Below are 57671 nucleotides of genomic sequence, written 5' to 3' on the forward strand. Positions count from 1 at the left end.
GATGAAAAACGTGAAAAGCAACATTACGTTATGTTTACAGTCAAATGGGACGTGAAGGAACGAATTATGCATACGATTCCAACAGAGTAACAAAAAAGGATTGTCTCCCCATTCAATAAACGGGATGACAATCCTTCCTTTTATTTCGGGCAATTACAGAAAATGCTGTTTCTTCTATTATTATATGTAAAGAGCCTGCTCTAAATTAAATTCATCATGCAATGCATTTGCTGCACGAATCATTTCATCCTGTGGTACTACAACAGACACTTTAATTTCTGAGGTGCTCACCATCTTCACAGGGATATTCTCACGACGTAAACGATCGAACATGCGAGCAGCGACACCTGGATTCGAAACCATACCGGAGCCAACTATCGAAACTTTCGCCAATCCAATTTCGAAATCAGCAAAGCTAAAGCCAAGTGATACTTTACTATCCTCTAAAACACGTAAAGCTTCTGCAAATTCTTCTTTCAAAATCGAAAAGGACACAGTTGGTTTTAATCCATCAATGATTGCTTGAACAATGATATCCACGTTGATGCGATTTTCAGCAAGAGTTGAAAATATATCCGCTAATGAAGCATGTGAATAAGCATCATACCCAATTGTTAAACGAATAACATCTGATTCAAAGGCAACACCACGCACTACTAAATTTTTCTCCATCTCTACTTCCTCCTTCAATAAAGTACCTACTGACTCCACTAAACTAGAGCGTATGATCACTGGCATTTGGAACTTTTTAGCTAACTCCACTGCACGTGGATGAATGATGTGTGATCCTAAATGTGCTATCTCTAACATTTCATCATAGGAAATTTCCTGTAGTTTTTGTGCCTTTACAACAAAGCGTGGATCTGCTGTATACACACCATCAACATTCGTGTAAATGTCTGTCCGATCAGCATCTAATGCAACAGCAAGTGCAACGGCTGTCGTTTCGGTTCCACCTTTCCCAAGCGTTGTTATATTTTGGTCATTGTCAATGCCTTGATCTCCAGCAATAACGACGATTTGTCCTTGCAGCAAATGTTCATCAATACGGCTAACATCGATATGATTGATCCTTGCATGACTATGCATATGATCCGTGGAAATGCCAGCCTGCCAGCCTGTTAGTGACACCGCATTATAGCCAGCTTCTTGTATTGCAATGGCAAATACGGAGCTTGATAACTGAGAGCATGAAGATACAACTGCATCTAATTCACGTTTTGACACATCATCCGTGAAATGAAGTACGCTCATTTTCACATCCTGTATCGTTTGTCTCATCGCACCAACTACTACTACCACATCGAATCCTCTATCTCTTTCAGCAATTGCTTTTCGTGCAGCCTCTTGAATTTGTTCGGGCGATGCTAAAGCAGCCCCTCCAAATTTCATTACTATTCTAGACATTTCTTTTGTTCTCCTTTCCAGTCATGTAATTCACCTAAAATGAGGTGTAAAACAGCCTCTAGAAAACTAAAAAGGCAGCCTTCACAAAACGTGAAAGCTGCCTATAACATGTACAATAACGAAACTTGCGCATGTGTGATAGCTCTCCGAAACGTTTAGAATCGACAGTCTTACATTTTTTAAATGCAAAACCAGTACAACAGCGGAAACAACAATGCTGTACTTCGGCAAGGTCCCCTTTCACGCAATGTCTTAGGATTTGTTCATCCTCTTTTGCGCTACTTTTGAATCTTGCACCTCTATCATCACCTTAAAAGTGATTATATTAAATTTTTCCGCCCTCATATAGCAAGTGGGCTAATAACATTGGATCATAATGTTATTTACAACCTTAGCATATGTCTATTCCTTTGACAATGTCTCCTGCTGAAAATAGGCATAAATATGATTTGCTAAATTAGCTGGCATCCCAGCTTCCTGTAAAGCTAGCTCACTAGCCTCCCGTATTTTCTTCACGGAACCAAAGTGTTTCAGTAACTGCTGTTTTCGTTTTGGACCGACACCTTCGATTTGATCCAGAACAGACTGTATAGCATGCTTTTCATGCTGTTGACGCAAGAAGGTAATCGCAAAACGATGGACTTCATCTTGTATTCGTTGTAATAAATAAAAACCGTCACTTGTACGTTTTAAGGCAATGACCTCTGGCGGATCACCAAACAATAGCTGGGATGTATTATGCTTGTCATCCTTTGCTAAACCAGCAATAGGTATAACTAGTCCTAATTCATCCTCTAATACTTCACGCGCAACTTCCATTTGACCTTTACCACCATCAATTAGCACTAAATCTGGTAATGGAAGACCTTCCTTCAAAACACGAATATAGCGTCGACGGATTACCTCTTGCATAGCACCATAATCATCATGCTTGGCTGCTGTACGGGTTTTATATTTGCGATATTCCTTTTTGGCGGGTTTGCCATCAATAAAAACAACCATTGCAGATACGGCGTCTGTTCCATGCATATGACTATTATCAAAAGCTTCAATTCGTAATGGTGTCGTTATGCCCATTGCATCACCAAGTGCCTCGCATGCACCAATAGTACGTTCTTCCTGTCGTTCAATAAGTTGGAATTTAGCGGACACTGCAATTTCAGCATTTTTCGTCGCTAAATCTACCAACTCCTTTTTTTGACCTCGTTTTGGCGTAAGAACTTTGATACCTAACAATTCCGTTAAAATGGCACCATCAATTGCTTGTGGAATAAAAACTTCTTTTGGCTTAATATGTTCTGGTTTTTCATAAAACCGTCCCACAAATGTTAGGAACTCTTCCTCTGCGTCTTGATAGATCGGGAAAATAGAAACATCTCGCTCGATCAGTTTACCTTGCCGAACGAAGAAAACCTGAACACACATCCATCCTTTTTCCACAGCATAGCCAAAGATATCACGGTTAGTAGTGTCACTTGATACTATTTTTTGCTTCTGCATAACTGTATCAATATGGGCGATTTGATCACGAAACTCCTTAGCTCGTTCAAACTCTAAGTTTTCGGCAGCCGCAAGCATTTTTATTTCAAGCTCCTTTTTGACTGCCTCCACACCGCCGTTAAGAAACTTCGTCATATCCTCAATCATTTCCTGGTAAACATGACCATCAATTTGTTTCACACAAGGTGCTATACATTGACCCATATGATAATACAAACAAACTTTTGAAGGTAGCTGCACACATTTTCGTAGTGGATATAAACGGTCCAACAGCTTCTTTGTTTCACTTGCCGCATAGGCATTGGGATACGGTCCAAAATATTTAGCCTTATCCTTTTTTACTTTACGTGTCGTAATTAGACGAGGATGTTTTTCATTCGTAATTTTTAAATATGGATACGTCTTATCATCTGTTAACATGACATTGTATTTTGGATCATGCAGTTTGATGAGATTCAGCTCTAAAATGAGTGCTTCAATATTCGATGATGTCACGATATACTCAAAATCTTCTATTTCGCTTACAAGTCTTTGCGTTTTACCTTCATGTGTTCCTGTAAAATAAGAACGAACACGATTTTTCAGTACCTTCGCTTTACCGACATATATAATTGTCCCCTGTCGATCTTTCATCAAATAGCAGCCAGGCTGGTCTGGTAGAATATCCAGTTTACGCTTGATTAAATCGTTCATTACCTACCTGCCCCCTACGTAAGATTCCCCTCAATGAATCATTTTTATCTTTCCTTATTATATAACGAAAAAAAGCCGAACACATCAATTGATGGTCCGGCTTTTGTGAACTTCATTCATTACGCATGTTTTGCGATAAATGCTTCTAAAGCTTCTTTCGGTTGGAAGCCTACAGTTTTGTCAACTAATTCTCCATCTTTAAATAATAATAATGATGGGATTGACATGATTTGATACTCAGCAGCAGTACCTTGGTTATTATCTACGTCAACTTTTACAATTTTAGCCGCACTACCTGCAGCGTCCATTTCTTCAAGAACTGGCCCAATCATTTTACAAGGTCCGCACCAAGCAGCCCAAAAGTCCACTAATACTAACCCTTCTTTAATATCGCTTTGGAACGTAGCATCTGTTGCATGTACAATTGCCATTTGAAATCCTCCTTAAACTTACTATGATTGTAGTATAGCATGGATAAATTCACTTGAGCGAACAATCTGCCTGTAATGTATTTTTTATGAAAATCCGTGTTGAAAAATTAAATGCTATCGATTAATTCTATTGATGACGGCCTTTCCATAAATAAGTTAACGTAATGAAAATGTAGATTGCTAAAGTAATACCTGTCACGATTATTGAAGTGGTAAAAATAATACCAATTAAGATCGTACTCAACGCAATAATCGCTATCCAAGTAGTATAAGGGTACCATTTCACTTCATACACACTTGAGTTGGATGACTGTTTTTTTCTTGATTTTAAATGGGCTATTGCAATAATTAACCAAATAAATAATACAGTATATCCAAGTGACCCCATTAGAAAATCAAACGTCTTGCTTCCAGCATATAACGAAAAGATGACACCTACATACAATGCTAAAGTACACATCAAAATCGCATATACGGGAACATTTCTTTTGGATAATTGAGCAAATATTTTAGGGACACGACCGTCTACCGCTTGCGTATAAAGTACACGGGATGAACCATAAAGGCCCGAATTCATCGAAGAAATAATGGCAAGTAAAACGACAGCATTCATAATATGATCCGCGCCAGGAATTCCGATCATTTTAAATACCATGACAAATGGACTTTCTGGTACTCCATTCACTTCATTCCAAGGAATCAAACTAACAATAATAAAGAATGGCAGTAAATAGAAAGTAACAATTCGGATTAATGTACTGCGCACAGCTTTTGGGACTACCTTTTCAGGATTTTTTGTTTCAGCTAATGTAATCCCTATGATTTCCGTTCCACCATAGGAATAGATCACCACAAGCATAGCTGCAATCAATCCCATTGATCCATTTGGGAAAAAACCACCGTGAGAAGTTAAGTTAGAGAAACCTACAGCACTATGATGACCAAATGAGACAAGCAATAAAATGAGTCCTGCAATAATAAATACAATAATAACTGTAATTTTAATCAATGCTAGCCAATATTCCGTTTCAGCAAAAATCTTCACAGATAACAGATTAATAGCTGTCACTAGCACCGAGACAGATAACGCCAATATCCAAATTGGATATTCAGGCAGCCAATATTGAATAAAAATAGCGGCCACTACAGATTCGGCAGCAATATTTAATACCCACATCTTCCAATAAATCCAGTCTAAAAAATAAGCTGGATATTTACCTAAAACGGATTCAACTAAATCTCTAAACGTTCTTGCCTCTTTATTGCGGACTGCCATTTCTGCAAGACCTTGCATAACAAATAGTAAAATAATGCCCCCTAATAAATAGGCTATGAGCACTGATGGACCTGCCATATCGATGGCTGCACTACTTCCTTTAAATAATCCTGCGCCAATAGCACCACCTAATGCCATCATCGTAATGTGACGCGAGGTCATTGTTCGTTTTAATTGTTGCTGATTGTTCTTTTCCACTTTCCTACCTCCTAAAAATCAAAAAAGGCATACCGTCTGTTCCTTCATCATCAAATGAAAGAAGAGACGATATGCCATAAGCAAACCGCGGTACCACTCTAATTGGCTCAATATGAACCCAACTTAAAACCTTGTAACGAAGGTTAATCGTCAAACAAATAGAATAATCAGACAATTCCATTTATCTTACCACTCCTAGGCAAGTTCAAAGTCTTATTGGTCTGCGTTGCACCAACCCGCAGCTCTCTTTACCGAATAATGAGCTTTTACTACTCCTAATCTTTGCGTTTAAAAACATTATGATTGTAAATTTAATGATTATTCAACACTATAATCGCAACTGTTAGGTATGTCAATATTTTATTTTGCGATAATTTTCAAATAGCAGTTACTTGCTTAGAAAATGAAAAAAGCAGGAAGGCTCATCCCTTCCTGCAATAACCTTTATGCATTCACTTTTAAAGCCTTAAATTCCTCAATTAGAAGCGGAACTACTTCAAATAAATCTCCAACGATTCCATAATCGGCTACTTTGAAAATATTTGCTTCAGGATCTTTATTGATAGCAACAATGACTTTAGAGTTTGACATTCCTGCTAAATGCTGAATAGCCCCTGAAATACCAGCAGCAATATAAAGATCAGGCGTTACAACCTTACCAGTTTGACCAATTTGCAGTGAATAGTCACAATACTCAGCATCACATGCACCACGTGATGCTCCTACTGCACCACCTAGTAAATCTGCAAGCTCTTTTAGTGGCTCAAATCCTTCTTCAGATTTTACACCACGGCCACCAGCAACTACTACTTTTGCCTCTGATAAGTCAACACCTTCTGAAGATTTACGAACAACCTCTTTAATAATTGTGCGAAGGTTTGTAATTTCTACAGTAACTGCCGAAACATCTCCTGTTTTACCATCAACTTTTTCTAAAGGTGCAATGTTATTTGGACGAATAGATGCTAATACAATTCCGTCTTTTACTTTCACCTTTTCAAAAGCTTTACCCGAGTAGATTGGTCGGATGAATACAACATCATCGCCTGCGCCTTCAATTGTAGTAACATCAGATACTAAACCTGCTTGTAATTTACTTGCAATTTTTGGCGATAAATCTTTCCCATTTGCCGTATGGCCAAAGACAATGCCAGCTGGCTTTTCTTGCTCAATAACAGCTAGTAGTGCTTGACTATAGCCATCAGATGTATATTGTTTTAAATGTGGGTGTTCCACCGTTACAACTCGATCAGCACCGTATTCAAATAATGGACCTGTTAAATTTGCTACAGCATCCCCTAAAAGTACCCCTACAACCTCGCCACCATCAGCGATTTGTTTTGCAGCTGCAATTGCTTCGAAAGAAACATTACGTAAGCTTCCTTCACGAACTTCACTTAATACTAATACTTTTTTTGACATAGCATATTCCCTCCGTTACCCTTTAAGATTCGATTTTTTAAACTACTTTTGCTTCTGTGTGAAGTAGATTTACCAATTCTTTTACTTGTACAGAAAGGTCGCCTTCAAGAACACGGCCTGCTGCTTTTTGAGCTGGTAAGAAGATATCAACCGTTTCAATCTTCACTTCTACGTCATCTTCATCGATATCTAAATCATCTAATTCAAGCTCTGCAAGCGGTTTCTTCTTCGCTTTCATAATACCTGGTAGAGATGGATAACGTGGCTCATTTAAACCTTGTTGAGCTGTTACTAACAGCGGTAAGGAAGTTTCAATTACTTCTGAATCTCCTTCTATATCACGAACAATTTTTGCAGAAGTTCCATCAATCTCAAGCTTTGTAATCGTTGTTACATAATTAATATCTAATAAATCTGCAACACGTGGACCCACTTGACCAGAACCACCATCAATCGCAACATTTCCTGTTAAAATTAAATCAGCATCTTTATCTTTTAAGTATTCTGCTAATAGAAAAGCAGCAGCATTTTGATCTAATTCATCTAAATCATCTTCCGTATTGATAAGCACTGCTTCATCAGCGCCCATTGCTAGCGCTGTTCGTAATTGCTTCTCAGCATCCTCGCCGCCAATTGTTACTACCGTCACTTTACCGCCAGCAGCGTCACGCACTTGGATTGCTTCTTCGATGGCATATTCATCGTAAGGGTTAATAATGAATTCTGCGCCGTCCTCTTGGATTTTACCACCCGACACAACGATTTTTTCTTCTGTATCAAACGTACGTTTAATTAATGCAAAAATATTCATATATCCATACCTCCTGGAACGTTTTATAATTCTAAGTAAACTTATAAATATTATATATATTTAGTTTCAATAACATCGATAACATCCTTGCTCGTTACTATCGACATATGGGAAATTTATTTGCCAGTAAACATAGGCTCTCGCTTTTCAATGAATGCTTGAATTCCTTCTTTTGCATCTTCTGTGATGAATACTGTGCCAAAGGATTTCGCTTCCGCTTCAATCCCTTCATAAAATGAAGCATGCTTTGCATATTGCAAGGTTTGAATAGCTGCCTTCAAAGCAATTGGGCTCTTCTTGGCAATATTCTTTGCAATATTTAATGTTTCCTCTAACAGTGTCTCTTCTGAGAATGCACGGTTTGCTAAGCCCCATTGCACAGCTTCTGTACCGGAAATCGGTTCGCTCGTAAACATCATTTCAGCAGCCTTTGCTACACCAACATAACGTGGTAGTCGTTGCGTACCGCCGAAGCCAGGAATAAGGCCTAATTGTAACTCAGGTAAACCTAGTTTCGCTGATTCCGTCACAAAGCGCATATGACAGCTCATTGCTAGCTCAAGCCCACCGCCTAATGCTGCACCATGAATAGCTGCGATAATCGGCTTAGGGAATGATTCCACACGCTCAAATACTTGCTGTCCATTGCTAGCTAGCTTCGTAAACTCTTCTCCAGATTCTACCCCAGTAAATTCTTTAATATCTGCACCTGCAGAGAAGAAACGGCCTTCACCATGAAGTACAAGGACTCTTACAGCATCATCATGTTCTACAGCATCTAGCACAGAATTTACTTCTGCAATAATACCGCGAGATAATGCATTTGCTGGTGGACGTGCAATTGTAATATTTGCTACCCCATCTTCCACTTTCCAACTTAGAAATTCCATTTCTCCACATCCTTTTAACCTTTAATGGCGTTCAGGATTAATGCCTGAACCTTCGGAACCTGCTCCATCAAATCATATCGATAGTCATTCATAACCCACGACGTAATAGTTTCATCGATTGTTCCAAAAACCATTTGACGTGCCAAGCGTACATCCATCGTTTGATTGAACTCACCTGAAAGCATACCTTCGATTAAAATTTGATCAAGTAAATGTAAATACTCACGTAATACTGAATTAATTTTTAGTCGTAAGTCTTTATTTGATTGGCGAAGCTCTAATTGTGTGACGGTTGCTAGGTATCGATCTGTCGCTAGAACATTAAAATGATTTTCAATCATTCGGGAAAGTTTGTCTTTAGACGTATTCCCATTTTCTATTATATCTTGTAATGACTCTACAAAAACAGCCATTTTTTCATTAAAGACAGAAATTAATATATCTTCTTTATTTTTAAAATATAAATAGATTGTTCCATCGGCCACCCCAGCCTGTTTGGCGATTTTCGATACTTGCGCTTGGTGATACCCATTTTCCGCAATAACGATGACAGCTGCATCAATAATTTGTTTATATTTTGGCTTATCTCGTTTCACTTTTATATCACCACCTAAAAAACATGCGCACGTCAACATAATCAAGTATGACGTGAGAACCTAAAAAAATATGAAAATATGAATGGTCATTCATTCATATTTTCATATTATATTTTACATCATTGCTTGTCAATACTTTACCACGTATTTATTTCGCTTCTTTATTCGCCATTTTTGTTTTTTCTTCATCCACTAATGTACGGCGCAAAATTTTCCCAACGGCTGTTTTTGGCAGCTCATCTTTAAATTCATAATACCGTGGAACTTTAAATGACGCTAGATGCTGACGGCAATATTTATTTAATTCGTCTTCTGTAATCGAATATCCTTCTTTTAAAACAATATAAGCTTTTACCGTTTCTCCTCGATAAGGATCAGGTATACCTGCTACAACGCATTCTTGAATTTCCTCACGCTCGTATAACACTTCTTCAACCTCACGAGGGTATATATTAAAGCCCCCTGCAATAATCATATCTTTTTTACGATCCACTACATAGAAATAGCCTTGCTCATCCATATAGCCAAGATCTCCTGTTAAAAACCAGTCATCTGTAAATGTAGCGGCCGTATCCTCTGGGCGATTCCAATAGCCCTTCATCACTTGTGGTCCTTTAACTGCAATTTCACCAACTTCACCAACTGGCAATTCTTCCGTATCCCCTGTCCGCAAAATAATCGCTTCTGTATTTGGCCAAGGTAATCCTATTGAGCCAATCACCCGCTTGCCCCAAATTGGAGTAGCATGTGTCACTGGTGATGTTTCAGTTAATCCATAACCCTCTACTAATTTTCCACCTGTTACCTCTTCAAACTTCTCTTGCACTTCAATTGGCAATGAAGCAGAGCCACTTAGGCAGGCCTTAATAGATGATAAATCGTAATTAGCAATGTCTGGATGATTTAATAAACCGATGTATAGGGTTGGCGCACCAGGGAAAAGTGTTGGCTTTTGCTTATCAATTGTCTTTAATGCAGTTTCAGCATCAAATTTCGGTAACAGCACCATTTTATTTTGAGTGAAGACTGATAAAAGCATAACAGTTGTCATACCATAGACGTGGAAGAATGGTAGGATACCCATAATGACCTCATCACCGTGCACACATTTATACATCCATGCATCACACATTGTCGTATTGGCGATTAAATTTTTATGGGTTAGCATGACTCCTTTAGGGAATCCGGTTGTTCCACCTGTGTATTGTAGTAATGCTAGGTCATCTTCAAAATCAAAAGGAATATGATCCATTACCTTGATTGGTGCAGAACGCATTATTTCTGAAAACAAATGATTTTGTCCACTATGTTCAACCTTGACACTAAAGCCATATTGCTTTTTTTGAATAAATGGATAGACTAAATTTTTTGGGAATGGTAAATAATCTTTGATGGCTGTCACAATGACATTTTCTAGGGCGGTTTCTTTTATAATTTTCATCACTCTTGGGTACAAAATATCCATCACAAGAATAACTTTTGCACCCGAATCTGCCATTTGATATTGAAGCTCACGTTCAGTATAAAGTGGATTTGTTTGTACGACAACAGCACCTGCATACATGGCACCGTAGTAAGCGATTACACTTTGAGGCGAGTTAGGTAACATAATTGCCACTCGGTCTCCCTTTTCCACACCTAATGATTGTAAATAGTTTGCGAATCTTAAAGCAGACTCATATAGTTCGGTGTACGTCAAATCCTTCCCCATAAAATGAATCGCTACTTTTGATGGATTCTTCTTATAGGCGCGTGTCAAAAACTCTTGCACTGGAATTTCCTCAAACGTTAAAGACGATGGTACTTCTTCAGGATAATTTGCTAGCCATGGTTTTGCTGTCATACGTCCTCTCCCCTTTGTCCCAAACTTTGTCAATTCTTAATTTTATTATAATGAAAAAGAAATGCACTTTCAAACAGAAAATAGAAAATAAACGCATTTTCGATTAATTATTATGCATTTAACAACATTATTATGACTAATTCTAAATAGGATTTGTATGGGTAGATACGATGAATACTCATTCATTCTCTCGTTTTTCAGATTAGAAATAACCTATATATTGCTATATTTGAAAAACAATTTTTCCTATCAGGGCTTTAATAGGTTTAGTTGAAGCCACCTGCTATAAGCTCAATAAAAAACGCATCCTTTAAAAAGGATGCGTTAATGTGCTTAAATAGTCATCATATAATAGACGCCCACTGCCAAAAATGCGATACAGACAATGATTAGTACCTTTGCTAATTTTTCCATGTCATGACACTCCTATGCAATACTTGCCCCAATTACAAACGATAGACCAACTGAAATGGTAAAGGAAATGAAACCAACTGAGCGATTATCATTGGCAATCTCTTGATCAACATTAAAACGAGGTGTCATAAATTCAAATAAGAAATAGGCAACAATTAACAACGTAAAACCAAAAAGACCCCAGCCAATCATTTCACTTAATGTACTATGACGAGCAATAGAAAAACGAAAAATATTACAAATTCCTAGTATTTTTCCGCCTGTTGCAAGTGCCACAGCAACATTACCTTTTTTAATTTCTTCCCAATTTTTATACTTCGTCACGACTTCGAACAATGCCATCGACACGACTAAACATAACACAACAACACTAAAGTATCCTGCCGTTTCGATAATTGGATATCGCCAAAAGCCAGAATTCAGCATTTTTCTCCGTCCCCTTTATAGCTTATTTCAATTCAACAACTGTGACGCCTAAGCCCCCTTCGCCGGCTTCACCAAAACGGAAGGATTTCACACGCTTATTGTTTTTCAAATAGCTTTGAATACCTTGGCGTAAAGCCCCAGTACCAACACCATGGATAATAGATACCCGACCATAATTCGCAAGTAATGCATCATCAATATACTTTTCTGTTCTTAAAATTGCATCTTCATAGCGCTCTCCACGCAAATCCAATTCTAATTTCACATGGCCATTTCGATTTTTTACACCAGCTGTTCGTACAATAGGCTCTTTTTCAGGTTTAATATACTCCAAATCACTATCAGAGATTTTCATTTTTAAAATTCCCATTTGGACAACCCATTCAGTATTCGATACTTTTTCTAACAAAGTACCTCTTTGACCATAGCTTAACACCTTTACCTCGTCCCCGACAACTAAGTTTTGCGCACGGGCTTTTACTTGTGCAGCTTTTTTTAGTACTTTATTATTGTCAAGCGGTGTTGCTTCTTCCAAACGCTTACGCGCTTCAATTAGCTCATGCTCTTTAACAACTTGGTCGGCATTTTTTCGCATTTCTCTCAGCTCAGCAATAATGCCTTCCGCTTCATGTTTCGCTTCTTCTACAATTTTACGAGCTTTTTCTTTAGCTTTCTTATCAAGTGCCTCTTTACGCTCATCATAGGCTTGTAATTTATCTTGCAGCTCTTTACGTAAGCTCTCTGACTCTAACAATAATGCATGGGAACGCTCTGCATCATCTTCAGATTGACGACGTGTTTCCTCTAATGAAGCAATCATCGATTCAACCTCATGTCGATCTGTTCCTGTGAAGCCTTTAGCACGCTCAATAATGGTTTCAGGGAGCCCTAAGCGACTAGAGATTTCAAATGCATTCGAACGTCCAGGAACACCAATTAGTAGACGATAGGTAGGACTCAATGTTTCTATATCAAATTCTACACTAGCATTGGCAACACCAGGTCGATTATAACCGTATGCTTTGAGCTCAGGGTAGTGAGTCGTTGCCATCACACGTGCACCACGACCATGTACCTCGTCTAAAATAGAAATGGCTAAAGCTGCCCCTTCTTGTGGGTCTGTACCTGCTCCTAACTCATCAAAAAGAACAAGTGACTCATCATCAAATTTTTGTAAGATGTCGACAATATTGACCATATGAGATGAGAATGTTGAAAGCGATTGCTCTATAGATTGCTCATCACCAATATCAGCAAACAATTGTTTAAACACAGCAAGCTGAGATCCATCCAATGCTGGTACTGGTAACCCAGCTTGAGCCATTAATGTACACAAGCCCACTGTTTTTAATGTTACCGTTTTACCACCTGTATTTGGACCCGTAATTACTATTGCCGTAATGTCTTTCCCAAACTCAATATCGTTTGGCACAGCTGTATCTATTGGTAATAGTGGGTGGCGTGCACGAACAAGGCGGATATAGCCATCCTGATTCATTTTAGGCATTGTACACTTATTGGCTTGGCCATACTTGCCTTTAGCTAAAATGACATCGATATCCCCTAATACCTTTACTAAGTTAAATAAATCTGGTGCTACATCTTGCACCATTGCGCTTAATGCTAGTAAAATTCGTTCAACCTCAGCCTGTTCTTTCATTTTCAAACGATGAATTTCATTATTCGCTTGGACAATAGAATCTGGCTCAATGAATAAGGTTTGTCCAGAAGAAGATTGGTCATGAACGATTCCACCATAATGATGACGATATTCTTGCTTAACGGGAATAACAAAGCGATCATTCCGAATTGTAACAAGTGTATCAGATAGCATTTTCGATGCATTACTGCCACGGATTAAGCTCTCCAATTTAGAGCGTACCTTTGCTTCCTCCGAGCGTAAGGATTGGCGAATAGTTCGTAAAGTTGTACTAGCCGAATCTAAAACAGCTCCGTTATCATCAATACAGTTATTAATTTCATGCTGTAATCCCGTTAATACAGGCATTGTTTCCTTTTTGGCGATAAAATGGGGAATTTCAATCACTTCATCGGCTTCCAAATCCTCAATAAAATTGCGAAGAATTCTACTAGCTCGAATTGTACTAGAAATTTCCATTAGCTCTATCGCCGCTAACATGCCTCCTATTTGGGCACGTCTTGCAGATGGTCGAACATCAAATATTCCACCCATCGGTACATTACCTTTTACACGTAAAATGGATAAACCTTCGTCCATTTCTTCTAATAGTTGTACTACTTTATCAAAGTCAGTCTGTGGTACAAGCTCCTCGATGGCTGATTTCCCAATTGAAGAAGTACAATAGGTAGCCACTTGTTGCCGTACTTTATCGTATTCTAGTGTTTTCAATGCGCGTTCTGCAATCACTGAGAACACCTCCTCAACCTATTTATTTCGTCGTATGAACGCCTCAAATTGTTCACGCGTCCATGTATTCACAATCAAATCTTTTGGTATCCATGCTCTATTGGCATAGCGAACTCCAATATCCATAAAACGTAGATGTGCGGTATCATGCGCATCCGTATTAATCGCTATTGGCACACCTGCTGCTAAAGCCATCTCTAAATGTTCAACACATAAATCAAGACGATATGGATTAGCATTTAACTCTAAAATTTTACCATATTCCTTCGCCCAGGCAATTAACTGTTGCATATCAGGATTATAGCCATCACGATCTTCAATAATTCGCCCTGTAGGATGGGCAATCATATGGACATAAGGATTTTGCATAGCTGTCAGTAGACGTGCCATAATTTTTTCCTGTGTTTGTGTAAAACTTGAATGTATAGAAGCAATTACAAAATCTAATTCACGCAAAACTTGATCATCAAAATCTAAGCTACCATCCGGTAATATATCCATTTCTGTCCCTGAAAATAAATGAAATTCTGGGTGAGCTTCATTAAATGCCTCAATTTCCACTCGCTGTTTTTCTATACGCTCTGGTGTTAAACCATTTGCGACTTTTAGAAATTGGGAGTGATCCGTAATAACGCTATATTGATAGCCACGCGCTAGTAATGCCTGGCCCATTTCTGCAACAGAGTATGCACCATCTGACCATGTCGTATGCATATGCAAATCGGCCTTAATATCTTCTAGTCGGACCAATTTTTGGATATCCTCTGTTTTGTCAAATTCTACTGTCCCTGTACGCAAGCTTGGTGGAATCCAAGGTAAATCAAAATGAGCAAAAAATGCCGCTTCATCTTGAAATGTTAGAACAGTTCCATCTTCCTGCTCCACTCCATATTCACTAATTTTTTCACCTCGCGCTTTTGCAAGCTGGCGCATGCGTACATTATGGTCCTTAGAACCTGTAAAATGATGCAAGGCAGTCGCATATTCCGTATCCTTCACTAAGCGAAAATCAACGCTTACTGGCTCATCTAAGTCCAAGATCACCGAAATTTTTGTATCTCCTGCTGCAACGACTTCTTGGATGGCTAATGTATTTAATAATTGTTCACGGACTGCCTCAACCGCTTCTGTTACAACAATAAAATCAATATCTTTACTAGTTTCCACTGCACGACGGAAACTTCCAGCTACAGAAAAACGTTCCACTTCCTCCATACTATCTAGAAGGGCCTCTATTTGTAAAACCACAGGCTCTAGCTGCCAAATGGGTAGACGCTCAGAGCGATTAGCTAAATTGGCAAGTTCCTTTAAAATTTTCTCCTCTGTTTTGGCAGCAAAGCCAGCTAATTCACGTACTTTGCCCGCTTCACAAGCCGCCTTTAAGCTTTCTGCTGAGTCGATGCCTAGCTCTTGGTGAAGCTTGGCTATCTTTTTTCCACCTAAGCCTGGCAACTTTAACAATGGCAATAACCCTTTAGGGACAATCTCTTCTAGTTCCTTAAGCAAACTTGACTCACCTGTTACCATCAAATCCTCAATAACAGCAGCTGTCCCCTTGCCAATTCCTTTTAGTTTTGTCACATCATCCATTTCACTTAATGAACGCTCGTCTCCTTCAAGTGCCGCAGCTGCTTTTCGAAAGGCGGATACCTTGAATGGATTTTCACCTTGTAATTCCATATACAGAGCAATTTTTTCGAGCGTGCGAATAATGGTTTTTTTATTCACCAATAATTCCTCCTATCGTAAAAACACTTCTCTCCAAACAGAGAGAAGTGCATAGTTGACTATTGCATATAAATATACCACCAGTTTTGGAACATCTTTGTAATGACCGGTGTATGCTCTAAAATAAGACCACTTAACAATGACTTCGACATTAAATTTTGTATGCTATCAATCGGTAGTAGTGCGCATACATATAGCAAAATAAACATAATTAAATAGTTTTCAATCATGCCGAATAGCGCTCCAAGCCAACGATTTACTGTGTTCAGTACAGGTAAATAAGCAATAAAATCAAAAATCGATGCCACAATTTGCAATGTTATTTTTACGGCAAAGAAAATTACCGCAAAAGCAATTACACGATAGAATGTGCGGTCTAAATCTAGACTGTCTATCACGACACCAAGACTACCTGTATCAGTAACTCCTGGATACGGAACCCAAAATACAAATTTTTGTGCTAATGGCTTATAATAAATATACGCAACAATTAGGGCTACTATAAAGCTGACAATGTGCATCATTTGTACAATGAAACCACGTTTTGCACCGACACCAATTCCAGCTAACAGTACCACTAATATGATTAAATCTAACATTCTCTTCAACCCTTTAATTTTTTCAATTCTTCTTCCAGCTGCTCCAGCCGCTCTTTTAATAGTAAATGATCATGTACTGTATTTACTGCTGTCAGAACAGCAAGTTTTGTGCTATCAAGTGAGGGATTATGTACGTTCATCTCGCGCATACGGTCATCAACAATCGAAGCAACAAGTCGCATATGGCCAATGGATTCCAAGCCGACCATTTTATATGTATGACCATATATTTCCACAGAAATTTTATTCTTTTCTTGTTTTTCCATAGTCGCACCCTCCTATAAATTCGATACATGCAAGATTTTTTTGGCTTGCTAGCACCATCACACAAAAAAGCTATTTATTATCATACCATGAAAGGTATAAAATTGTGAACAATGAGGACAGAAAGGATCGATTAAATGTCAAATATTGTACTTTCCATTTCAACAAATATTCAAAAAGAGGTGATGGCATACTATGCATCCAATTATATTGAACGCAAGGCTGCTGGTGTAATCTTCGCCGCAAAACTACCAGATACCTCCATAACCATGTATAAATCAGGAAAATTAATGTTTCAGGGTGGTGGAGCTGAACGTGAAGCTGCCCGCTGGGGGACCATTGAAAAAACATCGAACTCAAAATCATCTAGTATTGGAGCAAAGGGTGATACACTACCCGACCAATTTGCAACGATGTCCGTATTAGGCTCAGATGAAACAGGCACTGGTGATTATTTTGGCCCTATTACAGTAGCTGCCGTATATGTACCTGCCTCCAAAATTGAACTGATCAATGAGCTTGGTGTCAAAGATTCAAAATTGTTATCGGATGATTACATGCGGAAAATTGCTCCTGATTTACGCGCAGCTTGCGTTCATAGTGTTCTCGTCTTACGCAATGAAAAATATAACAGCTTACAGGCAAAGGGCTACTCCCAAGGGAAAATGAAAGCCATGATGCATAACAAGGCACTGCAAAACACACTGACAAAAATGGCTCCTGAAAAACCTGAATGTATTTTAATTGATCAGTTTGCAGAACGAGGCGTTTATTACAATTACTTAAAAAACGAACGAGAAATTGTACAGGAAAGCGTGTACTTTTCTACTAAAGCCGAGCAATTACATGTAGCCGTGGCTACAGCATCCATTCTAGCTCGTGCTGCGTTTTTAAAGGAAATGGATCGTCTCAGTGAAATAGCGGGTTTAGAGTTAATGAAAGGGGCCTCCAACAAGGTAGATGTGCAAGCTGCACGTATTTGGCGTAAACAGGGCGAAGAATTTCTACGCTCCATTACAAAATGGCATTTTGCTAATACAGAAAAAGCGAGAAAGATGATTTAAAAAACATGAAGCTCCAAACGAAAAAGATTGTCTAGATGACAGTCTTTTTTCTTTACCAAAATAAAGTAAAGGCGTTATTTCCCATGAGAAAGTCATTATCCTTATGACCGTGTAAGAAAAATGACAAAAGCCATCGAGAGTAAACTTCTCGATGACTTTTGACTAAGTCTGAGACTATCTAGTACGACAGTCTTTTTATAATTTTAGCGTACTTCTGTACCATCGATTGTAGCAATTGCTTTTAGTACTTTATTGTGTGCAGCTACTACTTCTTCGTCTGTTAACGTGCGTTCTGGGTCGAAGTATGTGAGCGAGAATGCTACGGATTTTTTCCCTTGCTCCATTTTCTCACCCTCGTATACGTCAAATACGCGGATATCCTTCAATAATTTCACACCAGCTACATTAATAGCTTTTACGACTTCGCCTGCAGTTGTTGTACGGTCCATAATAAGCGCAATATCACGAGACATCGCAGGGAAACGAGGTACTGGTTTGTAGGAAAGTGGCGCTTCTTGATCAGTTGCATTTAATAGAGCAACAAGGTTCATTTCCATAACATACGTATCTTTTACACCCCATGCCTTTTCCTCTGCAGGGTGTAGTCCACCAATAATACCCACTTGCTCGCCATCCAATACTATACTAGCTGTACGACCTGGGTGTAATCCATCAATTTGTGCTTTTTCAAATGAAATGCGATTTCCTAGGCCAAGCTTGCCAATAACACCTTCTATTACACCTTTTAAGACGAAGAAATCTACGGCTTTTTTCTCGCCTTGCCATGCGTGATCTAGCCATTTCCCTGTAAGGACTACTGCAAGATGCTCTTCTTCGAAAGGTTGCCCTTCCTCCGATTGACCAAGGAATACTGAGCCGATTTCATATAGAGCTACACTGTCTGCTTGGCGGGCAACATTATAGGCTGCTGCTTCAATTAAGTGTGGAACTAGGCTTTGTCGTAATGTAGAGCGTTCTTCACTCATAGGCATTAGTAAACGAGTGACTGGTTCAGCTTTCAATGCAAATCGTTGTGACAGCACATCAGATGTTAATGAATACGTCACAGCTTGATACAAGCCAGCACTCTCCATATAATTACGAACAACACGACGATTAGCTTGATAAGCTGTTAAACTACCTACTTGTGTAGCACCCTCTGGTAATGTCGTTGGAATCTCGTCGTAGCCATAAAGACGAGCAATTTCCTCTACGATATCCTCTTCGATTTTAATATCCTGACGACGTGTTGGTGCATCAATAATTAATAAACCATTTGCAGCTTCTACTCCGAATTTTAAGCGCTCTAAAATAGAAAGCATATCCTCTAATGCGATTTTCATGCCTAAACGTTCGTTAATAAAATCTGGTGATACGACAACACGCGCTGGTGTTTTATCTAAATCGTCTACCACACATGTACCTTCCAATACTTCACCACCAGCTAATGCAGCAAGTAATGTTGCAGCACGTTCAGCTGCAGGTAAAACACGATTCGGGTCTACCCCTTTTTCAAAGCGGGCAGATGCATCAGATCGAAGGCCAAGATGACGAGATGTTTGACGCACTGTTAAGTCGTCGAAATAAGCCGATTCAATGACAACAGTCGTTGTAGAATCTGTTACCTCAGAATTAGCACCACCCATTACACCAGCAATAGCAACTGGCTCTTTGCCATTCGTAATAACTAAATCTGACGCTTTTAAGGTACGTTCTTGGTCATCTAAAGTTGTGATTTTCTCACCCTCCGTTGCTTTACGAACAACGATTTCACCTGTTGCTAGACTATCATAGTCAAAGGCATGAAGTGGTTGACCATATTCCATTAACACATAATTCGTTACGTCCACTACGTTATTATGCGGGCGTACACCTGCTGCCATCAAACGATTTTGAAGCCACATTGGTGACTCCCCAATTTTGACGTTTTTCACAACTTTTGCGACGTACATTGGGTTTGCTTGCATATCTTCCACACGAAGCTTTAGTAAATCCTCTGCTTTTTCGCTGGCAGCTTGATAAGAAATATCTGGATACTTTACTTCCTCTGACAGGATAGCACCCACCTCATATGCTACACCTAGCATTGAAAGGGCATCTGATCGATTTGGTGTTAAACCAAGCTCTAGCACTGTATCTCGTAAGCCTAGAATAGCCAGTGCGTCCGTTCCTACTTGCGCATCTTCTGGAAGTACGTAAATGCCCTCAGAGTAAGCTTTAGGTACAAGCTTTCCTTCAATACCTAGCTCTTGTAATGAACAAATCATGCCATTTGATTCATGTCCACGAAGTTTAGCTTTTTTAATTTTAATACCGCCAGGCAAATGGGCACCTGGGCGAGCCACAATTACTTTTTGACCAGCATCTACATTGGGAGCACCACAAATAATTTGTTGAGGCTCTTCTTCACCAACATCCACTTGACAAATATTTAATTTATCGGCTTCTGGATGTTTTTCCTTTGATACCACATATCCGACTACAACTTTTTCCATTGCATTTGCACGATCAATGACTGCGTCTACTTCAATTCCTGAACGTGTAATTTTTTCTGCTAATAGCTCAGGTGCTAAGTCCTGTGTATTGACATAATCTTTTAACCATTCTAATGAAACTAACATGTTTTATCCCCCTTACGCCTCTGTTCGCTCGAATTGTGATAAGAAACGAGTGTCACTCGTATAGAAATGTCGAATATCGTCGACACCATATTTCAACATGGCAATACGCTCTGCACCAATACCAAATGCGAAACCAGAAACTTTCTTCGGATCATAGCCAGCCATTTCTAAGACGTTTGGATGAACCATACCTGCGCCTAGTATTTCAATCCAGCCAGTGCTCTTACATACGTTACATCCTGCACCACCGCATTTAAAGCACGAGATATCCATTTCAACAGATGGTTCTGTGAATGGGAAGAAGCTCGGACGAAGTCGAATTTCACGTTCAGCACCAAACATTTTTTTTGCTAAAGTATCTAAAGTTCCTTTTAGATCACTCATACGAATATTTTCGCCAATTACTAAACCTTCAATTTGCATAAATTGATGTGAGTGCGTGGCATCATCATTATCACGACGGAATACTTTTCCTGGACATATGATACGAATAGATTCACCTTTTTTAGCTTCCATAGTACGAGCCTGTACAGGCGATGTATGAGTACGTAATAATATTTCCTCGGAAATATAGAACGAGTCTTGCATATCACGAGCGGGATGACCCTTTGGTAAATTTAATGCTTCAAAGTTATAGTAGTCCTTCTCTACTTCAGGACCCTCTGCAATTTCATAGCCCATGCCAATAAATAAATCTTCAATTTCCTCAATGACACGTGTCAATGGATGGCGATTCCCTACTTTTATTTCACGTCCAGGTAAAGTAACATCAATCGACTCACTTGCTAATTTTTCAGCAATAGCCGCTTCTTCAAGTACAGCAGCTTTTGACTCTAATACTGCCGTTACGTTTTCACGAACATTATTCACTAAAGCACCCATTTTTGGTCGCTCTTCAGCTGATAATTTACCCATTCCTTTTAATAAATCAGTAATAGGTCCTTTTTTCCCTAAATATGCAACACGTACTTCATTTAATTCTTTTAGACTTGCTGCTGCTTCAATTTTAGCAAGTGCTTCTTGCTCTAATTGTTTTAATTGCTCTTCCATGTTAAAACCTCCTTAGAAAATTAACGCCTGTTTTTAGGCATAAAAAAACTCGCCCCTAAAAAAGGGACGAGGACATATTCGCGGTACCACCCTAGTTATTGCAAGGCCAATATCCTTACAATCACTTCATTCACATAACGACTTGATAAAGCCGGCTTACCTTTACAGCATCAAGCTGGTCCCGGTAGCTGCTCGCGGGCTGAATTCAAAATTGCATCGGTACGGCGTTGGCTCTCAATCTCCGGCCACACGCTCCCTGTCGTCCATTCACAATCTTTACTACTTCCCGGTCATAGCATTTCATATTTAAACTTACATTTTAGAATTGATTATACAATAACGATCAGTTGCAAATCAAGGGGCAACTAGCGGAAACCCGCATGATTCTGTCAGTTATTTCACAAAACCATATAAAACTATACCAGTTGCTACAGCTACATTAAGTGATTCAGCCTGACCAAAAATTGGAATGATTATATTTTGGTCTGTCATTGCTAAAAGCTGTGGCTGAATACCACTACCTTCATTTCCCATAATAATCGCAAATGCACCAGTATGCTGAATGTCGCTATATGGCACGGCGTCTTCATCCAATGCCGTACCAAATACTGGAACTCCTTGATCCTGTAAAAAGTCTACACATTCCGTTAACTCTTCACGTACTACAGGGATGTGGAAATGTGAGCCTTGTGCAGCTCGTAACGTTTTAGGGTTGTAGACATCGGCACAGCCCTTCCCTAAAATAACGGCATCTAATCCAGCTGCATCGGCTGTACGAATCATCGTCCCAATATTGCCTGGGTCTTGAACAGCATCGATCAATAACACTTTACGCCAGGATGCCTTTACTTCCTCCTCTAATGCAGGCTGTCTACAAATAGCAAAAACACCTTGTGACGTTTCTGTTTCCGCAAATTCCTTCGCTACTACTGACGTAACCTCTACAATAGCAATGCCATCAATTGGCCATAGCATCGGTAAATCTACACCTTCACGTACAATAATTTGCAGGACTTGCTCTTTATTTTTTAATGCTTCTTCTACAAGGTGAAAGCCTTCCACTATGAATTCACCTGATCGTTCCCGTTCTTTTCGTGTTGTCGCTAATTTTTTCCAATATTTCACTAGCGCATTTTGCGTAGATTCGATTCTCTTCATTGCTACCTCTTACCGCCTTTTTCCTATATATTGACCATTATTATACCTTAGTAAATACTAAATTTCATAGCTATGTGAGAAAACTGTTTTTTTCTAGGACAAGTGTAATTTTAATGCTGTGTCTAACAACTCCACCATGTTATAATGATACATACTTTGTAATAATTTTACAGTATCGAGAAAAAAGGTGATCAGGATGAAAAAAACAATACATGTAGTTGGTGCCATTATTGAAAATGATCAACAAGAAATTTTCTGTGCTTTAAGAAATGCCCATATGGTACTCGCTAATTATTGGGAATTCCCTGGCGGTAAAATTGAACCCGGCGAAACTCCCCAGCAAGCACTTTATCGAGAAATCCTTGAGGAATTCAACTGCGTCATTCAAGTTGGTGAGCCAGTGACCAAAACTCTTTATGAATACGAACAATTTTTTGTTCACCTAGAAACTTATCTAGCCACTATTATTAAAGGTACTCCACAAATATTGGAACACGCTGAAGCAAAATGGGTTCCTCGTCAGCAATTGCTTAAGCTTTCTTTTGCACCTGCCGATTTACCTTCCATTGAAAAATTATTAGCGGAGCCATAACACATATTTACTTCATATCAAAAAAATGAGTCACTTGGTTACGACCATTTTTTTTCGATGCATACAAGGCATCATCCGCATTTTTTAGCAATGTCGTACCAGTATCTTCTGATGTGACGGTTGCCATTCCAATACTTATCGTCACCTGACCAGCTGGCCAATGATCTAACGCAACTGTTTTTCTAATTTGCTCCCCTAACTCTTTTGCTGCGGCAATCTCAGTTTCCGGTAAAATCATGACAAATTCCTCACCACCATAACGAGCAACGGTATCTTCTTTACGCGCTCGTTGTGTTAATAACTGTGCCAATTGAGCAAGAACATCGTCACCTACTTGATGTCCAAACGTATCATTAACTTTTTTAAAATGGTCAATATCAAGAATACATAGTGAGAAAGGCTTAGCTGATTCATAATAACTATTGAGCTGTTGTTCAAGTTTATCTTGAAAGAATCTTCTATTTTTCAAACCCGTAAGTTTGTCTGTCTCCGACAATTCAATTAAAGTAGCATTCACGGCTAATAATTTTGCCTGTTGTTGTTCGATTTCTACATGAATTTGCTCCAAATTGGCTAATGCCTGTTCTTTTTCTTGGTAGGCTGCCTCTAGCAGCTTTTTAGCTGAACGTAACTCTTGTTCATAATCAATACGCTTTTGCATTTTGACTAAAATACAATCAATTCGCTCTACCGTATCTTCCTTGTACAATCTAGCATTCATTAGAAATGGTATAGCCATCCCTTCCTTATGTTTGAGATGAATAAACAATTCCTCTACTTGCTGTTCTAAATTTATCATCGGATAAAAATACGAGTGAAAAATTAATTTATTAGCAGTAGATAGAAGTACCTCTAGATGTTGTTGCAGCAAATCTACCTGCTCAAAGCCTATCCAATTTAATAAGGTGTGATTGACCTCTGCAATTACTCCTTCGTGAGTGATGGAAAGAAAACCACATGGCGCATCATTAAGTCGTTGTTCCATTTACAATAATCCTTTCATTATTCTTCCCTACAAAAAACCCGTAATACACTGGATGGTTTCATTTGGGTGACTAATGTGAGGGTAATGTCCTTTCGCTTCCATTAAGCTAAAAGTACTGCCTTTAATATGTTTATGTAAATAATCTCCTACACTTATAGGCACAATACTGTCCTCAGAGCATTGGATAATTAAAACTGGGACTGTTACCTTTGATAATTCATTTCGATGATCCGATAAAAATGTTACCTCGGCAAATTCTCTCGCAATGACAGGATCTGCAGATTTAAATGTTTGTTTGAGCTCATCCGTTAATGCTGGATTTTCAGGATTGCTCATTGCGATAGGAGCCATATAGCTTGCCCAACCAGCAAAGTTCATTTCCATCATATCTAATAATTCCGCAATATCACTACGCTCAAATCCACCCATATATTCACCATCATTTAAATAACACGGTGAAGGTCCAATCATAATCAATTTTTTAAAGTATTCAGGTCGTTTAATGGATGCAAGTAATCCAATCATAGAACTAATAGAATGTCCTACAAAAATACTTTGCTGTAATTTTAAAGATTCAATAACATCCAATAAATCTTGCACGTAGCCTTGCAAACTTTGATATTTCTCTGATGTATAGGCATTTTTATCTGAGCTTCCAGATCCGACATAATCGAATAATATAATTTTATATTTGTCCATAAATGCAGGCGTAATAAAACGCCACATGTTTTGATCACAGCCAAAACCATGTCCAAAAATAATCGGTTGATCTCCTTGTCCAATTACTTTCACATGATTACGAACAACAATATTTTCCATCTCGCTAACTCCTTTTTAGAAATATATGTAATAGTTTTATTGTGACCTTTGGTACTGTAATTATCAAGATTAATTTCCACTTATAGATTGGACATGCTTTCACTATAAGAAGAGAGCAGCAATGCGTCCGCATACTGCTCATCTTATAGACTATAACCATTTGCTAATAGGCGGAATACTTTGCGGAAATTGAAATACATTAAATGGATCATATTTTGTTTTCACTTCTCTCAACCTTCTAAAATTACGACCATAATAGGCTGTTGGCCAATCTTGAATAAATCGATCGGGGAAATTGACATAATCGCCTGTGGTATATGGAGATAAAGCCCTCCGTATGTCCTCCACCCATTTTATATTTTGCCTTTCATCATCTGGGTTTTTCCAAGAGGTATTGTATTCTTGAGCCATTATTGCATTTCGGTAGAAATAGGCTGTGTGATTTGGAGCAATTTCACTGACGGCTCCTCTTAAGGATTGCTGCCAAATTGTCGTATTTGGATTAGGGGCATGCGTTAAAAATTCCTTCATTCTCTTAATGGCCTCAAAAGGAAGCGGTCTCTCAATAAAAGAACCTGATCTTTTATAGAGCATTGGTTGATTACCACTTGGTAGATCAAAAAATTCTACTGCCTTTATATAGGGTACTTCCTTTATCCATATATTTATTGGTGAACCTGCCTTTCTTAATGGTCGAAGAAGTTTTTTTAATTCCGCTGTGGAACCCACAAATTCTCCTTGAGATACGATCTCCCCAACTTCCTTCGTCTTTAATTCAATTTGTGATGTCAGACGACTATCAGTAAATGGAGCCCATTTTTGCCATGTATCAAAAGCAAGCTCAAAATCACTCCATCCCCATGTGATGGAAAAGAGCGAAACTTCACTGATAGCATGGAGCTTGAATGTTAATGAAGTGACAATACCGAAATTCCCACCACCGCCACCACAACTGGCCCAAAAAAGGTCATTATTGTGTTGCCTATTTGCTTGGATCATCTTGGCACCATCCTGTCCACTTGCAATCACTATCTCTATTTCGAGGAGATTATCACAAGTTAGCCCAAAAAGTCGTGACAGCATGCCAATCCCTCCACCAAGGGTTAAGCCAACTACGCCAACGCTACTTTCTGTACCAGCAGGTATCGTTACACCTTTTTCCCATAATTCTCTGTATACCTTTCCTAAATTGGCACCAGCCTCGATTTTGACCGACATGTCTTGGAGATTAATAGCGATATTATTCATGTCACTTATATCAATAACAAGACCCTTATTTAATAACGAAAAATTTTCATAGCTATGCCGACCACTGCGAACCCTGAAAGGTTCATTGTTTTCCCTTGCCCATTTTATGGCATTGACCACATCTTTTGTTCTTTGACAAAATACAATTAAACTCGGATACTTGGAATTATTTAAATTATTATTCGTCCGCGCTTGTTCATAATTCGGATCTTCAGGAGTAACGATTCTACCTGTAAGCTTCGCTTTCTTCACCTTAAACCCCTTCCCCATCACATCTAATTTATGTCATATCCTATGCTAGGTATCCTAGGGAAAGAATTTGAAGCTTTAAGCTTTTGCATATCTCTTATAAAATACTCATTTCATCATTTGAATCATATGATGCAGTAATGAACTATCATTTAGGAGGTGTTCTATGATTATTCATGTAGTAAGTGCTGGGGAAACGCTTTGGTATATTGCCAATCGTTATGGGGTATCTGTGCAATCTATTACCCTGTTAAATGCGTTAGCTACACCAGATCAATTAGCCATCGGACAATCACTTGTTATCCCTTCATCGTATACCACTTATACCGTGAAAAGCGGAGATACATTATGGTCGATTGCCCAACAATTTGGCGTTCCGCTACAAGCAATCATTGCAGACAATCATCTAACGAACCCTGATATGTTAACACCTGGCACTAAATTAATTATTCCACCAGTCGTTCATATTGTGCAGCCTGGTGAAACTTTATGGCAAATAGCTCAAAATTATGATACGACCATCCAAGCAATTATTGCTGCAAATCATATTAACAACCCTAATATGATTTATGTTGGTGCTCAATTAATCATCCCTAGAAAATTACCACTTATCGAAGTAAATGCTTATTCTTACCAACCACCTGAGGAAGCAATTGATTCCATTAATGCTGTTGGTCATCTACTTACTTATTTTAGTCCTTTTGCTTATAAGATGAAGGAAGACGGTACATTACAGCCTATAAATGATGAAAAAATGATAGCAGCTGCACAGGCTAAAAACATCATTCCTATGTTAACACTCACTAATTTTACTTCAACAGAAGAAGGCTCTAATTTGGCACATGTTGTCTTGTCCAATGAAGAGTTGCGTGTCAAAGTCATGAATAATGTTTTACAGGTGATGCAAGAGAAGGGCTATCAAGTTTTGAATATTGATTTTGAAAATGTTTTGCCTGCTGATCGAGAAAATTACAATGCATTTATCCAATTAGCAGTGGATATGCTACATCCAAAGGGTTATCTCGTATCAACTGCACTCGCACCTAAAACCAGTGCAACGCAAGTTGGAACGTTATATGAAGCACATGATTACGAGGCACATGGTCGAATAGCAGATTTTGTAGTTTTGATGACGTATGAATGGGGATATCGTTTTGGATCTCCTCAAGCCATTTCCCCCATTAATGAGATGAGAAGAGTTGTTGAATATGCACTTACAGAAATGCCTGCGGATAAAATTTTATTAGGCTTTGAGCTCTATGCCCGTGATTGGTTATTACCTCATGTCAAAGGTCAAGAAGCCGAGACATTTAGTCCACAGGAGGCTCTTAATCGAGCCATTAAATATGGTGCCACCATCCAATATGACCAAACAGCGCAATCCCCATTTTATCGTTATGTCGATGAACAAGGAAGAAATCATGAGGTATGGTTTGAAGATGCGAGAAGTGCACAAGCTAAATTTGACATGGTCAAACAATACAATCTTCGAGGAATTAGTTATTGGGCTTTAGGCTTCCCATTCCCACAAAATTGGGTACTTTTAAATGAAAATTTTTCTATAAAAAAGCCTTAATTTTTTTATTGTGCACGCAACTAATAAAGATATGCTACATTTCCCGATTTTTTCCCATGATAAAAAACTCATTTCAGAGCCATATTAAGATATACCAATTTGAAAGGAGCAACTCACATGGGAAGAGACAATAAACAAGGTCAAAGTAACAATAAAGGTTCATTACCTCAAACGCCAAAAAACCAGAAAATCGCCCCTAATAAGATTAGTGAGGAATTTTCTCAAGAGTTCATGGAGCTGATAAATACAGTAACGCAAAAACAGCACAATAAGAAGCAAAAATAAGGGGGGCTTCAGTTGGATTTTCAACGTGCACATGAAATTGTCGCCTCACCGTTAGAATATGAAGTGAGCTATAATGGCGTTTCCGTTTGGATCGATAAAATCCATGCTGATGAGAAAACAGCGACTGTTCTCCTACGTCGTTCTTTAGGGGAAAGTTCAGATGTGGATATATCCGAACTTAAGGAAGAATATCTCGTTCACTAGAAAGGAAAGAACCTGCTTCATTTTTACCTAAGCAGGTTCTTTGCATTACTTTACATACTATAATGTTCTTTATATTGAAGCTGCGTTAAGACTTCATCTACATGGTGGTGCAAATCATGAAAGGTTTCCGAAATTTGCTGAGGTGAAATCGGTCTACTAAATAAATAACCTTGAATATAATCACATCCACCTTCCATCAGAAACGACAGCTGCTCAACCTCTTCGATGCCCTCCGCCACAACCTTCAAGCGTAAATGCTTCGCCATCGAAATAATCATCGACACAAGAGCCTCATCATTTGGATTATGTTGAACATTTCTCACAAAAGTACGGTCAATTTTTAGACAATCAATGGGAAAATCCTTTAAATAGGATAAAGATGAATATCCTGTTCCAAAATCATCGACTGCAATTTGAATACCTAGCGCCTTTAATTCATGCAGAAGCTGTGTCATTTGATCAATATTCATTGTCATACTTTCCGTAATTTCTAATTGCAAATAATGAGCATCTAATTTCGAACGCTGTAATATTTCACCCACCATTTCAACTAAATCCTGTTGAAATAATTGTCCAAGTGAAAGATTAACAGCCACTTTGATTGGAGGTAATCCTTGTTCTTCCCATTGTTTCGCTTGCTGACAGGCCGTTTCTAATATCCATTTGCCAAGAGGAATAATGAGACCACATTCTTCTGCAATCGGAATAAATATTTCAGGTGACACAAATCCTCGATTTGGATGTTGCCAGCGCACTAATGCTTCAACTGACTCAATCGCACCACTTTTTAAATTTACCTGTGGTTGATAATCTAAATAAAATTCGTTATTGGCTAACGCATTATGTAAATCTTGCTCTAACAATATACGTTCTGCTATTCCTTTAGACATGTATGGCTTATAGAAAAGAAATCTTTGTGGTATTTGTCTAGACTCTCGCATCGCTAATTGGGAATGCATCAATAGCTCTTCACCCGTCCATTTTTCCTCCTGTAAGGCTATTCCCATATTTAAATTGCCATTTAACGAAAATAATTGTACCTGTAAAGGTTTTTTCATAGCACTTTTTAAATTCAAACAAAATTGTAATAGCTCTTCAATTGTCTTTACATGATTAATATAAATGACAAATTGGCCCTCTTGTAGTTTGGTCGCAAAATAATGCGGTGGTAAGATCGTTTGTATACGTTCTGCCACTAGCTTCATCATTTTATTAGAATGACTAATCCCTATGGAAGAACGAATGGCTGCAAACCGATCAATTTCAATGGCAATGACTGCCTTTTGATGTCCATTTTCATGTAATTTTTCTTTTAATGTTTTAAGTAATAAATGCTCATTTGGTAATAGTGTAATATCGTCATGATAGGCTTGGAATTGTAGCTCCCGTTGTGATTGTTCAAGATCCTTCTTTATTTTTAAAAGTTGTTGAAATGGTTTTTCAACAGATGTATAATAAATAGCCTTTAGGAAAAAGTAAAATGCTAAAAATTGATAGATAAGGGCGGAGAAATCCCATATCGCATGCGTATCTTGGCTTATAATGAAAAACGTATCACTTACAATGAGCGAGATAGCTGCACTGATGAGCCACATGGAACGCTTTGGCATTTTCTTCAAAAATCTACTAATAATGTTTATCGTTATCAGTTGAAGAACAATAGAAAATAGGTGTACGATATTATCAATATGATCTATCCATTGCACTGGCAATAATTTTGGTGAGATATATACTAGGAGAATACTTGCTATAACAAAAAGTAGAGAACCACTATAACTAAGGATTCGATGCTTCATTGTTAATTGTTTTTTAGGGTATAAAATAATGAATAAAAAGCCGAGTGATAAGTAAAAACGTATTAATATATGTAAAGTATCCTCCATAAAGGCCCATCTGATGGAATGATTATGGCTAAAAAATAAACTGACTAATTCAAGTAATGCTAAAATAAAAAACACATTTCCTATGTATAAAGTTTGATTTGATAGTAAGTGGGAAAAAACTAAATACGATTGTATGGCAATTGCCATCGTAAATACAATAATTAATACTTGTATAATCAATTTTAAATTTGTATAAATTTCACCTTGAAAAACACCGTATATTTGATTGCTAAAACTTAATAATGGTATCACCAGCAGTAATGGTAATACCATGTACCAAACCTCTTTTTTATCGATCTGATTAAACCATTTGCCCAACACAAACCCTCCATACTACTATGTAAAAAAATCGCTAGGTATTTTTAACTATCACAATTGAATAATTTATGTAAAATTGTATTTTTCTTTGACTACTTACAAATCATAACACTTTTATCGTAATTTGTATGCATTCAAGTGAAGTATGCTAATATTCATTTTATTACAATATTAGCATACTTTTGATATATTATTGCTTTTTTCTCACTTCAAAATCCTTATTTCTTAACTTCTTAATGATTCTTTGCCTTCTTTTTTTACTGGCTTCTACTGAAAAACCTAGTAGATTAGCGATGTCTTGATCACTGAGATCTTCTACATAATATAGGTATAAAATGCTCCTTTCTACCTGTTTAAACTGGCACATCAAACCTTCTAGAAAGTTGGAACTTTGTGGATAGTTATATTCCTCCCGCTCAAGCTCATTACGAAGAAAATCAAGGGTTTCATCATCCACTATTGCTATTTTCTCTACATAGTTTTTTTCCTTTATTAATTCATTTAATAGTTCTCCTTTTATTGCGGAATAAATATAACCAGATAATTGTCCTTTTGATGGATCTGCCTTTAGCCACGCCTTCCAAACAGCAATAGCCGCTACTTGACGATAATAATCATAATCTTTATAAATTCTCAAACTTGTAAGAATAGAGCTAATCATCGGTTGCACGCTTTCCAAGACTTCCTCAAATGATTGGGTAGTTGTGAGCTTTCGATTGTTACGAAGGGTCACTTGTCTCTTCCTATCGACTATGCACAGTCTAATATTCCTAGGTGACATTATCTTAAACTGGATATTTCTCGAAATCGAATGTTCACTTTTATCATTTAATCGCTTAATATGGTTCAAATTCCTCTCAGTATTCATCATAATTACAGCTTATTTTTGTAAATTTGATATATTTTCTTTGGCATTTCGTACATATTAAAACGATACTTGGACAAATTACTAGTAAGGAGGCGAAATAGATGAATTTTCAAATTAGAGATGCGATTACAGCCAATGTACACGGTCAATCTGCAGCAGAAATTAAAGACATTGTTGAAGATGCCATTAGCCGTGGAGAAGAGCATTTACTGCCAGGACTTGGGGTATTTTTTGAAAAATGGTGGAAGCAATCAAGCTCCACTGAACAGGAAGCATTCGTTCAAAAGTTAGAAAAAGCATTTGCAAACTGATTTTTTATAAGCAATGCATTCCATTTCCAATAAATGCATGATAATGTTTTACTTATCAGAAAATTTGGAGGGATTGGAATGACTGTTGCAGTAGAATTAATTATCAATCAACTCAAACAGGTATTATTAGAAGAACAAGTGTCAACAAACGAAACGGTACGACAGCTACATGGTAAGGATGAATCCCATCATGCGATGAGCTTACCTGATATCGTTGTTTTTCCCCGTTCCACCGCTGATGTCAGTGCCATCTTAAAAGTCGCGCATGCACATCGTGTTCCAGTTGTACCATTCGGTGTTGGCTCAAGCCTAGAAGGAAATGCAATTCCCATAGCAAATGGTATTTCAATTGATTTCTCTGAAATGAATGCTATTTTAGAAGTTAGACCTGAAGACCTTCTTGTAAAAGTACAGCCAGGCGTCACACGTTCACAATTGAATAAAGAATTAAAAAAGCATGGGCTACAATTTACAGTGGACCCAGGTGCTGATGCCACACTAGGTGGTATGGCAGCTACTAATGCTAGTGGCACTACTGCGGTTCGCTACGGTGTGATGCGCGATCAAGTTCGCGATTTAGAAGTAGTACTGGCAGACGGCTCTGTCATCCATACAGGAAATTTGGCAGCGAAGTCCTCATCTGGCTATCATTTAAACGGTTTATTCGTTGGCTCAGAAGGTACGCTTGGTTGCTTTACAGAACTTACACTGAAAGTATATGGAATACCTGAATTTGTGACCGCAGGGCGGGCTGTCTTTAATACAGTCGGTGATGCTGTCAGTTCCGTCACAGCATTATTACAAACAGGAATATCAGTTGGTCGGGTGGAATTGGTCGATGAGGCCTCCATTCAACAAGCCAATATTTATAATGACACTGTCTTTAGCGATAAGCCGACACTCTTTTTAGAGTTCCATGGAAATGAAGCAGGTATGCATGCAGACATAGCATTTGCTACAGAAATTTTTGAGGACTTTCATTGCCTATCTGTTGAGTTTGAACACGATAATGCTGGACGTAATAAGCTTTGGGAAGCACGCCATTCATTGGCCTATGCTTATATGCATGCTCATCCTGGTAAAAAGCTTATGTCGACAGATGTTTGTGTTCCTATTTCCATGCTTGCAGAAACTATTTTATATGCTAGGGAGCAACTAAATACTGTTGGACTAGCAGGAGGAATTGTCGGGCATGTAGGAGACGGTAACTTCCATGCGCTGTTAATGTTAAATCCCGATGATGCGGAGGAGCAGGCAAAAGCCGATCGCTTCAACGAGCACATCGTTCAATATGCTCTACTTCGTGGAGGCACATGTACAGGAGAACACGGTGTTGGAATTGGCAAGATGAGATATCAGGCAACTGAACACGGTAGCTCCCTTGCTGTCATGAAAAGTATTAAGATAGCACTTGACCCCCTTAACATCATGAATCCAGGGAAAATTTTCTCCCTCTAGCCATAAGAAACCGCTGATTCCAATAATCAGCGGTTTTTATTTATAAATCATAACGGAAGCTCTTTACTAATATATCTCCCTTATAAAATTCCTTCGACTCGTCTCTTACAAAACCTAATGATAAATAAAGATTAATGGCAGCCTGCATAATATCTCCTGAATGCAAATATAGGGCTTGATCCTGTCTCTTTCTTGCAAAGGAAAAGCTTTCCTGTAATAATTTCTTGGCCACTCCCTGCCCTCTCCCTTTTGGATGGACCCCCAATAAACGCACGATGGTCGATTGAATATTAAGCTCAGGCAGCCCATATGCTTTCTCCGCATCGGTAAATAATTGTAGTCCTCCTAAAATCTCATCCCCTCGCTTTGCAACTAGTATCGTTTCGGCGTTTGGATTGCCAACGGATGCTCGAATATCATTTAAATACGAAGCCCAGTTCTCTGGGTCCTTATAATCCTTTTCATATTGCCCATAGCTTTCTACTAAAACCTCAAGATAATTTGCATAATCTTCCTCTTGTAAATGTTCAATAACAATTTCCGCTATTGTCATATATTAACCCCTTTCTACTATAGGCCACTTTTACTATAGGCCGTTACTCTTTTTTCAATACGATGTGAGATCCATTCTGTAATAATTGAAATCCCCCAATAAATGATACCAACCGCAATGAAAGCCTCTAAAAACTTCAAGTTCACAGAAGCAACAATGTTCGCCACTCCTGTCAATTCTTTAATCGACAGAAAAAAGGCTAATGATGTAGCATGTAAAAAACCAATAAAGACATTCGTAAAGTTAGGAATGGACTTACCAAATGCTTGGGGTAAAATATAACGTCGCATTGCTTGTGTAAAGGTTAAACCTATTGCATACGCCGCTTCCAATTGCCCTTTCGGTACACTTAAAATACCAGAACGAATAATTTCCGATGCATAAGCACCTGCACTGAATGTTAGTGCAAGTATGACAAAAAATAATATTGGAATGGAGCTGGATTGAAATGATAAGTGGAAAATATTGGACACAACATCGACTAGCATGGGTAATCCAAAATAAACAAGCATGATATGCATTATAATAGGTGTGCCTCTGAAAAAGGAAACATAAAAATTTAAGAAGGGTGTCAAAAATATTATTTGTTTTATCCGCACAAAGGCTATAAGTATTCCTATTACAATACCTAATAAAACAGGTGTAAATGTCATGAATAGAGTTAGCGGTATTACTCTACTAATTTCTCGTAAAGCCACCAACACAAATGCAATATCAATGGTCATAGTACTTCCCCCTAATGAGTGGCAACTTCTTTTGGCATATAGCGGTTGAAATAACGTTCATTGAATTTGAATATTTTTTCAAGAATTATGACAATCGCAAAGTAAACGATCGATAATGCCACATATATTTCAAATGCCCGAGTTGTGGACGCGATTAAAGCTTCTCCACGCCCAACCATATCCATTACACCTATGGAAAAAGCGAGTGATGTATCTTTTAACGAACTAATCATTGTGTTCGCTATATTTGGAAAAGCAACGCGGATTGCTTGTGGGAAAACAATTCGCAGAAAAGCCTGAGGACCGCTTAATCCCACACAATAGGCTGACTCCATTTGCCCGCGGTCAACAGTTAATATAGCTGCACGAAATATTTCAGCAAAGGCTGCCGCATTGCTCAAAGTATACGTAATAATGACAAAATACATCGCATCCATTCGAGTAACATCAATATGAATGAGCTTGAGGAGTGCTGGTACACCATAAAATACTAAAAACAACTGCACTAAAATGGGTGTGCCACGAATAAATGAAATATAAATTGTAATAAGTTGCTTTAATCCCGCTACGTTTAGAAGCTTTGGTATAGCTAGCATAATTCCAAGCACCATACCAAAAAGTATGGAGAACACTAGTATTTCAGCTGTTACTGGTAAATACTGAAGCAATGTCGGAAGTACTTTCGCAATAAGTACGAAATCAAAATTATTATCCATACTTCTTTCTTCCTTTCCTGATTGTTAGAAGTCTACTGTGTAATCATCTCCTAACCATTTCTTACTTAGATCGCTAATCACTCCCTCTTTCTTTAGCTCAACAATGGCCTCATCTAGACGCTCTTGTAACTTCACTTCATCCTTATTTAATAAGAAATAAACCTTCGAATTTAATAATGCATCCCCAACGACCTTTTGCTGTGCCTCATTGCTTTCGTTATAGTATTTCACCGCAAAGGGTGTCGTAATAATGGCATCAATACGGCCACTTGCCAGTTGATTATTCACATCGACTGAACCTGAAGAATAAACAATATTTGCGCCTAAATGATGGTCCTTATTATATTTTTCAATAAAGACAGCGGAGTTACTTGTTGGCGAAACGCTCACATTCTTTCCTTTCAAATCTTCAATAGATTGAATCTCATTATTCTTTTCATTAACGGTCACCTTTAATGGGAAAACGTTATAGGGTTCTTTATTAAATAAAAATTTTTCTTCTCGTTCACTATTAACTTCCATTTGATGGGCAATAAAATCTATTTTTCTTGTTTCTAAACTTAGTAATAAATTTGAAAATTCCATTGTTTTCAATTCGAATTCATATTCAGGTAGCTTTTCATCGATTGCTCGAACTAGTTCTACATCATAGCCAGTTAAGTTTCCTTTTTCATCTATAAAACAAATATTTGGAAATTGTGTACCTGTACCGACAATAATTTTTTGGACATCTTTCCCACCTTGTGCTGTTTTTTGTTCATTTGAACCTCCGTCCGATTTTTCTGAACTCGCACATGCTGTTAATAGCGTCATCAGTAAAAGTAACAGCAAAAACAATATTTTTTTCATATATTTCCCTCTCCTTCTTCTATATATGTGAGGGTAAGCCCACGGCAAGTGCATTCTTTACATGCTCTAATCCAATTTCTGTTATGGCTCTATAGACACCACTTTCACTCGAGCCAATTTCCACAATCGGCACATAACAAACGCCATATTTTAAGTCAAGAATGTCTCTAAATGTATCATTATTAGTTACATCGACTGTTTTATAAGGAATATGCTGTTCATGTAAATACGCTTTTATATCATCACAATAGCTACATCCCTGCTTCGACCAAACAATGATATCTCTTGTCACTGTCATTAATTTTCCTCCTTAGCTTACCGTTACTTGTTGCTGTAGCTTTAAATGAATAGGACTTAAAAGCTCAAAGGAGCGTTGCCGTTCAAATTCCTTTCGTACAGGCGTGTGCAAAATGAATTCATCTATTTGATATTGCACGTGAAAATGATCTAGTAGATCTTTAATTTCTTTTGGCGACCCATAAACAATATCCGCATCATATTGTTTGACCGTATATGCCTCTCCAGATTCCTGCCCAAATTTTTCTGCTAGCTCTACTGATTGTAAAGTCAATGTCCTACCGCTTGCTAAATGAACTTTTGTAATTTTTTGGTCTTCTATCAAGCCTTTTGCCTCTTTATTTGTCGGTGCTGCAACGGCTGCAATCGAGACAGCAAAGTGACCATTTGGATGATGTTCACGATAAATACTAGACGACTGTGCCAATAATTCATTGTCGCTATTAATAAATCGGGCAAAGACAAATGCAATACCAAGTCTCCCTGCAAGTTCTGCACTTTGCGGACTTGCCCCTAATAAGAATAGAGCCGGCTTTATTTTTGGAATGGGTGTTGCTTGCACGCCATGAAGATCATGATTCGTAGGTACATTTTGTTCAATTAATTGCTGTAAAAATGTTAGTCTCTCCTCAAAGTCCTCTCCTTGATTGAGCGTGCCATATTGTAAAGCTTTTGTAGAAAGCGGTAAACCACCTGGTGCCTTCCCAATGCCTAAATCAACACGCCCCGGCTCTAATGATGCAAGAACATGAAAGTTTTCAGCTACTTTGTATGGACTGTAATGCTGAAGCATGACTCCACCAGACCCAATGCGAATAGACGCGGTTTTTGCAAGTAAATAGGATACTAATACTTCTGGAGATGACCCTGCTAGTGCATCCGTATGATGATGCTCCGATACCCAAAAACGTGAGTAGCCTAACTGCTCCGCTTTCTGTGCAAATGCGACGGTTTTTTGTAAGGTTTGCTCATTTGTAGCTCCATCAATAATTGGACTTTGATCTAATATGCCTAATGTATAACTCATACACAGCCTCCTTAATTTCACTTATTCAAATAAATTTACTAGGTTTTCAGACAGACTGTTTGATGTATCGGCTTTCTTTAAATGGCAAACCTAAATTCCCACGCAATGTATCTGCTTCATAGTCTTCTCGATAAAGTCCTCTAGCTTGTAATATCGGTACTACTTTATCAACAAAATCTTCTAAGGCACCTGGTACCGTTACACCGATTATGAAGCCATCTGCGGCCTCCTGCTCAAACCATTCCTGTACAAGATCTGCCACCTGCTCTGCCGTTCCAAAAAATGCTGTTTTAGGAGTCGCCTCACGTAAAGCGACTTGACGTAATGTAAGTCCCTCCTGCTTAGCATAGCTTTTAATATAATCAGTCGTACTTCTAAAGCTATTTGCTCCAATATCACCTAGCTCAGGAAACAGTGCGTCCACATCATATTGTGTAAAATCATGATGATCAAAATAACGTCCAAGATAAGCCAAAGCACGGTCAATGGAAACTAATTCAACAATTTCCTGGTATTTTGCCTCTGCTTCCTCAACTGTATCGCCAATGATTGGGGAAATACCTGGAAAAATCTTTACCTCATCTGGATTTCGCTCAAATGCTGCAATCTCTGCTTTTACTCTTTTATAAAATTTTTGAGATTCTTCAATAGATGCTCCATGTGTAAAAATGGCATCTGCATCCTTGGCAGCCAACCGAATCCCGGCATCAGATGCCCCAGCCTGGAATATAACTGGCTGACCTTGCTTTGTTCGTCCAATATTAAGTGGACCTTGGACTGAAAAATACTGCCCTTTATGATGTAGCGTGTGCAATTTTTCTGGATCAAAAAATTGGTCGTTTTCGGCATCTGCGATAAAGGCATCATCTTCCCATGAATCCCATAAACCTTTGACAACCTCTAAATATTCTTCAGCGATTTGATAGCGTTCTGCATGACTAGGATGTTGTTCAATCGTTTTATTGTAGTTCAAAGCAGTACTTTCTAAAGGAGTAGTGACAACATTCCAGCCTGCACGCCCTGCACTAATATGATCTAAAGAAGCAAACTGGCGTGCCACTGTGAATGGTTCGCTATAGGAAGTCGATACCGTTCCAACTAACCCAATATTGTTAGTTGCTACAGCCAATGCTGATAATATCGTAATAGGCTCAAAACGATTTAAAAAATGAGGAATCGATTTATCATTAATAAATAAGCCATCCGCAATAAAAGCAACATCAAATTTCCCTTCCTCTGCCTTTTGTGCCTGTTGAATATAAAAAGGTAGGTTGACACTTTGATTGCTCGCTACCTTGGGATGACGCCAACTTGAAATATTACCACCTACCCCGTGAATAATTGCTCCAAAACGAATTTTGTCTTGTCTAGCCATATCCATTCCTCCTCATTTTTATTTTTTACTAAACATAGTGGTTAAGTATGTTTTAGTGTTAAAAAAATATTTATTTACGATCACTCATAAATAAATTTGGATTGAGAATGATATTACAGTTCATTCAGACAATTTGCAATAGGTTCAGTAATAGAAAAAATTTAGCGTTTATATAAAAAATTTTATCACTCCACCATTTGTACCCTTTCAAAATCCTTCGCTGTATGACAGATTGTCTCCCAAAAAGCTGAAGTCAATGCATCTTTATTTTTATAAGTTAGGAAGATATGTTGATTCATATCCAGTAAATGCTTGATATCTACTTCAATAAATTCGCCGCTTTCAAGTTCATTTTTGACACAAAGCTGTGGTAAAAAGCTAATATAGTTTTTTGTGCGAATGAAAGCCTTAGCGACCTCTAAATGGTCGGTTCGAACCTCTATATTGGCTGCTACACCCTTTATGTCGAACATTTTATGCACATAATTCCAATCAAACGCTCCACACTCAAAAAACACCAGCTTCTGTTGTGCCAATTCTTTCGCTTCGATGCATTCATATTGTGGTAATGGGTGTTCACAATGCTTCACAAGCTTCACCGCATTATCTAATAATAACTCGTTGAATATCCCTTCTCTGTGCACATACTGAATAAAAGCTACATGAATTTGGTGACTCTCTAATTTCTCTAATAGAGTAGCTGTTGAACCTGTCACCAATTGAAAACGTAAATTAGGAAATTGTTCTTTCCATTTAGGCAACGCATACGCTAAAAAATATTGGGCTGTTACGCCATTTGCACCAATACATACATCATCTGTTTCCTGTGTCTTTTCCAATTGCTTCTTTCCTTGCTGAAATGTTTGTACGATTTGAGTCGCAAAAGGTAAGAAATCTTTGCCTTTATCTGATAAGGTTACACTTCGTCCCTCTCGATAAAATAACTCAACCCCTAGCTCCCGCTCCAATGATTTGATGCGTGCAGTCACAGTCGGTTGAGAAAGAAACAAGGCGCTGGCTGCCTTATGCGTACTCTTATAATGGACAACATATAAAAAAGCCTCGATATGATCTATATTCATGTGAATTCCATCCCTTCACTCCTTAGTTACTCTATTATATAAATAATTCTTTATATTCTCTATATTTTATAGGAAAACTTAGTTTTTAGTCCTATACCCCTCGATACAAAAGAAAAAAGTAACCCAGCGTCTCCCAGGTTACTTAACTATGTAGCGATGTAGCCATCCATCTTGACAACAAGCATCGCGCGTGGTGAACATCCCTCTGTCTGTCAGCCACTGTATGTTATTCACATAGGCACCCTCTGTTGCCCATGTAAACTCTATTTATTGTACTTCTAACCCCGAAAATAAAGGTCACATTTTACGCTAGAATCGATGCAAGAACTGCTTTCTGTGCATGAAGTCGGTTCTCAGCTTGCTCAAAAATATAAGAATTAGGGCCATCAATAACAGATGTTGCCACTTCTTCCTCACGATGTGCTGGCAAGCAGTGCAGAAACATGTAGTTCGGTTTTGCATACGCTACAAGCTCATCATTAATTTGGTAATCTGCAAAATCTTGCAAACGTTTTGCTGCTTCTTCCTCTTGCCCCATTGATGTCCAAACATCTGCATAAACAACATCTGCATTTAATACCGCTTCCACAGGGTCATGTGTCACCAGAATCGTGCTGCCATTTGCCGCGGCAATTGCTTGTGCTTTAGCGATAACTTCCGCATCACATTCATAGCCCGCTGGTGTCGCCACAGCTACATTCATCCCAACATGTGCTGAAGCAACTATTAAAGAATGTGCTACGTTGTTGCCATCTCCCACATAGGCAATTTTAAGCCCCTTTAAAAAACCTTTGTTCTCTGCAATTGTTTCTAAATCCGCTAAAGCTTGGCATGGATGATAAATATCTGTTAATCCATTGATAACAGGAATAGTTGCATGCTCTGCTAGTTCCCTCACCATTGCATGGGAATTTGCTCGGATCATAATGCCATCCAAATAGCCTGATAAGACATGTGCTGTATCGTAAATGGATTCACCACGACCTATTTGTAAATCACGCGCATGCATAAACATACTTTTTCCACCTAGCTGATTCATACCGACTTCAAATGAAATACGAGTACGCGTTGAATGTTTTTCAAAAATCATACCAAGTGTTTTGCCTTCTAATAATCTTGGGCATTTCCCCTCTTTGGTAATCATTTTAAGCTGTGTTGCTAATTCAATAAGTTCTGCAACTTCTTGACTTGTATAGTCTAGCAAAGTTAATAGGTCTTTTCCTTTTAAACTAGAAACTAACTTTAGCTGTACTTCTTCGAGTAATTTCATGGCCTTCGCTCCTTGTATCATTGCTGTTGAAATCAGTATAACATGCATAAATATAAAATCAAATGAATTTTTATAATTTTATTAAGGAAATATTAAATGTGACAAAAATTCGTCAATTTGAATATTTATTCATATCAACCATTTCTACGATTGAATTCTTTGTAGAAATTCACTGAAAGAAAGGGGTTAAGAATAAAGAAAGAAAAGGGAGAGCAGTTATTGAAAGAATTTGAAAACGTTAAAAACCTCCTAACAATAATTTGTTAGGAGGTAAAATTTCTTTATACATGTCATTACCTTTATATATTGCTACTTACTCGATACTACCTGTTGGGTATAATGTAGTTCCTCCAATGGAGACTTTGATTTCATTAGACATTGGAACATTATATTCATCAATAACCGTTCTCCACCATTCCCATGCAAGACCTGTACATTCTCTTGCATAAATTCTTATATTTTTTGAATTAGCCGGAAGCGGTATGACTGTAGAGAAATGAGCGGTTTTGTCCTTCCAATTGCCATCCCAAGTTTTATGGGTTAATACTTCATTTCCATTTTCATCATATGAGAATTCGTCCCAAGCTACTTCAAATTGAGCAACGTATGCACCATAATGATCGAGGATGATCTTTCCTTTAGAATATTCCGTAGCTGTCGTCTCGATATAATCTGTATTATTATGAACAGCAGCAATTGAATGATCCTTTAAGAAAACACTTGTATATGAGATTGGATAGCCTGGATTTTTAAGACTAAATTCTCCATTATCTTTAATTACTTCTCTAATATCATTAAAGTCCTTTGAGACAATTTGATTATGCTTTTGTGAATCTCCGCCTAATACTACAGCCGTAAAGGAACTTTCCTCAAAAATATCCTTGTATTGTGCACTAGTTTCTACATTCGTATTAGCATTCTTCAGTAATGCTTTAAAAGCAGCTTGTACATCCTTACTCTTTGAGCTTGTTTCTAATTTCACATAAATGGTTCTCCCATAGGCTACATTCGACACCATAACAGGAGGGGCATCATTGTTTACTCCTTTACGAGTTAACTCTGCAAAATTAACGCTATCATCGAAAAGGTCTGATGGATTGTTAGGCAATTCAGCACTTACGGTATAAAAAATCTGTTTGTATGCCGCAACCATCACTTTTTTCTCTCCATTCGCAATCGCATTAAAGTCAATCCCCAGCGAATTGTCGAGAACTTGAGCGTTTACATTCAAAGCGCTTGCTATTTGAGATTTGCTATAAACCATAGATTCTGAATATTGTAGTCTTGCAGGCAAAGTATGTGTTGTGGAATACTTCTCACTCCAAGTAGACACTAACTCATCCACTGCACCAGATACATTTCCATATGTCGGATTATCCACAGTCAAAGTATTTTCCCTTTTCATACCAGGTAAATCAATGCTAATATTTAATGGTTTTCTTTTAGCCACCAATAAGCTAGGTTGATTGTCTACAAAAGCTTGGTTGGCAAGTTGTAATGCTCCTGGATATGTTCGATTCGCCATAGAATCAATAATTGATATATCCACTGGTGAGGTTGTCAGTGATTTCTTGTTACGCTCCACCACTATAAATTTATCATTTGAGCTAACTCCTTCTTTAGGAACAAAGCTATCAACCCTGTCACCATTCACTGCTAATATTTCCCTGTTGTTGTAATTCAAGTTTGCTATACCCGTATCAATATCACTAGAACTATTAGTATCAAGTGTTTCAGCTAATGAAATACTTGGATAAGTTAGAAGGCATAAACTAATAGATAAACATAGTAAAAACTTGATTGTTTTTCGAATTCCCAAATAAATCCACTCCTTTTATAGGAAATTATACCATATAAAAATAATTTTTAAATATAGTATTTTCGTTTCATTTTCATCGTGCTCATAACATGTACTTATGATTAATATTCATAACTATTATGTTAAATCGTTGCGATTCCTTTTTTAATAAAAAAAGCCTCCTAACATTTTAGTTAGAAGGCAAACCGCATGTAATTCTATTTAGTTTTTTTCCATTCAATTAATCGAATGTAATTTTATTGACTGCATCTCGATCTAATTTTTTAATGACTTCCACCATTAATTTTACGGCATTATCATAATCATCACGATGTAGGATACCTGCATGTGAATGAATGTAGCGTGTCGCAATACCGATGGATAATGCTGGTACGCCATTTGCTGTTACGTGGATAGAGCCAGCATCTGTACCACCGCCAGCCATTGCTTCAAACTGGTATGGAATATTGTTCTCGTCCGCTACGTCTAATACGAATTCACGTAAGCCACGGTGTGATACCATAGATGCATCATACACAACGATTTGAGGGCCTGCACCCATTTTACTAGTTGATTCTTTAGCTGTTACTCCTGGAGTATCTCCCGCTACACCTACATCAACTGCAAATCCAATATCCGGTTGGATTTTATGTGTTGCCGTTTTAGCTCCACGAAGTCCAACTTCTTCTTGCACATTTCCTACTGAATAAAGAATATTAGGATGTTTTTCATTTTGTAAAGCTTTCATTACATCAATAGCAATGGCACAACCAATGCGATTATCCCAAGCTTTTGCTAATAGATATTTTTCATTTTTCATCACATTAAATTCGAAATATGGTGTTACCATATCGCCAGGACGTACGCCCCACTCAAGCACTTCATCTTTAGAAGCGGCACCAATATCAATAAACATATCTTTAATGTCTACTACTTTATTGCGCACATCAGCAGGTAAAATATGAGGTGGTTTTGAACCGATAACCCCAATTACTTCATCGCCTTTACGTGTCGTAATTGTAACGCGCTGTGCTAGCATAACTTGGCTCCACCAGCCACCAACTGTTTGGAATTTGATAAAGCCTTTGTCATCAATTTGTGTAACCATAAAGCCTACTTCATCTAAATGTCCTGCCACGACGATTTTAGGACCGTTTTCATCGCCTACTTTTTTAGCAATTACACTACCTAAGTTATCTGTTTCTACAGTATCTGCATATGGTGCAATATATTTTTTCATGACCTCACGTGGTGCACGTTCATTGCCTGCAATACCATTTGCATCTGTTAAATCTTTAAACATTTGTAATGTTGGATCTAGTTGTGTCATCCTTTTGCCTCCTACGTCTTGTATCTATTTTATTATACTTCGTTTACCGAAATATTCCTAGCTTAATCGTCTGAAAATTGGTGTATTTCTTAATTATTTAATATCCTGTCCGTTGACGATTATAATTTTCCTCGTTTTTTTCAATATACGCACGAACTACATCTTCGAAGGTAAAACCAAGATTGTACGCAAGTAAACCATAGCATTGCCAAATTGCTAGATATCGATCCTTTGTCGGTTGTTGGATAAATGCTAAAATAGCACCTTGTGTCTCTAAAAATGTTGCTGTTAAATGTCTCTGTTCTTCTATCACTGGCCACTTTTCGATTGTTGTATAGTTCTTTAATAAGCCTAAGGAAAGGATAAAATGAATAGAATCCACATATTCTTCTAAAATGACTTCTCGTGCTGATGGCCCTTTTGTGCTCCAAAATTTAAAGCAGCGCGTTTCATTGGCTAGCTCAGCTAGCTCTACCATTAATGCTAGTCCTTTTTCTTGAAATACATCTTGCTGAATATTTTGAGTTTGCTCAATAAAATCATCCAGCTCTTTTTGCATCATAAACAATTGTTGTATATTCATTTTTTTCTCCTAAATTTCTAAAAAATATTTAAATAAAAGTGAAACTATTTGACCTCCCTAATCGTATAGGAAAGAATAACCTTTCTTCAAGGGGGAAATTTAAACATGTTGCCGTTACTTATTCGACTTGCTGTAATTGCGCTTATTATTTATGTATTTTATAAAGCGATTCGTTATATAACTGATCCTAAACGCAAACTTGATGAAGCCTATGAAAAAGGCCAATATTACTTTTATGATGACGTTAAAAACGTCCGGAAAAATTTCTTTATTTCCTATAAGGGTGCTCTTTTTGAAGGCGAAAAATACTTAGGCACCACTGAGGATGCCTTCGAGGTTGTCACTATTTTTGTTGGTGCACGTGATACTGCAACATTGCAGGGCTTTACAAAAGGCGACTTTGAATATTTACAGCAAGAAATTCTATTGAATTATCCAAGTGCGAAAATCAATTGGAAGCAGCCCATTGAACAGCTTATGCGTAACACATCCTCTTGATGAGGATGTGTTTTAGAATGTTTTCATTTATATCCAAAGCTGTACGATAATAAATATTTGGATGGCTGCAAGTAGAGGAAATCCAAATGCAAAACTATTATGGCGTGTTTTATGACGGAATAAATACATGCCAAGCACTCCGCCTACTGCCCCTCCTACGATGGCTAGTGTAAACAAAGTACGCTCTGCAATACGCCATTCATGCTTTTTAGCACGTGATTTGTCCATACCCATTAAAATGAGTAACACCATCGATATAATACTCATATAAGCTAATAATGCTTGTCCCATTCTCTACTCCTTTATTAACAAACGTATATTATTAATCTAACACAAAAAAGACTGATGGAAAAATCCATCAGCCTTTTTTACACCTGTCGCATCCGCTTTCGGTGGAGAAATAATATTTAACTGGGTCAAATATTATTTAGCTACAGCTTTTTTAGCAGCGTCTGCTAATTGAGTGAATGCAGCAGCATCAGTTACCGCAAGGTCAGCTAACATTTTACGGTTAACTTCGATACCAGCAACTTTTAAACCGTGCATTAAACGGCTGTAAGAAAGACCGTTCATACGAGCAGCTGCGTTAATACGAGTGATCCATAATTTACGGAAATCACGTTTTTTCTGACGACGGTCACGGTATGCATATTGACCTGACTTCATTACTGCTTGGTTGGCAACTTTATATAATGTATGTTTTGAACCATAGTAACCTTTAGCTAATTTTAATACTTTTTTACGACGTTTGCGCGTCACTGTTCCGCCTTTTACGCGTGGCATATGAATTACCTCCTGCTTTTCATTAAAAAATGAATGTTAGTATTTTTGTAGTCAATTATTTCATGTAAACAAGTAAAGATTTGATGCGTTTGAAGTCACCAGATGAAACGATGTTTGCTTTACGTAGGTGACGTTTTTGTTTCGTAGATTTGTTAGCGAATAAGTGGCTTCCATAAGCACGGTCATATTTTAATTTACCTGAACCCGTTTTTTTGAAACGTTTCGCAGCTCCACGGTGAGTTTTCATTTTTGGCATGTCGAATTCCTCCTAAACTGTTCGTCTAATATTATTTCTCGTTCTTTGGTTGAAGAACTAAGAACATGCTTCGGCCTTCCATCTTCGGTTTTTGTTCTACCGTTGATACTTCAGCACAAGCTTCAGCAAAACGATCTAACACACGTTGACCAATATCTTTGTGTGTAATCGCACGACCTTTGAAACGTAGGCTACATTTTACTTTATCGCCTTTTTCAAGGAATTTAATCGCATTACGTAACTTCGTTTGGAAATCATGTTCATCGATTGATGGGCTCAGACGAACCTCTTTCATTACGATGACCTTTTGATTTTTACGAATTTCACGGTCTTTCTTTTGCTGTTCAAACTTAAATTTACCATAGTCCATGATACGAGCGACTGGCGGCTTGGCTTGAGGGGCCACAAGGACAAGATCCAAGTTTACACGAGTGGCGATTTCTAGCGCTTCATTACGTGTCTTTACACCAAGCTGGTCACCATTGTGATCGATTAATCGAAGTTCACGTGCGCGAATGCCTTCGTTTACATACATGTCTTTGCTAATAGTAATCCACCTCCAAGTAGTTGTCGCGAATACATGGTTTGGGCAAAGCCTTGCCCGGTTGAACGGTACATCCTCTTGTCATGTCCATAAAAAAAGGACGGACATTTTTGAAGATGTCCGCCCGCTATATGTGCATGCGCAAGTCTACGCAAAACAATTCAACGTGTCATACCTGTTCACAGCCTTTAAAGCGTTGTATCAGGTGAGAAGCGGGCAGCCTCTACTTCAACCACAAACTTTGTATTCATTAACCTTAATTATATTAGCATGTATATGATAAGCTGTCAAACACTAATTTTCTTATCATACCTAGATTGACCTAATCTTAAATAATTTATACAACAGCAAGATTCATTTTATACAAAAAACCTCACTTATGCAAGTGAGATTTTTTATGAAAGATTATTTTGTAATTTCCGCTTTTATAGCTGCTAGGAAATTCTCAAAGCTAATTGTTTCGGAATCTTTAGAGCCATAACGGCGAACATTTACACCATTAGCTTCAACTTCTTTATCACCAATGACAAGCATATACGGAATCTTTTTCATTTGTGCTTCACGGATTTTATAGCCTAATTTTTCTTCACGATCATCCATTTCCACACGTAAGCCCGCTGCTGTTAATTGCTCTTCAATTTGTTTTGCATAATCGAAGTGAGCTTCATTCGATACTGGAATGACTTCTACTTGCACTGGAGCTAACCAAGTTGGGAATGCACCTTTATATTCTTCAATTAAGAATGCAACGAAACGTTCCATTGTTGAGACAACGCCGCGGTGAATTACGACTGGACGATGTGGTTTGCCATCTTCTCCAACGTAACTTAAATCGAAACGTTCTGGTAATAAGAAGTCTAGCTGAACAGTTGATAAAGTTTCTTCTTTACCAATCGCTGTTTTTACTTGCACATCCAGTTTAGGGCCATAGAATGCTGCTTCACCTTCTGCCTCGAAGTAATCTAAGCCAAGCTCATCCATTGCTTCTTTTAACATGCTTTGTGCTTTTTCCCACATAGCATCATCATTGAAGTATTTTTCAGTATCTGCAGGGTCGCGATACGATAAACGGAATGAATAATCATTTAAATCGAAATCTTTATACACCTCTAAGATTAACTGCACTACTTTTTGGAACTCTGCTTTAATTTGGTCTGGGCGAACAAAGATATGTGCATCGTTTAAAGTCATTCCACGTACACGCTGTAGGCCAGAAACTGCTCCTGACATTTCATAGCGGTGCATTGTACCAAGCTCTGCAATACGTAATGGTAAACTACGGTAAGAATGCATGCTATTTTTGTAAACCATCATATGGTGAGGACAGTTCATTGGACGCATGATTAATGTCTCGTTGTCCATTTCCATTGGTGGGAAAATAGAATCTTGGTAATGATCCCAGTGACCTGAAGTTTGATAAAGCTCTTTTGAACCTAATACAGGTGTATAAACATGCTTATATCCAAGAGATAATTCTTTATCGACGATATAACGCTCAATAACACGACGAATTGTTGCACCATTTGGTAACCAAAGTGGTAAACCTTGGCCCACCTTTTGAGAAGTTGTAAATAGCTCTAATTCCTTCCCGATTTTACGGTGATCACGTTCTTTTGCTTCTTCTAGCATTTGTAGGTGATGTTTTAATTCTTCTTTTTTGAAGAACGCCGTACCATAAATACGTTGTAGCATTTTGTTATCAGAGTTTCCTCTCCAATAGGCACCTGCTAATGATAACAGCTTGAATTCGCGAAGTTTACCAGTAGATGGTACGTGAATACCACGGCAAAGATCGAAAAATTCCCCTTGATAATAAATGGACACTTGCTCATCTGCAGGGATTGCTTCTAGTAATTCTAGTTTATATTCATCGCCAATTTCTTCATACATCGCTTGTGCTTCCGCACGACTTACATTTTTACGTTCTACCTCTAGATTTTCAGCAATAATTTTTTTCATTTCCTTTTCAATTGCTGGTAGATCTTCGGCAGTGATTGGTGTAGGAGAATCAATATCGTAGTAGAACCCACCATCGATAACAGGTCCAATACCAAGCTTTACATCAGGGAATAAACGTTTAATTGCCTGTGCAGTTAAGTGGGCTGTTGAGTGACGTAAAATTTCAAGTGCTTCTGCATCATCTTGTGTGATAATGGCAATGGCAGCATCTTCTTCGATTGGTGTTTTTAAATCTACTAATACACCATTAATTTTACCTGCGTAAGCTTTTTTTCGTAAGCCAGGGCTGATTGATAAAGCTACGTCATCTGTTGATGTACCTTTTACAAATTCCTTTACAGCACCATCTGGGAAAGTTAATTTAATCATTTCTGACATATTCGTTACACTCCTTTGTTATGGTTGAATACATAATGATTGATGAAATGTTGACTAATGAATCAGGTGATACGGCTGCTTATATGAGCGCTCTTCAACTCGAATTGAGCGAGATCTCTCCACAAAATAAAAAAAAGCCCCGTCCCTCAGGAAAGGGACGAAGCGTATGCTCGTGGTTCCACCCTTCTTCCTTCCGACTTATCAAGTCAGACGAAGCTCAAGGCTAGCTAACGGGCTAGGGACCGGCGAAAGATTATCCCTTTCGCTGCTCAGTAGGTAGTAAATGATGCGTTCATACTAGGAAGCTTTCAGCCGTTGACTTCCCTCTCTAGAAGCTGATACACAAAATTCATGTCCTCATCAATGCATATTGATATTTAGTATATGAGTCAGTATACGCTCGATTGTCGAAAAATGCAACTACCAATGTTACATCCTACGGTTATTGCCACGCATTTCAATTGGCTCTGTTAAGGCTTTAATACGCTCCATTATACGGCCCGCCTTGACAACCTCAATATCACCTTTTTGCGATTGGGCTAAATGGTGCTCTAATTCTCCATAATTAAAATTAGATGTAATAAACGTTGGCAATTGTTCAGCCATTCGATAATGGAAAATAGTCCCTAAAATTTCATCCCTTGTCCATGCGGTCATTGTTTCTGCCCCTAAATCATCGAGCATTAAAACAGGAGCCTTTTTAATATAGTCTATTTTTTCATTCAATGTATTATCGCCAATAGCATTTTTCATTTCCCGTAAAAATTCTGGCACGAAGACAACAACTGAACGTATTTTAATAGACGCTAATTCATTGGCAAGTGCACCAAGTACAAAAGACTTCCCTACGCCGAATTTACCGTATAAGTAAAAACCTTTTGATGGTAAATGACCTGATTCTTTTGTCGCTTTAACAAATTGCGCTGCTTTTTGGGCAATCATCACTCGAGACTCATCATCAATACTTAAATCGTGAATCGTTGCTTGAAGCACATCTTTGGGCATATGCATACTAGCAATCATATTCGCGACATCCCGACGCTCTTCTTCTCTAATTTTTTGCTCACAGCGTACATAATCAATTTCAACTGTATTCCGAACTACCCTTAAAGTAGGAAGGAAGCCTTTTAAATAGTTTGTACAATGTTCTGTGTTATCACAACCACAGCATTCCGTAGATTGACTAATAAATTCATGAAGTTTAGGTAAATTTCGTTCAATATTATCATAGCTTAATTCATCTGCATGACGTGCTAGAAATTCTTGTACGCGCGGATTTTCTAAAATTTCACGTCGCATGGCTTCATAGCGTTCTTGAAACGAGGGTACATTAATAGCTCGTTTTAATGGTCCATTTATAGGTTCGATTGTTGCTCACCTTCTTTACTATTCACTTTTCCCTAGCATCTCTAATATTTTTTGACGTTCTTTTTCAAAATCTATCGTGCTAGAAGTACTTTCCTCTTGTTTCTCATCACGTTTATAAAACCACTCGGGGACTTTTTCTTCTCGTTGATGTCCTGAACGTCCCTTAGTTCGCTGGCTCGTTTTAGTGGTTGTTTGTGGTTTGTTTTTCCAAGTTGTATATTTATCATGCTCTTGGCGTGCAAGTTCCATTGCTTCTTTAGCAGTTTGGATATTTTTACGAACCCAATGATCCGCAATTGTTTCCACATATTTTTTAGGTAACTTCATATCCGTTGTTAACATAACATACTCAAGTAACGCATTGACTACCCCAATCGGCATGCCGTGCTGCACAATTAAACTTTCTGCAAGTTGTACAGAGGTTTGCAAAGGTTCTTTCCCATTATTAATGTCACGCAACACTTGAATAGGAGCCGTAGTCTCTAAATAGTGTTGTAGCTCCTGATCCTTTGATTTTTGTCCAGTTTCTTCTACTGGCAACGGCTCGCTAACTCTCGCTATTTTTGGTGGCTCTTTTGACATCGTTAACTTATAGAAATCAGCAGCTGCCTTGCGTAAGCGCTCTTGTGAAATCCCTAAATCATCGTCCAAAGCAAGAATCACTACTTTTTGCATATCAAGCGCTGTTAAATGATATAAAAATGCCAGCTTAGCAATAGCCTCACGAACTTCTAATGTCAGTAAATTGGATGGCACCAATTGCTCAGATAAACCTGCTTGCAACAGATCGAAGTCAAATTGCTCCAAATAAAAAGGATACACCCTTTGTTGTTTATCCTTACGATTCGTATCCACTTGTAAATCTGATGGAATATTGGAATGAACGGGCTTATAGACATCTATAAAGGCACGAGATACATCTTTAAAATCCGCGTCCCTCACAGGGTATATAAAACGTTGACGTAAATTACGATATGCCTGCTCTCCAATTTTGCTAAATAAAAACATCGACAACAACGGGTCTTTCATAAAGCTTTCCGCATCTAATGGGCGCTGTAGCTCATATAAAAAACTTCGCTCACCAGCATTTTCTTTTTTCCATGTACGTAGTAAACCAATCGCTTCAAGGGCTATACGTGCCTCAAACACTTTACCAATAGGCAGACCGAGCACATTCATTAAATAATAATGTGTCATTTGCGTCTTTGGTATCTGTTCTGCTTCTGCCCATAAAGTTAAATAAAGGCTAATAGGGTCTGAGCCCGTTAACGGTTGATAGAATAATGTTACTAATTGACGCTCTTGAGTAGAAAATGCATGAGGTAGACGAATGTCAAAAGGATCGCCAGGCTGCAATTCCTTAAATAAATGAATCAACGTCATTCATCCTCTCTATTTTCTATGATTTCTGCTCCGTTTGACGTTGAATAATATCTTTAATCTCCTCAATAAAGACATTGATATCCTTAAACTGTCGGTAGACCGATGCAAAACGGACATAAGCCACCTCATCAATTTTGGCTAAGCGATCCATTACCAATTCACCGACATCTTCTGAGCGTACTTCTGAATTTCCAATACGACGAAGATCTTTTTCAATCGATAGGACAAGTTGCTCCAGTATATCAAGCGCAACTGGGCGTTTCTCACAGGCACGAATAAGTCCACGAAGTACCTTTTCACGGCTAAATTCCTCTCGTGAACCTTCTTTTTTCACTACAACTAATGGGGTCTCTTCAATTTTTTCAAACGTTGTAAAACGGAAGCCACATGACTCACATTCACGACGTCTACGAATTTCTTTATTATCATCTACTGGCCTCGAATCCACAACACGCGTTCCGTTAAATTGGCAAGATGGACATCTCATATAATTACTCTCCTGGTTTACAACAATTTAATATTTCTATTATAACAAATTTCCTACATATAAGAAAAGTGCATTCACGTAGTGAGCTCATGATAAACCTAATGCACCTAAAGTACAAGGAAAGTTTTTTAAAAAAAGCACATTGAAACCAGTTAGATTTCAATGTGCTCAAAATGAAAATATTATGCGTTTACCGTTTCTAATGCATTAGCCACTTTTTTCACTAGGTCAACAACGCGTGCAGAGTAACCCCACTCATTGTCATACCAAGCAAGTACTTTTACTTTACGGTTACCTAATACCATTGTGGAAAGTCCATCAACTGTTGATGAGTAAGTCGTTGTGTTGTAATCAGAAGATACTAGTGGCTCAACTGAGAAATTTAAAATGCCTTTCATTGGACCTTCTGTTGCAGCTTTTACAAATGCTGCATTAACAGCATCAACTGTTACATCTGTATTTAAATCTACTACAAGGTCAACTAAAGAAACATTTGGTGTTGGAACGCGAAGTGCCATACCATGAATTTTACCTTCTAACTCAGGTAAAACTAATTTTAATGCTTTGGCAGCGCCTGTAGATGTAGGAATAATTGATTGTGCACACCCACGTGCACGACGTAAATCTTTATGTGGATTATCTAAGTTCTTTTGATCGTTTGTATAAGCATGAACAGTTGTCATTAAACCATTTTCAATACCAAATGTATCATTTAATACTTTTGCAACTGGTGCTAAGCAGTTTGTTGTACAAGAAGCGTTTGAAATTACATCATGTTTAGCAATATCAAGTTTGTCATCATTCACACCTAAAACAATTGTTACATCTTCGTTTTTACCAGGTGCTGTTAAGATAACTTTTTTCGCGCCAGCTTCTAAGTGCATTGCTGCTTTATCACGCTCATTAAATTTACCTGTAGCTTCGATAACGATATCAACACCCATTGTAGCCCAAGGTAATTTTAATGGATCTCGTTCGCTAATAATTTGAACACGTTTACCATTTACAACTAAAGCATCGCCTGCTGGTTCTACTGTACCTTCAAATGTTCCGTGATTTGTGTCATACTTAATCAAATGTGCTAACGTTTCTGCTGGATAGCTAGCGTTAATAGCAACAATATTTAAATTTTCTTGTACGATCGCTTGGCGGAAAACCATACGTCCGATACGTCCGAAACCATTAATAGCAATTGATACTGTCATTTAAAAATCCTCCTGTGAGTACATACTCAGATTAATTATATACTTTATGGTGATTAGTATAACACAATTTTAAAAAAGATGAACATTAAATAGTCATATTATAAAAGTTCTTATTTTCTGAAAAATTATCTTTTATTATGGCATTTGCCCATAAAAAAAATGTGTAGCAAGATTTACTTGCTACACATTTTTAGCTTGAAACACTTTAAATTACACCCCAGAAAGCTAGAATTTTCTTTAGTTGTTCCTCTGTATTTTCCAGATTCTCATTATTATAAATGACCGCATGAGCTCCCTTTTCTTTGACAGACATAGGCAACTGTGAGTGCATGCGTGCTAAGGCATCCTCTTTTGATAAATGATTGCGTTCCATTAAGCGTCGAAGCTGAACCTCTTCACTTACCGACACTACAATGATACGCTCTACAAAATGCTGAAGCTTACTTTCAAATAACAGGGGAATATCCATGACAACATGCTCATGGCCATCCTCTAAATAGGCATCACGTTGTCGTAGCATTTCCTTTCTAATGGCCGGATGCATAATATCATTTAAAATTTTGCGTTTGGCAGGCTCATGAAAAATAATATCTCCGAGCATTGTCCGATTTAAATTGCCATCCTCTAGTAAAATATCTTGACCAAAGTTTTCTGCAATAAATGCCAGTGTCTCTGTTCCTGGCTCGACGACATCTCGCGCTACAATATCTGCATCAACAATCGGTAATCCTAGTTCGAGCATCATTTTTGCTACTGTACTTTTTCCGCTTGCAATACTTCCTGTAAGTCCGATAATCATTGTTAAATCCCCTTTAATGTTGACAATTTGGGCAAAAAACCGATGTTCGCCCACCAATCGTCATTTGACTTGTTGCCGTTTCACATGCTGGGCATATCTTTTTCCCATACATTTTCAAACGATTCTGCATGCTCCCAGCTTCCCCATTAATATTTCGATAATCAGAGATGGTAGAACCACCTGCTTCAATACTTTGACGCAAAACAGCAACGATCTCCTCAAATAATGCTCGTTTACGCTTCTCACTAATACGGTTCATTTTTCGAGCAGGATGAATTTTTTGAGCAAACAGCGCCTCTGTTGCATAAATATTGCCACAGCCCGAAACGACTTGCCCATCCATAATCACTTCTTTTACGGCCTTATTCTCATATTTTGGTAATGTTGATTTTGTTATAAAAAAATCACACGCTAATTCATCAAACGGCTCTGGCGCCATTTTTGTTAATGGTACATGATCTTCAATTTTTGCCAGAAATCGTAGTTCACCAAAGCGTCGTATATCTGAATAAATTAAGTAACCACCATCAGCCATCTTAAAGGTGGCATGTATATGCTTTTGGAATTTTGCTTCATCGATGTCTTCTGGTGAATTCACAACAAACCATGCACCTGTCATTCCTAAGTGACTAACAAGTACATAAGGAACCTCATCTTTGAATAAGTGAAAGAAAATATATTTTGCACGTCGTTCAATTTTTGTAATCGTCATTTCAGACAACGTTAATTCAAATGCATCAGGCTCTGCTTGCTTAACAATACATTGTTTCCCCTCACTAAAAGAAAAGTGTACCCTTTCAGATAGCTGTACATGTTGAATTGTACGTCCTTCAACCTTTGGCTTCAATGCCTGGACGACACCTTCTACCTCTGGTAATTCAGGCATTTGAACCCCTCCTTATTTTGCTTCATACCATGTCGAACCATGGTTAAAATCTACTTTTAGCGGTACGGAGAGCTCGATTGCATTTTCCATTACCTCTGGCACAATTTTTTCTAGCAACGCAATCTCTTCCTTAGGTGCTTCAAAAATCAACTCATCATGCACTTGTAAAAGTAGCTTTGCCTGCATATTTTCCTTTTTTAGTCGAGCATCCATATCAATCATCGCTTTTTTAATAATATCCGCAGCACTTCCCTGAATCGGGGTATTCATCGCCGTACGCTCAGCAAAGCTTCTTAAATTAAAGTTTGAGCTCGTAATATCTGGTAAATAACGACGTCTATTTAAAATTGTTGTAACATAGCCATTGAACTTCGCATTTTGCACAATATCATCCATATACTGTTTAACACCTGGGAAACTAGCGAAATATTTATCAATAAAAGTTGCCGCTTCCTTACGGGTAATATCTAAATTTTGTGATAGACCATAATCACTGATACCATAAACAATCCCAAAGTTAACAGCCTTCGCTGCACGACGCATATTACTATCAACTTCATCTTCGGATACATGGAATACGTCCATCGCTGTTCGTGTATGAACGTCCATCCCTTCACGGAAGGCCTCTACAAGGTTTTTATCCTCCGACATATGTGCGAGTACACGTAATTCGATTTGCGAATAGTCCGCTGAAAACAGTATCCAATTCTCATTTGAAGGGACAAATGCTTGACGGATTTTACGTCCCTCCTCTAAACGGATAGGGATGTTTTGTAAATTTGGATCTGTTGAGCTTAGTCGTCCTGTAGCAGTTAAAGCTTGTTGGAAACGAGTATGCACCTTGCTATCCTTTTCATGGATTTCCTTTAGCAACCCTTCAATATAAGTAGACTGTAATTTACCAAGCTGACGATATAACAGAATATATTCAATAATGGCATGCTCAGATTTTAACTTCTCTAATACATCAGCAGCCGTTGAATAGCCCGTCTTCGTTTTTTTAATAACAGGTAAACCTAATTTATCGAATAAAATAACACCTAATTGTTTTGGTGAATTAATATTAAACGTTTCTCCTGCCTCCGCATAAATTTCTTGTTCAAGCACGACAAGCTTTTCATTAAGCTCTTGGCCCATTTTTTCTAGCGTAGCACGGTTAACGGTAATGCCTTCACTTTCCATCTCACCTAAAATGGCTGCCAGTGGCAATTCCAAGTCTTTATAAAGATCAAATTGTTCATTTTCCTTTAATAATGCCTCTAGCTTCGGCTGTAATGACCAGACAGCATAAGCTTTTCGGCTAACATGCTGTGCAAGCTTATCTATTTCAGGTATAGCACGTTTAGCCCCCTTGCCATAGACCGTTTCATCTGCTTGTACATCATAATACCCAAGCTCCCTTGCAAGAGTGGCAACATCATCCCCACTAAGTCCAGGATTATTAATATACGAAGCAAGCACTAAATCAAAATCAACGCCAGCTAATTGAATACCTGCTCGTTTTAATGCTGCTTGAGACGCTTTGGAATCAGACATGTATTTTATTTTTGAGGAGTCCTCTAACCAGCAACGTAATATATCTGATTTTGCCGCAATATCAAAAGGAATGTATTGAGTCTTGGTCCCATCAGATAAGGCAATTCCAAGTAGCGCACAAGTGTGGTAATGTTCATTCTCTAGCTCAACATGCACAGCCATCACATCTTGTAAGTCTTCTTGTCGAACTTCTTGAATTTGTTCAAAATCAAAAGGTGTTTGCTCTTGCTCCTGCACAGTAAAATCACTTTTCTCGAGCAATGATTTAAAGCCGAGCTCACGCCATACATTGATCAATTCTTCTTCATTCGGTCCATGGTACGCGAGATCAGTTAATGAAATGGTAATTGGGGCATCTGTAAAAATCGTTGCCAGCTTCTTACTCATCTTAGCCTGCTCTTCATTGGC

Annotated in this window: 55 protein-coding genes, 1 riboswitch and 2 other annotated features (2 of these 58 only partly in view); of the genes, 9 read left to right on the top strand and 46 right to left on the bottom strand. The window is 38.1% G+C overall.

Features of this window, described 5'->3' with window-relative positions; translation table 11 throughout:
• A protein-coding gene (locus tag MKX57_RS17695) for a YslB family protein (protein ID WP_008179166.1) crosses the window boundary here: on the top strand, positions 1-90 show its 3' portion. 345 nt of this gene lie to the left of the window's left edge; only the last 90 of its 435 coding nucleotides appear in the window; the start codon falls outside the window, past its left edge; it ends in the stop codon at positions 88-90.
• A 90-nt stretch (positions 91-180) separates the two neighbouring features.
• On the opposite strand, the gene MKX57_RS17700 is transcribed toward MKX57_RS17695, so the two are convergent.
• The 14 genes from MKX57_RS17700 to zapA form a co-directional block, all read right to left on the bottom strand.
• The gene (locus MKX57_RS17700; RefSeq protein ID WP_096365032.1) at positions 181-1407 is read right to left on the bottom strand and encodes an aspartate kinase; all 1227 of its coding nucleotides are present in this window, start codon (positions 1405-1407) and stop codon (positions 181-183) included.
• 131 nt (positions 1408-1538) lie between these two features.
• Positions 1539-1717: riboswitch (Lysine riboswitch) on the bottom strand.
• Between the two features lie 92 nt (positions 1718-1809).
• Positions 1810-3600, bottom strand: a complete 1791-nt coding sequence (uvrC, locus tag MKX57_RS17705) for an excinuclease ABC subunit UvrC (protein WP_008179169.1) — start codon at positions 3598-3600, stop codon at positions 1810-1812.
• A 119-nt stretch (positions 3601-3719) separates the two neighbouring features.
• Positions 3720-4031, bottom strand: coding sequence for a thioredoxin (trxA, locus tag MKX57_RS17710; protein ID WP_008179170.1), 312 nt, complete (start codon positions 4029-4031; stop codon positions 3720-3722).
• 127 nt (positions 4032-4158) lie between these two features.
• Positions 4159-5469, bottom strand: coding sequence for an amino acid permease (locus MKX57_RS17715; protein WP_043990579.1), 1311 nt, complete (start codon positions 5467-5469; stop codon positions 4159-4161).
• Positions 5470-5564: 95 nt separating this feature from the next.
• Positions 5565-5797 (bottom strand) — a binding site (T-box leader).
• 152 nt (positions 5798-5949) lie between these two features.
• The gene (locus MKX57_RS17720; RefSeq protein WP_008179173.1) at positions 5950-6927 is read right to left on the bottom strand and encodes an electron transfer flavoprotein subunit alpha/FixB family protein; all 978 of its coding nucleotides are present in this window, start codon (positions 6925-6927) and stop codon (positions 5950-5952) included.
• Between the two features lie 37 nt (positions 6928-6964).
• On the bottom strand, positions 6965-7738 hold the full coding sequence (locus MKX57_RS17725) for an electron transfer flavoprotein subunit beta/FixA family protein (RefSeq protein WP_008179174.1): 774 nt from the start codon (positions 7736-7738) through the stop codon (positions 6965-6967).
• A 116-nt stretch (positions 7739-7854) separates the two neighbouring features.
• The gene (locus MKX57_RS17730) at positions 7855-8628 is read right to left on the bottom strand and encodes an enoyl-CoA hydratase (protein WP_008179175.1); all 774 of its coding nucleotides are present in this window, start codon (positions 8626-8628) and stop codon (positions 7855-7857) included.
• A 14-nt stretch (positions 8629-8642) separates the two neighbouring features.
• A complete protein-coding gene (locus MKX57_RS17735) occupies positions 8643-9224 on the bottom strand; it encodes a TetR/AcrR family transcriptional regulator (protein ID WP_025114529.1) in 582 nt (193 codons plus the stop codon).
• Between the two features lie 148 nt (positions 9225-9372).
• Positions 9373-11067, bottom strand: coding sequence for a long-chain-fatty-acid--CoA ligase (locus MKX57_RS17740; RefSeq protein ID WP_342550505.1), 1695 nt, complete (start codon positions 11065-11067; stop codon positions 9373-9375).
• A gap of 426 nt (positions 11068-11493) precedes the next feature.
• Positions 11494-11907 (bottom strand): DUF350 domain-containing protein, encoded by a 414-nt coding sequence (locus tag MKX57_RS17745; protein ID WP_008179180.1) that lies wholly within the window; start codon positions 11905-11907, stop codon positions 11494-11496.
• 22 nt (positions 11908-11929) lie between these two features.
• Positions 11930-14296: an endonuclease MutS2 gene (locus tag MKX57_RS17750; protein ID WP_008179182.1), complete on the bottom strand. Its 2367-nt coding sequence runs from the start codon at positions 14294-14296 to the stop codon at positions 11930-11932.
• An 18-nt stretch (positions 14297-14314) separates the two neighbouring features.
• Entirely contained in the window at positions 14315-16024 is a 1710-nt protein-coding gene (gene polX / locus MKX57_RS17755; protein WP_090002295.1) for a DNA polymerase/3'-5' exonuclease PolX, read from the bottom strand.
• Positions 16025-16083: 59 nt separating this feature from the next.
• On the bottom strand, positions 16084-16623 hold the full coding sequence (locus MKX57_RS17760; RefSeq protein ID WP_012295574.1) for a CvpA family protein: 540 nt from the start codon (positions 16621-16623) through the stop codon (positions 16084-16086).
• A 5-nt stretch (positions 16624-16628) separates the two neighbouring features.
• Positions 16629-16889 (bottom strand): cell division protein ZapA, encoded by a 261-nt coding sequence (gene zapA, locus MKX57_RS17765; RefSeq protein WP_008179187.1) that lies wholly within the window; start codon positions 16887-16889, stop codon positions 16629-16631.
• Positions 16890-17024: 135 nt separating this feature from the next.
• On the opposite strand from zapA, the gene rnhC reads away from it, so the two are divergent.
• Positions 17025-17951, top strand: a complete 927-nt coding sequence (rnhC, locus tag MKX57_RS17770) for a ribonuclease HIII (protein ID WP_096365030.1) — start codon at positions 17025-17027, stop codon at positions 17949-17951.
• Positions 17952-18154: 203 nt separating this feature from the next.
• Here the strand turns inward: rnhC and pheT are convergent, their stop codons facing one another.
• The 3 genes from pheT to MKX57_RS17785 all read right to left on the bottom strand — a co-directional run bounded on the left by pheT (position 18155) and on the right by MKX57_RS17785 (position 22780).
• Positions 18155-20572 (bottom strand): phenylalanine--tRNA ligase subunit beta, encoded by a 2418-nt coding sequence (gene pheT / locus MKX57_RS17775; RefSeq protein ID WP_239354830.1) that lies wholly within the window; start codon positions 20570-20572, stop codon positions 18155-18157.
• A 12-nt stretch (positions 20573-20584) separates the two neighbouring features.
• Positions 20585-21622: a phenylalanine--tRNA ligase subunit alpha gene (gene pheS, locus MKX57_RS17780; RefSeq protein ID WP_008179193.1), complete on the bottom strand. Its 1038-nt coding sequence runs from the start codon at positions 21620-21622 to the stop codon at positions 20585-20587.
• Between the two features lie 393 nt (positions 21623-22015).
• A complete protein-coding gene (locus MKX57_RS17785) occupies positions 22016-22780 on the bottom strand; it encodes an RNA methyltransferase (RefSeq protein ID WP_096365028.1) in 765 nt (254 codons plus the stop codon).
• A 196-nt stretch (positions 22781-22976) separates the two neighbouring features.
• Here MKX57_RS17785 and MKX57_RS17790 point away from each other — a divergent pair, with 196 nt between their 5' ends.
• On the top strand, positions 22977-23372 hold the full coding sequence (locus tag MKX57_RS17790; RefSeq protein WP_090002302.1) for a (deoxy)nucleoside triphosphate pyrophosphohydrolase: 396 nt from the start codon (positions 22977-22979) through the stop codon (positions 23370-23372).
• Positions 23373-23379: 7 nt separating this feature from the next.
• On the opposite strand, the gene MKX57_RS17795 is transcribed toward MKX57_RS17790, so the two are convergent.
• From MKX57_RS17795 to MKX57_RS17805, 3 genes are all read right to left on the bottom strand, one after another.
• A complete protein-coding gene (locus MKX57_RS17795; protein ID WP_008179216.1) occupies positions 23380-24357 on the bottom strand; it encodes a sensor domain-containing diguanylate cyclase in 978 nt (325 codons plus the stop codon).
• A gap of 27 nt (positions 24358-24384) precedes the next feature.
• A complete protein-coding gene (locus MKX57_RS17800) occupies positions 24385-25176 on the bottom strand; it encodes an alpha/beta hydrolase (protein WP_342550506.1) in 792 nt (263 codons plus the stop codon).
• 150 nt (positions 25177-25326) lie between these two features.
• Positions 25327-26676: an FAD-binding oxidoreductase gene (locus MKX57_RS17805; protein ID WP_090002308.1), complete on the bottom strand. Its 1350-nt coding sequence runs from the start codon at positions 26674-26676 to the stop codon at positions 25327-25329.
• Positions 26677-26839: 163 nt separating this feature from the next.
• Here MKX57_RS17805 and MKX57_RS17810 point away from each other — a divergent pair, with 163 nt between their 5' ends.
• From MKX57_RS17810 to MKX57_RS17820, 3 genes are all read left to right on the top strand, one after another.
• Complete coding sequence (locus MKX57_RS17810) at positions 26840-28249, top strand: LysM peptidoglycan-binding domain-containing protein (RefSeq protein ID WP_089985724.1); 1410 nt, start codon at positions 26840-26842, stop codon at positions 28247-28249.
• A gap of 117 nt (positions 28250-28366) precedes the next feature.
• Positions 28367-28534, top strand: coding sequence for a YfhD family protein (locus tag MKX57_RS17815; protein WP_107922400.1), 168 nt, complete (start codon positions 28367-28369; stop codon positions 28532-28534).
• A 12-nt stretch (positions 28535-28546) separates the two neighbouring features.
• Positions 28547-28738, top strand: a complete 192-nt coding sequence (locus tag MKX57_RS17820; protein WP_089985723.1) for an H-type small acid-soluble spore protein — start codon at positions 28547-28549, stop codon at positions 28736-28738.
• Positions 28739-28788: 50 nt separating this feature from the next.
• Here MKX57_RS17820 and MKX57_RS17825 read toward each other — a convergent pair whose 3' ends face one another.
• Both MKX57_RS17825 and MKX57_RS17830 read right to left on the bottom strand, forming a co-directional pair.
• Complete coding sequence (locus MKX57_RS17825) at positions 28789-30939, bottom strand: EAL domain-containing protein (RefSeq protein WP_258955056.1); 2151 nt, start codon at positions 30937-30939, stop codon at positions 28789-28791.
• 190 nt (positions 30940-31129) lie between these two features.
• A complete protein-coding gene (locus tag MKX57_RS17830) occupies positions 31130-31720 on the bottom strand; it encodes a sigma-70 family RNA polymerase sigma factor (protein ID WP_170844094.1) in 591 nt (196 codons plus the stop codon).
• Between the two features lie 188 nt (positions 31721-31908).
• Here MKX57_RS17830 and sspI point away from each other — a divergent pair, with 188 nt between their 5' ends.
• Positions 31909-32118 (top strand): small acid-soluble spore protein SspI, encoded by a 210-nt coding sequence (sspI, locus tag MKX57_RS17835; protein WP_008179231.1) that lies wholly within the window; start codon positions 31909-31911, stop codon positions 32116-32118.
• Between the two features lie 78 nt (positions 32119-32196).
• Positions 32197-33576 carry an FAD-linked oxidase C-terminal domain-containing protein gene (locus MKX57_RS17840; RefSeq protein WP_089985721.1) on the top strand — a complete coding sequence of 460 codons (1380 nt, stop codon included), beginning with the start codon at positions 32197-32199 and terminating at the stop codon, positions 33574-33576.
• A gap of 40 nt (positions 33577-33616) precedes the next feature.
• Here the strand turns inward: MKX57_RS17840 and MKX57_RS17845 are convergent, their stop codons facing one another.
• The 12 genes from MKX57_RS17845 to MKX57_RS17900 all read right to left on the bottom strand — a co-directional run bounded on the left by MKX57_RS17845 (position 33617) and on the right by MKX57_RS17900 (position 45181).
• A complete protein-coding gene (locus MKX57_RS17845) occupies positions 33617-34129 on the bottom strand; it encodes a GNAT family N-acetyltransferase (RefSeq protein ID WP_025114512.1) in 513 nt (170 codons plus the stop codon).
• Between the two features lie 17 nt (positions 34130-34146).
• Entirely contained in the window at positions 34147-34854 is a 708-nt protein-coding gene (locus MKX57_RS17850) for an amino acid ABC transporter permease (RefSeq protein ID WP_090002312.1), read from the bottom strand.
• An 11-nt stretch (positions 34855-34865) separates the two neighbouring features.
• The gene (locus tag MKX57_RS17855) at positions 34866-35570 is read right to left on the bottom strand and encodes an amino acid ABC transporter permease (RefSeq protein ID WP_342550507.1); all 705 of its coding nucleotides are present in this window, start codon (positions 35568-35570) and stop codon (positions 34866-34868) included.
• Between the two features lie 24 nt (positions 35571-35594).
• A complete protein-coding gene (locus tag MKX57_RS17860) occupies positions 35595-36419 on the bottom strand; it encodes a transporter substrate-binding domain-containing protein (RefSeq protein ID WP_096365018.1) in 825 nt (274 codons plus the stop codon).
• Positions 36420-36438: 19 nt separating this feature from the next.
• Entirely contained in the window at positions 36439-36717 is a 279-nt protein-coding gene (locus MKX57_RS17865; protein WP_342550508.1) for a glutaredoxin family protein, read from the bottom strand.
• 12 nt (positions 36718-36729) lie between these two features.
• Complete coding sequence (locus MKX57_RS17870) at positions 36730-37743, bottom strand: LLM class flavin-dependent oxidoreductase (protein WP_342550509.1); 1014 nt, start codon at positions 37741-37743, stop codon at positions 36730-36732.
• A 46-nt stretch (positions 37744-37789) separates the two neighbouring features.
• Positions 37790-39118: an LLM class flavin-dependent oxidoreductase gene (locus MKX57_RS17875; protein ID WP_043990573.1), complete on the bottom strand. Its 1329-nt coding sequence runs from the start codon at positions 39116-39118 to the stop codon at positions 37790-37792.
• 185 nt (positions 39119-39303) lie between these two features.
• Positions 39304-40200 (bottom strand): LysR family transcriptional regulator, encoded by an 897-nt coding sequence (locus MKX57_RS17880; protein ID WP_008179249.1) that lies wholly within the window; start codon positions 40198-40200, stop codon positions 39304-39306.
• A 304-nt stretch (positions 40201-40504) separates the two neighbouring features.
• Positions 40505-41470 carry an ornithine carbamoyltransferase gene (gene argF, locus MKX57_RS17885; RefSeq protein ID WP_043990574.1) on the bottom strand — a complete coding sequence of 322 codons (966 nt, stop codon included), beginning with the start codon at positions 41468-41470 and terminating at the stop codon, positions 40505-40507.
• A 313-nt stretch (positions 41471-41783) separates the two neighbouring features.
• A complete protein-coding gene (locus tag MKX57_RS17890; protein ID WP_089985715.1) occupies positions 41784-43295 on the bottom strand; it encodes a thiol-activated cytolysin family protein in 1512 nt (503 codons plus the stop codon).
• A 214-nt stretch (positions 43296-43509) separates the two neighbouring features.
• The gene (locus tag MKX57_RS17895) at positions 43510-44598 is read right to left on the bottom strand and encodes a M42 family metallopeptidase (RefSeq protein WP_008179256.1); all 1089 of its coding nucleotides are present in this window, start codon (positions 44596-44598) and stop codon (positions 43510-43512) included.
• A gap of 97 nt (positions 44599-44695) precedes the next feature.
• Positions 44696-45181 (bottom strand): dUTP diphosphatase, encoded by a 486-nt coding sequence (locus MKX57_RS17900; protein WP_090002320.1) that lies wholly within the window; start codon positions 45179-45181, stop codon positions 44696-44698.
• Positions 45182-45286: 105 nt separating this feature from the next.
• On the opposite strand from MKX57_RS17900, the gene MKX57_RS17905 reads away from it, so the two are divergent.
• Positions 45287-45679: a hypothetical protein gene (locus MKX57_RS17905; protein ID WP_008179260.1), complete on the top strand. Its 393-nt coding sequence runs from the start codon at positions 45287-45289 to the stop codon at positions 45677-45679.
• 27 nt (positions 45680-45706) lie between these two features.
• Here MKX57_RS17905 and MKX57_RS17910 read toward each other — a convergent pair whose 3' ends face one another.
• From MKX57_RS17910 to polA, 12 genes are all read right to left on the bottom strand, one after another.
• Positions 45707-45970 carry a DUF1294 domain-containing protein gene (locus MKX57_RS17910; RefSeq protein ID WP_008179262.1) on the bottom strand — a complete coding sequence of 88 codons (264 nt, stop codon included), beginning with the start codon at positions 45968-45970 and terminating at the stop codon, positions 45707-45709.
• A gap of 132 nt (positions 45971-46102) precedes the next feature.
• A complete protein-coding gene (gene rplT, locus MKX57_RS17915) occupies positions 46103-46462 on the bottom strand; it encodes a 50S ribosomal protein L20 (protein ID WP_004226314.1) in 360 nt (119 codons plus the stop codon).
• A gap of 55 nt (positions 46463-46517) precedes the next feature.
• The gene (gene rpmI, locus MKX57_RS17920; RefSeq protein ID WP_004226312.1) at positions 46518-46718 is read right to left on the bottom strand and encodes a 50S ribosomal protein L35; all 201 of its coding nucleotides are present in this window, start codon (positions 46716-46718) and stop codon (positions 46518-46520) included.
• 31 nt (positions 46719-46749) lie between these two features.
• Positions 46750-47253 carry a translation initiation factor IF-3 gene (infC, locus tag MKX57_RS17925; RefSeq protein WP_025114499.1) on the bottom strand — a complete coding sequence of 168 codons (504 nt, stop codon included), beginning with the start codon at positions 47251-47253 and terminating at the stop codon, positions 46750-46752.
• Between the two features lie 95 nt (positions 47254-47348).
• Positions 47349-47497: a sequence feature (ribosomal protein L20 leader region), on the bottom strand.
• Between the two features lie 170 nt (positions 47498-47667).
• The gene (gene thrS, locus MKX57_RS17930) at positions 47668-49599 is read right to left on the bottom strand and encodes a threonine--tRNA ligase (protein ID WP_036119505.1); all 1932 of its coding nucleotides are present in this window, start codon (positions 49597-49599) and stop codon (positions 47668-47670) included.
• Between the two features lie 429 nt (positions 49600-50028).
• A complete protein-coding gene (dnaI, locus tag MKX57_RS17935; RefSeq protein ID WP_225316173.1) occupies positions 50029-50958 on the bottom strand; it encodes a primosomal protein DnaI in 930 nt (309 codons plus the stop codon).
• A 27-nt stretch (positions 50959-50985) separates the two neighbouring features.
• Positions 50986-52350 (bottom strand): DnaD domain protein, encoded by a 1365-nt coding sequence (locus MKX57_RS17940; RefSeq protein WP_008176875.1) that lies wholly within the window; start codon positions 52348-52350, stop codon positions 50986-50988.
• A gap of 16 nt (positions 52351-52366) precedes the next feature.
• Positions 52367-52837: a transcriptional regulator NrdR gene (nrdR, locus tag MKX57_RS17945; RefSeq protein WP_008176873.1), complete on the bottom strand. Its 471-nt coding sequence runs from the start codon at positions 52835-52837 to the stop codon at positions 52367-52369.
• 182 nt (positions 52838-53019) lie between these two features.
• Positions 53020-54042: a glyceraldehyde-3-phosphate dehydrogenase gene (locus MKX57_RS17950; protein ID WP_008176871.1), complete on the bottom strand. Its 1023-nt coding sequence runs from the start codon at positions 54040-54042 to the stop codon at positions 53020-53022.
• Between the two features lie 205 nt (positions 54043-54247).
• Positions 54248-54841, bottom strand: a complete 594-nt coding sequence (coaE, locus tag MKX57_RS17955; RefSeq protein WP_089985710.1) for a dephospho-CoA kinase — start codon at positions 54839-54841, stop codon at positions 54248-54250.
• A gap of 13 nt (positions 54842-54854) precedes the next feature.
• Positions 54855-55727, bottom strand: coding sequence for a bifunctional DNA-formamidopyrimidine glycosylase/DNA-(apurinic or apyrimidinic site) lyase (mutM, locus tag MKX57_RS17960; RefSeq protein WP_008176868.1), 873 nt, complete (start codon positions 55725-55727; stop codon positions 54855-54857).
• Between the two features lie 12 nt (positions 55728-55739).
• Positions 55740-57671, bottom strand: partial view of a DNA polymerase I gene (gene polA, locus MKX57_RS17965; RefSeq protein WP_090002322.1) — the 3' portion only. The gene runs 696 nt beyond the window's last position; only the last 1932 of its 2628 coding nucleotides appear in the window; its start codon lies beyond the right edge, outside the window — the gene reads right to left on this strand; the stop codon is at positions 55740-55742.

Origin of the sequence: Lysinibacillus sp. FSL M8-0216, assembly GCF_038595555.1 — a bacterium.
GTDB classification, from domain to species: Bacteria; Bacillota; Bacilli; order Bacillales_A; family Planococcaceae; genus Lysinibacillus; species Lysinibacillus fusiformis.

Bases quoted from the DNA above. Each gene is read 5' to 3' on its own strand.
- MKX57_RS17700 (WP_096365032.1), bottom strand. From the start codon at position 1,407: ATGTCTAGAATAGTAATGAAATTTGGAGGGGCTGCTTTAGCATCGCCC.
- uvrC (WP_008179169.1), bottom strand. From the start codon at position 3,600: ATGAACGATTTAATCAAGCGTAAACTGGATATTCTACCAGACCAGCCT.
- trxA (WP_008179170.1), bottom strand. From the start codon at position 4,031: ATGGCAATTGTACATGCAACAGATGCTACGTTCCAAAGCGATATTAAA.
- MKX57_RS17715 (WP_043990579.1), bottom strand. From the start codon at position 5,469: ATGACCTCGCGTCACATTACGATGATGGCATTAGGTGGTGCTATTGGC.
- MKX57_RS17720 (WP_008179173.1), bottom strand. From the start codon at position 6,927: ATGTCAAAAAAAGTATTAGTATTAAGTGAAGTTCGTGAAGGAAGCTTA.
- MKX57_RS17725 (WP_008179174.1), bottom strand. From the start codon at position 7,738: ATGAATATTTTTGCATTAATTAAACGTACGTTTGATACAGAAGAAAAA.
- MKX57_RS17730 (WP_008179175.1), bottom strand. From the start codon at position 8,628: ATGGAATTTCTAAGTTGGAAAGTGGAAGATGGGGTAGCAAATATTACA.
- MKX57_RS17740 (WP_342550505.1), bottom strand. From the start codon at position 11,067: ATGACAGCAAAACCATGGCTAGCAAATTATCCTGAAGAAGTACCATCG.
- MKX57_RS17745 (WP_008179180.1), bottom strand. From the start codon at position 11,907: ATGCTGAATTCTGGCTTTTGGCGATATCCAATTATCGAAACGGCAGGA.
- MKX57_RS17760 (WP_012295574.1), bottom strand. From the start codon at position 16,623: ATGTTAGATTTAATCATATTAGTGGTACTGTTAGCTGGAATTGGTGTC.
- zapA (WP_008179187.1), bottom strand. From the start codon at position 16,889: ATGGAAAAACAAGAAAAGAATAAAATTTCTGTGGAAATATATGGTCAT.
- rnhC (WP_096365030.1), top strand. From the start codon at position 17,025: ATGTCAAATATTGTACTTTCCATTTCAACAAATATTCAAAAAGAGGTG.
- pheT (WP_239354830.1), bottom strand. From the start codon at position 20,572: ATGTTAGTTTCATTAGAATGGTTAAAAGATTATGTCAATACACAGGAC.
- pheS (WP_008179193.1), bottom strand. From the start codon at position 21,622: ATGGAAGAGCAATTAAAACAATTAGAGCAAGAAGCACTTGCTAAAATT.
- MKX57_RS17785 (WP_096365028.1), bottom strand. From the start codon at position 22,780: ATGAAGAGAATCGAATCTACGCAAAATGCGCTAGTGAAATATTGGAAA.
- MKX57_RS17790 (WP_090002302.1), top strand. From the start codon at position 22,977: ATGAAAAAAACAATACATGTAGTTGGTGCCATTATTGAAAATGATCAA.
- MKX57_RS17795 (WP_008179216.1), bottom strand. From the start codon at position 24,357: ATGGAACAACGACTTAATGATGCGCCATGTGGTTTTCTTTCCATCACT.
- MKX57_RS17800 (WP_342550506.1), bottom strand. From the start codon at position 25,176: ATGGAAAATATTGTTGTTCGTAATCATGTGAAAGTAATTGGACAAGGA.
- MKX57_RS17810 (WP_089985724.1), top strand. From the start codon at position 26,840: ATGATTATTCATGTAGTAAGTGCTGGGGAAACGCTTTGGTATATTGCC.
- MKX57_RS17815 (WP_107922400.1), top strand. From the start codon at position 28,367: ATGGGAAGAGACAATAAACAAGGTCAAAGTAACAATAAAGGTTCATTA.
- MKX57_RS17830 (WP_170844094.1), bottom strand. From the start codon at position 31,720: ATGTCACCTAGGAATATTAGACTGTGCATAGTCGATAGGAAGAGACAA.
- sspI (WP_008179231.1), top strand. From the start codon at position 31,909: ATGAATTTTCAAATTAGAGATGCGATTACAGCCAATGTACACGGTCAA.
- MKX57_RS17840 (WP_089985721.1), top strand. From the start codon at position 32,197: ATGACTGTTGCAGTAGAATTAATTATCAATCAACTCAAACAGGTATTA.
- MKX57_RS17845 (WP_025114512.1), bottom strand. From the start codon at position 34,129: ATGACAATAGCGGAAATTGTTATTGAACATTTACAAGAGGAAGATTAT.
- MKX57_RS17850 (WP_090002312.1), bottom strand. From the start codon at position 34,854: ATGACCATTGATATTGCATTTGTGTTGGTGGCTTTACGAGAAATTAGT.
- MKX57_RS17855 (WP_342550507.1), bottom strand. From the start codon at position 35,570: ATGGATAATAATTTTGATTTCGTACTTATTGCGAAAGTACTTCCGACA.
- MKX57_RS17860 (WP_096365018.1), bottom strand. From the start codon at position 36,419: ATGAAAAAAATATTGTTTTTGCTGTTACTTTTACTGATGACGCTATTA.
- MKX57_RS17865 (WP_342550508.1), bottom strand. From the start codon at position 36,717: ATGACAGTGACAAGAGATATCATTGTTTGGTCGAAGCAGGGATGTAGC.
- MKX57_RS17870 (WP_342550509.1), bottom strand. From the start codon at position 37,743: ATGAGTTATACATTAGGCATATTAGATCAAAGTCCAATTATTGATGGA.
- MKX57_RS17875 (WP_043990573.1), bottom strand. From the start codon at position 39,118: ATGGCTAGACAAGACAAAATTCGTTTTGGAGCAATTATTCACGGGGTA.
- MKX57_RS17880 (WP_008179249.1), bottom strand. From the start codon at position 40,200: ATGAATATAGATCATATCGAGGCTTTTTTATATGTTGTCCATTATAAG.
- argF (WP_043990574.1), bottom strand. From the start codon at position 41,470: ATGAAATTACTCGAAGAAGTACAGCTAAAGTTAGTTTCTAGTTTAAAA.
- MKX57_RS17895 (WP_008179256.1), bottom strand. From the start codon at position 44,598: ATGACACAACTAGATCCAACATTACAAATGTTTAAAGATTTAACAGAT.
- MKX57_RS17900 (WP_090002320.1), bottom strand. From the start codon at position 45,181: ATGAATATACAACAATTGTTTATGATGCAAAAAGAGCTGGATGATTTT.
- MKX57_RS17905 (WP_008179260.1), top strand. From the start codon at position 45,287: ATGTTGCCGTTACTTATTCGACTTGCTGTAATTGCGCTTATTATTTAT.
- MKX57_RS17910 (WP_008179262.1), bottom strand. From the start codon at position 45,970: ATGGGACAAGCATTATTAGCTTATATGAGTATTATATCGATGGTGTTA.
- rplT (WP_004226314.1), bottom strand. From the start codon at position 46,462: ATGCCACGCGTAAAAGGCGGAACAGTGACGCGCAAACGTCGTAAAAAA.
- rpmI (WP_004226312.1), bottom strand. From the start codon at position 46,718: ATGCCAAAAATGAAAACTCACCGTGGAGCTGCGAAACGTTTCAAAAAA.
- infC (WP_025114499.1), bottom strand. From the start codon at position 47,253: ATGTATGTAAACGAAGGCATTCGCGCACGTGAACTTCGATTAATCGAT.
- thrS (WP_036119505.1), bottom strand. From the start codon at position 49,599: ATGTCAGAAATGATTAAATTAACTTTCCCAGATGGTGCTGTAAAGGAA.
- MKX57_RS17940 (WP_008176875.1), bottom strand. From the start codon at position 52,350: ATGACGTTGATTCATTTATTTAAGGAATTGCAGCCTGGCGATCCTTTT.
- nrdR (WP_008176873.1), bottom strand. From the start codon at position 52,837: ATGAGATGTCCATCTTGCCAATTTAACGGAACGCGTGTTGTGGATTCG.
- MKX57_RS17950 (WP_008176871.1), bottom strand. From the start codon at position 54,042: ATGACAGTATCAATTGCTATTAATGGTTTCGGACGTATCGGACGTATG.
- coaE (WP_089985710.1), bottom strand. From the start codon at position 54,841: ATGATTATCGGACTTACAGGAAGTATTGCAAGCGGAAAAAGTACAGTA.
- mutM (WP_008176868.1), bottom strand. From the start codon at position 55,727: ATGCCTGAATTACCAGAGGTAGAAGGTGTCGTCCAGGCATTGAAGCCA.